This window comes from Caballeronia temeraria, assembly GCF_001544795.2.
In the GTDB taxonomy this organism is placed as follows: domain Bacteria; phylum Pseudomonadota; class Gammaproteobacteria; order Burkholderiales; family Burkholderiaceae; genus Caballeronia; species Caballeronia temeraria.
In genome coordinates, this window is record NZ_FCOI02000018.1 from 1 (window position 1) to 57,475 (window position 57,475).

Here is a 57,475-nt window from a genome sequence, read left to right on the forward strand (position 1 = left end):
TCTCCGTCAAGCTGAACGCGCCCATCATGCGTCGAAATATTCAGCACTGAGATACGGTCGTGCCGAGTCGCATACCGTTGAAGCGTTTTAACGCGGGTACGCTCGCCGAGTCGACCGCACGTGCGCGACGCTCGCGCGATCCCGGCGAAGAGCGGCGACCGCCTGAGCGAATGATCTCAGGCGGCGTTTCATTGGCGCATGTGAGACATGTCGCGTTGCGCTCGCCGTATAGTGTCCCTGGCTTCAACCTGGTTCGTGCTGCGGGCATTCCGTTTGGAACCAATAATCGACCAGGCGTTGTGCGGCCTGGAGGTCGTCCGGGTAGTATGGGTCGTCATACCATGGCGACGGGTCGTAGCCCGCTTTTCTCAGCGCAGCGAGTTCGCTTTGGTGTTGCGCCATCGTCGGAGAAGCGTTACTCCTGAGCGCGGCCAGGTCGCGGCACTCAGTCGGACTGAGGTGCGGCCCCGCATACGGCACATACGGGCCGCTGCCAATAACGCATCCGGCAAGCGCAAACGCGATCACCGGTAGCGTCGACCGGACTCTCAGCAAGGCAATCATGACGCGTCCTGCCTACTTGTCTCTACTTCCAAGTTCGCTATGTTTGTGCGAGTGTGTTGCGCCGTGGACCAGTTCATAGTGGGCTCCTTTGCCGCTACGGGTGGGCGGAAAGTGCTCGCCTTCAACGCGTGTGACTTCAAAGCCTGTTCCGCCGTCACTCTCCGTCACCACCTTATAAATGCCGGAGGTCTGGACCTTCTCGCCAGGTTTGTGCTGCTCTGCCATGATCGTCTCCCTGTTGATGTATCAGTCGGGCCTCAGCAATGCGCGTTCCGTGCGATGAAGGCGGTCAGGGAGCCTTCTTCTGAAGATTCCGGAATTCGTTGAAGTGGCGGATCGCTTTGGTTGCCTCGCCCAACTCCTCGTGGATTCGCGCCGCGTTGAAATGAGCGTCTGCGAAGTCTGGCGCGAGCTCGATGCAGCTTCGGTATGAGTGAAGCGCATCTCTCAGACGGCCCGAATCCTCCAGCGCGACGCCGATATTAAAGTGCAGTATGGGATCGCCAGGCTGGTACCGCAGCGCGCTTTGATAGACTGCTATCGCTTCGGCGAACCGTTCTGACTCGACGAGAATGCATCCGAGATTCAAGGATGCGTTGGTGTAATCAGGGGCGCGCTCAAGCGCCTCGCGGTACACCGCCTCGGCCGCGTCGACGTCACCTTCCTCGAGTGCTTGAGCGCGACGAAAAAGGATGATGGCGGCCTCGCGGGCGTCAATCGCCCGTTGAGCTGCCGGAAAAGGAGCGACCTCACCGCACGCCGGCCGTGGCTCGAAATCCAGCAGTAGCTGTCCGGTTTCTGCATCCCACTGACGGCTGATTTCGTCTCGCACGGCAACGCGATTCCCAACCGCTGCGATTCGCACGCTTGTAAGCGATCCCTCGCGCGTCCAGCTCTTTCTCAGATGGTCGAGGGCGCGAACGATCTTCATCGGCGAAACGCCCGCGACGCGCAACGCATGTGCGGCCCTAAGCATCACGATGTCCTGGAAGGTGAAGCGGAACTCGCGCCGACCTCCGGTTGCGGGCGACACGAAGCCGGCCGCAATCAGTCGCTCAACGACGCTGCGTGAAACGCCGAGCATGCGTTGCACGTCGCGCAAGCTGTATCCGTCGTCTCGCATATCACCGCTTCGTACCCGTCTTACGCGCTGGGGCGGGCTGTTCGTCAGTCATCGCGCGGCGCACTGAGCGACGCTTGGGCACGGGCGCCTCCTCAGTTGGTGCTTCCTGTGCTGGTGCTTCGTCGGCCGAAGCTTGGGCCCGTATCCCTCCACGGGAAGTCCTGTGCGCTGTAGGTCGAGCTGCCGGCGGCTCTGCAAGAGGCTTCTTCTTCAGACTGGCGCGCAACGCCTCGACAAGATCGATGACCTGTGCGCCGGGCTGCGCAATCGTCGGCGCCGCGGTGATCTTGTTGCCTGCGATCTTCTTATCAATTTCCGCGAGAATGCGTTCCTTCTCCTCATCCTTGTACGCCGCCGCGTCATAGCCATCGACGCGGTACTGCTCGATAAGCTGCTCCGCAAGCTGCAGTTCCGCTGGCTGGACCTCCGGATGCTCAATGCCGATGTCCGCCTGAGAGCGGACTTCGTCCGCATAGAGCAATGTTTGCAGGATGATGCCGTCGCTGCCGGCGCGTACTTGCACCATCTTCTGCGAACCCTTCCACACCCACTTCGCAAGCGCACAGGTTCCGCTATCCTTCATCGCCTGATACAGAAGTTGGTACGGCTTGCCGCCACGTTTGTCGGGTGCGAGAAAGTAGGACTTATCGAGATAAATCGGATCGATGGCTTCACCAGGCATGAACGACACGATGTCGATCGTGTGGCTTGCGGTGACTTCCAGGGCCTCGAGCTCCGATTTTTCGAAAATGACATACTGGTCTTTCTCGAACTCGTAGCCTTTGACCATATCAGCGCGCTCAACAACCTTGCCGTCGTGCGGGCAGACGTACTGTTGTCTGAGTCGAGTGCCGCACTCTTTGTGCATGAGGTTGAAGCCGACGCCCGACTTACTCTCCGTGGCGGAGTAGACCTTGACCGGCACCGAGACGAGACCAAAGCTTAAAGTCATTGAAGCGATCGAACGAGCAGCCATCGTTCCCCTCCTTGGGTAGCGGTCCCGTAGCCGCCACGTAGCAATACGTAGCGGCCCCGTTGCTGGCCAGGCACTTCAGGTTATCTTGGCGACGTGGGCCTCGTCCATTCGTCGATGCCGGCTTAGCCCGGCGGCCACCCGCCATTCTTCGAGCACGCGCTCGAGCAGATCGTAGGTGACCGGCTTGCGCAGATATCCGTCAAACGACGGAAACTCATTGTCGCCCAAATCCGACCTACCCGTCATTGCTACCATGTAAGCCGTCTGCGACGCCCCGTTCAATCGGAGCCTGTTGCAGATATGGCGACCGTCGCCATCGGGCAGTTCGACGTCCGCGAGGATCACATCGAACAGTTGGCGGCTAGCCAGTGCGCGCGCGGTTTCACAGTCGTGTGCGATAGATGGCTCGTGACCCATCTGTTCGATGAGCGCGGTCAGACCCGCCGCAAAGTCGTGGTCGTCGTCCAAAACGAGGATTTGCATGGTGTTCCCCAGCGGCGCTGCGGTTTTTGACCGCGTGCGCACGGCTGATGCATAGACGATGCAAACTCTTGACGCAGCCGATCAGCCGCGGCGTTACTGCCTTCAACAGATTTCCGGGCGGCGCGTGTAGATGCCAAACTTCCAACGACAGGCAAAAAGGGCGTGGCTGTGATCGAAGGCTTCAGGAGAGGCGCGGCGCGGTCAATGGAGGCGAAGCGGGCGGGCTTTCCGAACTCTTTAGCACCCGTCGACATAGGACATGGCGATTCTCTTGGCGGCCAAACACGCGGCTCGGCTTCTGAGGTAGCAGGCGCTAGGGGAGACGCTCGGTCGCCGAAGACAAAGATTGTCCAGTCGACCAGAAATCCGCCCAGGGGTCGCGCGACTGGAAACTCAGATATTCACGTGCCGTGTGGACATTCCACTGAGCGCCGCTCTTGAGATCGCTAAGCTGTTCCCACGCCACCGGCATTGAAACGCCCATTCCGGGTCGCGCACGCGCTGAAAAAGCCGCCGCGGTCGTCTGCCCCTTCCCATTGCGCAGGTAGTCGACGTAGACCTTGCCGAGGCGATTCGCGGGCCCGGATATCGCAGAGAAGCGCTCAGGAATCGTCTTCGCCAGATGTCGGACGAAGGCCTGCGAGAAGGACTTGACCGTCACGTAATTCAACTCTGGAATGAGCGGCACCACCACATGCAGCCCCTTGCCGCCGCTTGTTTTGAGCCATGACTTCAGATCGAGCTCGGACAGCAGCGTGCGAACGAGGAGAGCGCCCTCCTGAACGTGATTCCATTTCACGCCTTCGCCCGGATCGAGGTCGAACACCACCCGATCGGGTTTGTCGATCTGAGGGACGACCGAATTCCACGTATGAAATTCGATCGTGTTCATTTGTGCAGCAGAAAGCAAGGCGTCTGCGGTATCCACCGTCAGCAACGGCGGATGGTTCGGCCAGAGTTCGCGGTTGTGCGCAGTCAGGCCCGGCATCGCCGTTCGCTCGGCATGCTTCTGAAAAAATAGATTGCCCGCCACGCCATCGGGCGCGCGAACCAGGGCCACGGGCCGGTCCTTCAAGTGCGGCAACATCCAGTCGGCCACGCTCGCGTAGTAGTGAACCAGATCAGCCTTCGTAATCGCCGCCGTCGCATCAATGATTCTTTCCGGGTGAGTGATCTTGAGCTGCGGCGGCGGCTCTGGCAACTGTGTCTTTCCTCCTTCGCGGACGACGCTGCGTGCGGGCTTATCGAGGCGCAAACCTTTGAACGACGACTGCCGAATCACGCCTTCGCCGGTCCATTCGGCGAACTCGACTTCCGCGACCGTGGTGGGTTTGAGCCACCGTTCGCTGCCGGCCGCGCGTCTGGACCACCGCCGTGCCTTGGTGACCTGCACATCGAAAGGCGCCGCGTCGACCTCCAGTGGGATGAGCCGATTCCAAAGTTCCCGAGCAGTCTTTGCGTCCCAGCCGGTGCCGACGCTTCCCGCGTCATGAAGCGTATTGCCCACGTAGTAGCCAAGCAGCAGACTGCCGACCTCACCGGATTTGCCGCCGCGCCCGGTCATACCGCAGATGACCAGTTCTTGCCTGAGGCGGGACTTCGCCTTCAACCACGATTCCGTGCGTCCCGACTCGTATGGCGCATCTCGCCGCTTCAGTACCAGACCTTCCAGTCCGAGCCCCGCAGCGGCTTCGAACACCTGGGCGGGCGGCGCGTCAAAATCCTGACTGAACAGAAGCTGCTCGCCTGCCTCTGCAAGAACGCTCGCCAGTTGAGCTCGCCGCGCCCACAACGGTACCTTCCTGAGATCCTTTCCATCCAGGAACATCAGGTCGAAGAGGAAGAAAACGATGTCCTTGTTGTCCCGTCCGTCGATCGCGTTCTGAAGCGCCGAGAAACTCGGAATGCCGTCTTGGAGCACCACAATCTCGCCGTCGAGCCATGCGCTCAGAACCGGAAGTTTCTTTATCGCGACGGCGAGCGCCGGAAACTTCGAGGTCCAGTCGTGTCCGTTTCGCGTGAAGAGCTTGACTCGCCCTTCGTCGATGCGCGCAAGCAGCCGGTAACCATCTAGCTTTGTCTCGGTAATCCAGTCGCCGGTGCGAGGAAGCGAACTCGCCAGTGTCGCCAGCTGTGGCTCGAGTTTCTTTGGAAGCGGTGCTGGCACCGCGGCGGAAAAGTCGATCATGTCGATCGTGTCGATCGCCGACGCTTCGGCGCGAGCACGTCGCGCCGCTTTCGGCTCGCGTTCTTCAATCGGCCCCAAAGGATGCGCAACGACGCTGTCGGGAAGCGCCTTGATGACGTCGTATTCTTCGAGCGAGCGGGCCCACTCGTCTCGCTTCTTGAACAGCATCCACTGGTCTTGCTTGTCGTCCGGTTTGGAGATGCGCACCAGTTCCCATAAACCGGCAAGCTTCTGACCGTGCAAGCGAAAGATCAACTTCCCGGTCTCCATGCCTTTGACTGCGTCGCCGGCCGGCTCCCACGTACCGTGGTCCCACACGATCACCGTGCCTGCGCCGTACTGCTTAGGCGGGATGGTGCCTTCGAAGGACGCATAGAAAATAGGATGGTCTTCGACATGCACCGCCATCTGCTTTTTGCTGGGGTCGTAGCAGGGACCTTTGGGCACAGCCCACGAGAGCAAGACGCCGTTGAGTTCAAGGCGGAAATCGTAGTGCAGACGGCTCGCCCAGTGTTTCTGCACAACAAAGCCCGACTGGCGTGCGCTGTCGGACGTCTCGGCGGTAGACGCAGACGGCTCGGGCGTGATGCTAAAGTCCCGCTTCTTCCGGTAACGGGCGAGGGGCGGCGCGGTGGTGTCGCGAGGCGAGGCCATGCTGTGATAGTCGGTAAGGGCGGCGGCGCCCGATGATCATCGTCCACGACCAATGATCGTCGTCCACGACCGATGATCATCGCCCACAAAAATATGCGCGCACAGCACGGTTGGGCAACCGGAGCGCACGCGGTGCCCAGCGAATGCCATGTACTGTTCCGCGACTTCGCGACATTTAGGACGGTTTCTTGCCAGCATCCTCGTTCGTCGTGCCGTCCTCGTCGGTCTCGATGCGCGTTGTGCCGCCGGTCGCGGGCGGATCGCTTGCAGGGAATGTATCCTCCACCGACTGATCGACCTGGTCCTCCGACTTCTCGCTGGTGGGGTTCTGCTCTTTGGGCGCGGTAGCCATGGTGTGCTCCAAGGGGGGTGTCAGTCGCAGCGAGCACGAACCATTCCATTAGAAATTGCAGCACAGTGTTTCGCGAAGGCAACGACGCGTTGAGCACCGCGAGGCAAGCTGCTATGTTTGCAGCACTTTAACTTCTTCGAGAGACAGCTTCGATGGATACCCCGCTATCTGCAGACGAAATTCGTGTCCGCGCGTATCTGCTGTGGGAGGCGGAAGGCTGCCAGGGCGGACGTGACGAGCATTACTGGCTTGAAGCAATTGCCCAACTCGGACGTGAACGGGTCGAGGGGCCGGACGGTACCGGCGTCGACTCGGTCGCTGTTTCCGATGCTCCCCAACTTAAAGCGGGCAAAAAAGTAGGGACGAAGAAGGTCGGCCAAGAGGCGCCTGCCAGGGTGGGAAAAAAGAGTGACTCAGCGACGAACGGCAGACAGCAGACCGCGAAAACTCCCAAGGCGGCCGCGGAGGGTCAGAAGAAGGCCGACACGAAGTCTGAGGCCAAGTCCGAGTCGAACGCCGACGTGAAAGTGAAAGCGCAGGCCAAGGCGAAGGCGGGGGCGAAATCGACGACGCAGCAGAAGGCGGACGCGACTGCAGCCGCGCCGAAACCGCCGAAGCGGTCGAAGCGAATCAAAGCAGACGCCGGGCAGGAGCAGGCAAGCTAAGCAAAAATAGCTCAGCAAGAACAGATCAGCAAGAACAGCTCAGCAAGAACAGCGGCGGCGAGGGTTGAATCGGCGCACTGAGACTCGGCCCTGGCCGCGTGGACTTCAGCAGAAGTTGCGACTCACGGTCGTGAGGCCGCCGAGCAGATGGGACATGTCAACGAGGCGCTGGGCGACGAGGTGCCGGACCTCGCCTTCACACTGCCAGGTGCCATACACGGCGAGGAGTGCTGCGCCTAGGGCCTCTTTTCGCTGCTTCTCAAGTAGCGATGGCCAGACGATCACGTTGACGTTGCCCGTTTCGTCTTCCAGGGTCACAAACATCACGCCCTTGGCGGTGCCCGGCCGCTGCCTGACGGTGACGAGCCCGCAGCCCCGCGCCAGTCGTCCGTTGCGGTACGTGCGCAACGTCGCGGCGGGCATGAGCCGGTTTTCGAGCAGGATAGGCCGCAGAAGCGAAAGCGGATGCCGGCCCAAGGTGAGCCCCGATGCGTTGTAATCGCTGACGATGTCCTCGGCCTCGGACGGCGCGCCCAACGCTGGCGTTTCATCATCGATGCGGCTGTCGGCCAGGATGTCCCGGTCGGGGACGGCCGCGACCGATTGCCAAAGCGCTTCGCGGCGATTGCCGGCAAGCGAGCGCAGAGCGTTCGCCGCTGCGAGCACCTGGAGGTCCCGCCGATCGAGTTGAGCGCGGCCCGCCAGGTCACTCACGCTGGAGAACGGCTTCACGGCGCGCGCGTTCTCGATGCGTTCCGCTGCGCCGTCCCGCATGCCTTTGAGTAACGACAAGCCGAGACGCACGACGGGCTTTGCACGATCGATGCGACGCTCGAGCACTGAGTCCCAGCCGCTGACGGTGACGTCGATCGGCATCACCTCGACTCCGTGGCGCTTCGCGTCCTGCACGAGTTGTGACGGCGAATAAAAGCCCATCGGCTGCGAATTGAGCATCGCCGCAAGGAAAGCTGCCGGTTCGTGGCATTTGAGCCAGCTGCTTGCATAGACGAGAAGCGCGAAGCTCGCCGCGTGACTTTCCGGAAAGCCGTACTCGCCGAAGCCCTTGATCTGCTCGAAAATGGCCTCCGCAAATGCCTTCTCATAGCCGCGCTCCTGCATGCCATTGACGATGCGGTCGTAGTACTGCTGTAGTCCGCCTTTGCGTTTCCAGGCAGCCATCGCACGACGCAGTTGATCCGCCTCGCCCGGTGTAAAGCCCGCAGCCAGGATCGCGACCTGCATCACCTGCTCCTGGAAAATCGGCACGCCAAGCGTGCGGCCCAGTGCGATTTCCAGTGCTGGGCTGGGATAAGTCACCGGCTCGATCTTCTGACGCCGTCGAAGATACGGATGAACGGCACCGCCTTGAATCGGCCCGGGACGCACGATCGCAACTTCAATCACAAGATCGTAGAAAGTGCGTGGTTGCATGCGCGGCAACATGCTCATCTGCGCGCGTGATTCAATCTGAAACACGCCGACCGTATCCGCCTGGGAAATCATCTCGTACGTCTCGGGATCTTCCGACGGGATGTCCTGCATCTCGAAACGTTCGCCGCGCTGCTCGGAGACGATGTCGAGCGTGCGGCGGATCGCCGACAACATTCCAAGCGCAAGCACGTCGATTTTCAGCAGTCCCAGTGCCTCGAGATCGTCTTTGTCCCACTGGATCGCACTGCGATCCGCCATCGCGGCATTCTCGACGGGTACGAGTCGTGTGAGCTTGCCGCGGCTGATGACGAAGCCCCCGGAATGCTGTGACAGGTGCCGCGGAAAATTTAGGATCTCGGCGGCGAGTTTCGCCCACATCGCAATGAGCGGGTTGGTCGGGTCGAGCCCCGACTCCTCGAAGCGGCGCAACAGATCCTGCGAATGATCGAACCATTGGTGGCTTTTGGCGACCTTGTCGACGATCTGAGGATCGATGCCGAGCGCCTTGCCGGTTTCACGCAGCGCGCCGCGCGGTCGATAGGTCGAGACCGCGGCGGCAATCGCGGCCCGATCTCGGCCATACTTCCGATAGATGTACTGGATCACCTCTTCGCGCCGCTGGTGCTCGAAGTCAACATCGATATCGGGCGGCTCGCCCCGTTCCTTGGAGATGAAGCGCTCGAACAGCATGTTGCCGCGCGAAGGATCGACTTCGGTGACGCCTAGGCAATAACAGACGGCACTGTTCGCTGCAGATCCGCGCCCCTGACACAGGATGTGCTGGCTTCGCGCGAAGCGCACGATGTCGTAGACCGTTAGGAAGTATGCCTCGTACCGCATCTCGCGAATCAGTTGCAGTTCGTGTTCGATCTGTTGCTGAACCTGAAGTGCGATGCCGGCGGGAAAGCGCTTATGCGCGCCGATATACGTCTCCTGCCGCAGATACCCCTCGTGCGTGAAGCCGTCCGGCACGAGCTCGTCGGGATACTCGTAGCGCAGTTCGTCCAGAGAGAACGTGCAACGCTCGAGGATGTCGAGGGTCTTTGCGAGCGCATGCGCGGGATAGAGATTGGCGAGCCGTAGCCGCGAACGAAGGTGTTGCTCTGCATTAGGTGCGAGATCGTAGCCGCACTCGGCCACGGGCTTGCCGATGCGGATCGCCGTCATCGTGTCCTGCAGCGGCTTGCGCGAGCGCACATGCATCACGACGTTGCCGAGGGCAACGACCGGGACGCGGTGCCACTCGGCAATGTATTCGACGCTGCCACGATGAATGTCATCCATCGCGCGTTGATGCAGGATCAGGCCCACCCACGCGCGAGCGGGAAACGTCTCGTTGAGCCATTCAACTTGTGCGGACAGCGCGTCTTCCTTCGCGGGAAAATCCGGCACGAGGATCGCCAGGCAATCAGGCATGCCTCGCAGATGCGCGTACTCTTTCTCGGGTTTCGACAGGTCGTGCGGCGTAAGCAAGTACGAGCCTTTCGCTGCTCTCATGCGCCCGAGTGTGATCAGCTCGGACAAGTTGCCGTAGCCGTTGCGGTTCTGTGCGAGCAGGATCAGGCCGAACGCCGGGCTCTTGTCCGCGTGAACCAGCCGAAAGTAGGAGCCGATGATCAGCGGCAGCTTTTCTTCCTTGGCCTGGACGTGCGCACGCACCACCCCTGCAAGCGAGCACTCATCGGTGATCGCCAGACCCGAGTAGCCGAGTTGCGAGGCGCGCAGCACGAGCTCTTCGCCGTGCGATGCGCCATGCAGAAACGAAAAGTTGGTGAACGCGAACAGCTCCGCGTAGTCGGGAAGGGCCGACGAGAAGAGATCCACGGCGACACCGATTATCCGAACAGCCCATGAAGGAACCAGCGGACTTCTTCGGTCTTCACGCTGGGGCGCTCACGGTAGATCCAATAGCAGCTTTTATCGGTGGCTTCCGCTACGTAGTAGTCGCGCGTCACCAATTCGCCGTCGTGCCAGCCCGCCTCAATGCGTTCGCCCGTCGAGACGAGCTTGAGCGGCGAACCATAGAACGGTCGGTGATTCTTGATCATCAGCCGCACGGGCGTGTCGAGCAACCAGGTCGGGCGCGGAAGTTCGGCAGGAGGAGGGCACGCCTTGGTCGTGGCTTGCACCGGCACCCATTGATTCGCGTGTTCGGGCCGATGGTCCGACGTCGGCGCGGGTCGCAACACGTTCTCGGCGCCAAGTCGCGCGACCAGCAGTTCGAGCAGGCGATTGTGATCCTGCGCGGAACCGCCCGGATCGGGGAAAAGCGAATCGCTGGGCGGCTCGGCCGGCTGCACCTTCGATGCCGTCAGGCGCACTGCGATGACGGCCGCCTCGAGCTCGATACGCCCGAGCCGTTCCTTGAGTAGTCGCACGAGGTGCTCTTCGTGCCATGTCGGCTCGGCCAATGCGATATCGATCACTGTCGGTTCGATCGCCTGGCGGCCGCGCTCGTGTTCCAGCGTGATGGTCGCCTGCGTCAGCGCAAGCTGCTGCGCGCTCAGCCAGCCGCACAGTTGCACGATCAGGCGTCGAGCGGAAAACAGAACCGCTTCTGCGTGTTCGACGCGGTCGGGCAGCTCGGTGCGCGCGCTGAAAGACGGCGGCAGCTCAAGCCACTCGTAAAGTTCGGGCGACAGGCCGTAGGCGCGGTCGAGAGAATCCAGTAAGTCCACACCGCACCTTTTCTTGAGACCTGCACGCGGCAGGCGACGAATATCGTTGAGCACTCGGCAACCAAGGCCGTTAAACCACTCGGCGAACGACCGAACCTCGGGGACCACCATGAAGGGCAGCTCCCCGAGATACCGTTCGAGCGAACGCATCTTGAGCACGCGCCGGCGACCGCGTTTGGCGAGGAGCCACGCGCCTTGACCCGTCGGCGCGACACTCATGCGGGCGGTGACGCCGATCGCATTGACCGCTTTCCGGATCTGTCGGCACACGTGCGTGATGCCCCCGAAAAGCCGGAGACTCGCCGTCACGTCCACGACGATGGTTTCTTCCTCACGCACGGCGACCTGAGGCGAGAAGCGCAGCAGCGCGAAAGCGACTTCGCGTTGCACGTCGAGTTCGCGTACGGGGCTGCGGTCGTACATCAGCGCGTCGGCTGACAGTGTCGTCACCCCACCGCGCTTCATCCCCACCAACACCCCTGCGTCTCTTGCTGCCTGGTCGAGCACTATGACCTTGTCACGCTCGAGCACCACACATCCGTGTTCAGTCGGAGAGGAGAACCTCGGACGGAACACCTCCAGCGAAAGCCGGGGCAGGAAGATGGCGACGAACACGGCCATGAGGACTGAGCAGAATCGGAGACGGTTGAAGGTGGATGGACAGTGGATCGGTTCGGGTGGGACCTCGTCGCTTGATGACATCGACGACGATGCCGCTGCCGGCGGGCCGCACACCCAACCGTAAGGTTGCGGGTGATGAATCCTGGGCAGCGGCGAGCGGTCGGATCAGAATCAGCAAGGTTTCGGTCGCCTGTGCCGCCAGATGCAATCGCCGTAACGCCTCAGATCGAATGTGCTGTTGCCAGAAGAGCAACGCGCCGCAACTTCGGGCGTTGAGCACGCGCTCGGCGCACCAGAGCGCGTCGGCTGTCTTCGGCGCGCGCAGCATCATCAGCTTGTCCAGCGGCACACCTAGGTACGAAAAAGCCAGGCTGTTCGGCACGTGCGGCGCCTGCAACAGCGCGATCGGCCGCTTGCTGACGGCGATGAGCGCGGGCTTGAGCAGCCGAATTTCACCGATGCCCGGCTGCTGGACCAGCAACTCCACCAGCGCCGCGATGGGCCAGCCACCGCCGGGCAGTTCGGCCGACAAGGCCGCGTAGCCGGTGTCGATGGTCTTGCCGTACGCACGCGCAAGCTGCGACCCGAGCCACAAGGCCGGGTGCAGCGAAGCGATATCCTGAGGCAGAGCGGCCATAGTGAAAGGGGCTGGTTAGAACACTGTATAAATGTACAGTGGTATCTTAGCTCAAAAATTGAAGCAGTGATTTGCACCTTTTTAACTGGCGACAGAAAAAACTGACCAATATGCTTGACCGGGACGTCCGATGCCCGAGTTCGCTGAGTTCGTCGCCAAGCTGCGCGAGGCGCTCGGCGAAGCAACGCAATCGATGTGGCGGTCGTCCGCGGAAGGCGGCCGAGCCGACATTCTTCGCGCAGGAAGACGGCGCACGATCGGGGTGGAGTCGATGACGGCGTTAGTCGCTGGCGGATCGAAGGCAGCGCGTGCGACCGCGCATTACTGCGCTGGGTGCGACGGTTCGTGCTCGGGGACGACTGCGCTGCAACGAGCGCCGGCGCTCAGCCGTTGAAAGTCCGGAGCGCGTCCGCACCTGCACGTAGCAGGCGGTGAGTTGGCGGTCAAGTGGCTAGTATGTGAGGAACCTGGAACGAGACGAACATGCCTGATATTGACGAACTGAAAGGCGCGCGAGCGGATCTGCTCTGCTTTCTGGTAGCGACCGTTGCAGCTTCGTATGCGCTAACCCAAGAATGGCGCGTGGACCATGTGGTCGAGAGCGGCCGCATCTGGCTCAAGCGCAATCTTGTCACCGTGCAATGGCTCGAACGCATCCGCATCGGCCAACTGGCCCTCAAAATCGCTCGGCGTGACCTGAAAGGAGCGGGTATCACGGTGCGCCAGTCGGACGTGCAGGCACTTTTCACCGGCGACATGGGGCTGAACCATGCGAGCACCGTGGTCCAAAAGATGATGAGGCTGTGCCGCGACGCTACGGGCACGGCAACTTAAACCGATCGAAATATAAGAGGGGACGGCAGTGTGCTACTCGGCGCAGATCCAGGCTGATTATCGGCGATACGTGAAGATGTTCGGCGCACAGATGGACATTCGCGAGTTCGCGCGCCTGTTCTGGGAGCGCGCCGAAGGCAGCAAGGCGAAGATCCCGAAGGCGATGGAAGACGCCTTCCGTGAACATCGGACCGATGACGAGCGCCAGATCAAGACCTTCATTGACCGGTACAGCGCTGAACAGGCGACCAGGGTCGAGCAAGAGCTTTTCAAGCAGCGCACGCGACTGGCCGATGCCGAGCGTACGCTGCAGACGAAGACGACGAAAGCGGCGACCGAAAGCAAGCGCATTGCGACGGACAAGGTCGATGCAGCACTACGGCGCTTAGCCGACTTCGGTCGAACGGAACAAGAGCCACGGGACTCACGCATCTTTCCCGGCTACTACGCCCCCGTGCTGGTGGTCGAGGACGGGCAGTATGTCGTCAAGCCGATGCGCTACCAGTGTCGCATCGCGGGGAAGCCTGCAAATTACGATGTCAAGTACCCCGGAACATATAACGCGCGACGGGATAGTCTGGAGAAGTTCTGGAAATCGTGCTTTGGCTACACGCATGGCCTATTGTTGGTTGACGTCTTCTATGAGAACGTTGCGAGGGCCAAGTGCGAGAACACACTGTTCGAAACGCATGAGGGATCGCAGGCGCCGGGCGAGAACGTCGTCCTGGAGTTTCGCCCCAATAACGGTCAGCTGCTGATGGTGGCGTGTCTTTGGTCGAAGTGGACAGCTCCGAATCAGCCCGATCTCCTATCGTTTGCCGCCATCACCGATGATCCACCGCCCGAAGTCGTCGCAGCCGGTCACGATCGTTGCATCGTGCCGATTAAGCCCGAAAACGTCGAGGCATGGTTGAATCCCAATCCGTCGAATCTCGATGCGCTGTACGGAATCTTGGATGATCGCGACCGCCCGTATTACGAACACCGACTTGCCGCGTGAAACTGACAGTTCAATTCTATGGTTTACGAAGGGGAGCCTTTAGCGTCACCGGAGCAGACGAGGCCCAAACCTGCCCATGGTCGCTCGAAAGCGAGAACGGTCGAATCATCGAAAATTTGCGACAAAAAGTGCGCTTTAGAATGACGGCGTTCCCATTTTGATCGTTTCAGTCCCGCCGCCTTACATAATCAATGCTTCGCAACTTCGAAAGGTGGGAGCGGTAGGGTTTGCCCATCGACGAAAGCAAACGCGCAGCGAATGGCGAATCGGTACGCACCGTCTTTGCTCGCGAACACGCCAAGATCGCCCAGGGAGGTCGCTTCACCGTCCTCTTCGAGAATCGATGCGCGGGCAACGAACGCGCGGCCGACGCGTGCGACGGATGGTTTAATTGCCGCACCGTGGTGATAGAAAATCATCTTTCATGTCCCCTTTTATGCCGTGCGAATGAAGCCAGAATAGCGCGAAAAAATTAACTGCATGTGAAGACGTCTCTCTCGAATGGGCACTTAATTGCATTTGCCAACCACGGCACGGTTCTGGCAGGCGCCCTCGGTCGCAAATTCATCATATCGGGCAGTCGGACATTCCCCGATATTAGAAAAACCAGCGGAATTTTCTATACTTGCTGCTTCAAAGCTCTGAGGACACGCTATGTGGCAGGCACAATGGCAGCAGGCGTCGGCTCTTCTGACGCAGGTTGACTGGCCCAACTGGCTCGCGATCGCTGGCACATCGAGTGCCATTAGCGCGATCGTCGTGCTCGCGATGCAAGGATTGAAGGAGCGCATCACTGCTCGACGCGAACGATGCGACGCAGCTCTGGAAGTTGCTATATCGCTCGAAGGGTATGCACGCGTGTGCAGGGCCATGATGCATCGTGCGCAGTGGGCCCGGGACGAAGCGACCCGCTCCGGAAATCGCGAAGCTGCGCAAAGTGCAATGCTGCCGGCGTTTGTTTACCCCGAAAAGATCCAGTGGCGGCGACTCAGTCACCGCGTCGTGTCCGATTTGCGCGACTTTCCCGCCAGGATTCACGCTGGCCGGGAAGACTTGAACTCGTTCTCGGAGTTTCGCGATCCTGCCGTATTTTGCGATGAGGTAAGTTTCGAGAGTGCGAAAGCGGCAAGGGATGCGCTGGCGCTGGCTCGCGAAACGAGAAAGAAGCACAGGTGTGTGCCGTGGCGGCCGGGGGCGAAGGATGCCGATCTGAGCCGCGAGTTATTGACGTTGATCGCTCGTGCCGAAGAAAAACGCGTAGAGAGCGTCAAGCAGCGCACCAGCGTGGCAGTCCCCGCTGAAGCGTCGGCCACGTTGCTTGGATCGGAGCCAGGCAATCCTCGCATCGCTTAGTAGGCAGGGCTGTCATCGACAGAGATTCCGCCGTCATGCCTGTTTCCAAAAAGAGGAAGTCGCCCAAGAAGCCGGGGCCTTTGCAGTCAAAGAAGTTTCTCCTTCCGATGCCTCGGGAGGATGCGGACGCCTTGTGTCTCCAGTCACGCCTTGCGCTCGAAGCCGTACGCGGGCAACGCGCTGCTCGACAAGAAGCGATCGTTCTCGCCCAGACTGTCCTGCTCACGAGTTTCTTGACCGAATCTGGGCACGGGCTGCTCGACTTGCCTTTCGTGCGTCAGGTGGAAGAGGCGGTGCTTGCGATTCTTGATGTTGCAAAGATAAGCGGCGAGTGGAACTTCAGCGAGTCGCTCGTGGAGTCGCTCACTACGGTTGTCAACGAGCATGATCGACAGTTGCGAGAAGTGCGCTTCGGCCATATCGTGGCGGCGACCGAGCGACTCGACCGGATGGTGGCGTCGGTACGCTTGCAGGGTTAGGTTCGGCAGCGTTCGCGCCGTTACTTTTCGGACGGCAGCGGGAAGCGGCAGCCGTGCTCGTCAATACCTACAGGTTCATCGAAAGGGTGGTCGTCGCCTTCCTCATCCTCGCCGGTCAATGGGCGCGGCCAAGGCCACGCCTCCAGCGCCCATGGGGGAATCTCATGCACGATTTTGAACCCGTGTTCAGCGGGCGACGCCCAAATGTCGTCGAAGGTTTCGTCGAGAATCTGCTTGAGATAGACGCAGTCGTCGACGCTCATATGACTTCGGCGTCTGCGATACCGGTCTTGTCCCGCAATCACGTGCTTTGACGCCAGGTCAAGCACGAGCCGGTGGGTGAGATAGGGCTCGCAGGCCCAGACCGATTCCCAGTCTCCTACTGCATATGGCCCGCTCATTGATCGGAGTCCGAGACCTGATCGTCTTACGATTGCGCCAGCAACCGCTGCTCTGCTTGCTCGAGGAGCTGGCGCGCATACTCGGAGACGTACGCGCTGTCGCTGTGATCTGTCTTCCCGAAAACGCTCACCAAAATCCGGCGTGCTTCGGCCGCGAATGCCGCGCGCTCTTGCTCGGAGTTGAAGAAGACGTCGGTCACGATGCGCTCGGCGAAGTCATTGATCGTGCCGATGCGTTGTCCTCCGCGGAGGATCTTGGCCGTCGCATTGACGCCGCGGCGGGTTTCGGTGAATTCGATGCTAAGTGGGTCGATGGTGTAAGTCATGGTCGCCTGAAAGAGATGGTCGTAACACCCGCGCCGTTTGGACGGCTTATCTCATAGCCTATTCATGGGATGGCAAAGTCAAGCGCGCTCGGAGCATCGCCGGCGGTCCGTCTCACCTTCGACACGAACGACGGCGCATCCATGAATTTGGCGACGCAGACGCGATCTGTCTCAGTTCTCAATACGATGGCGTGCAATGACAAAACAAACAGGGGAAATCATGTATCGGACCGAGTCGTTGGAAAGAGCGTTGTGCGGAAATGGCACGCCAGCTGCCGCGCTTTGAGCCCGTCGGCGTGGACGAGAGGCGTGCGCTTTGGGTCAAATACCGCGGGAATCAGGACGTTCAGCGGCTGTTATTGGAACTGGCGCAAGTGCGTCGAGCCATCGAGGAGATCGAAGCGTACTTCTCCGCGGTCCAGAAGGTGTGGGCTGAAGAGAACCTGGGTCAGCTTGTCGCGATGGAGAAAATACGCCTGTTACTCGTCGAGCACGGTTTGAGGCAGAGCGCGCTCGCTGGGTCGAAGGTTGCACCCCGCCGCGACGAACCGGACGAGCCTGAACCTGCGCTGCTCGACTAGATCGCCGTGTCTTGAGCGCGTCTATGCGCTCGAGGACGTGGCTTTCAATGTCGAAGCACCGTTCAGATGGACCGCCCTTGTTACGCTCGATTCGGGAAGCAGCTTCCGGCTTCGCGATCATCCTTTGATTGAAAGGGAGAATTCCAGCGTTTGACGCAGGCGCGTCACCGTGCGGTGGCTTGACAGTCCAAGCAGGTTGCTGACTTGTTCGTTGGTCTTCCCAGCCGCAATATGCCGTCGACCATAGGTGTTTCGGAGAAGCCGAGGACTTTCGTCCGCCGCGGACAACCCCGCTCGTTGCAGGGCGGCGCGAACGCACTTGAGCAGTGTATCCGGCTTCATGGGCTTGCCGCCGCTGGTCGCCACGAAAAGCCAATCGGTCGGACAAGTCAACTCGACCCGGACGTCGTGATAAGCACGCAGGACATCGAGCGCAAAGCCGTCGAGGGGAACGCGTCGTGCAAGACGTGGCCCGTGCTTTTCTACCATGACGCTGGGACGATTTCCATCTAGGTCAAGATCTTGCACTCGAAGCAGGCTCAATTCGGCAGCGGTAATGCCGCTGCCGAGAAAGAGGGCGACGATGGCGGTGTTCCGCAATTCCTTCACGGATTCGCAACTTGCTGAGACGCATACGGCCTGTAGGCGCTTGTCATCCTGTTCTGACAAATAGACCGGCGTCGGCTCGTCCTCCGGCCAGTGTTCACGAGCGAGCATCTCTGCAGCGGGATTTTCCGTACGCAGACTAATCGCCACGAGGTGTCGGGAAAACCGATCGACGAGTTTGAGATAGCGAAGCCGCGTCGTGGTCCCTGGCTGACAGTCGCGCTCCAGTTCGTCGAAAAAGTCTTGTATTTGGTCGGAGCCAAAGCTGACCACGCTATGGCGACGCGCTGACAAATAGTCATTGAATCGCGAAAACATGGAGCAGTGCTGGACGATCGATTGATCCGCAAATGCGCGACGATCGGCGCCAGTCGCTTCCGCGCGCTGCCACTGAGAATAGGCTGCCTCAGGATCAGAAAGCCACAAATCGGTCTGCATAAAAATCGATATACTGAATTGCGCTGTCCTCCAATCTAACGCGAAGCTCTCGCTTCGCCAACACCCGCTATTAAGAAAAGAGCCTTCGAGAGCGGTCTTCCAGACGCCGTTTAGAAACAATCTGTAAACGTTTCTTGTCTTTTCTTGTCTATGCGTACGTCAAGTCGCATAGTTCTTTCGACGCATGTTCCAACCGCGCTAGCTTGTTCGATTGCATCCGTGGCATAGTGCGGACACTTTTCAAACGAGGACGACCACATGGCCACTTTGGAAGCAATTTAGGCTCGCATCAAAAAACTCGAAGCACAGGCGCACGCGATAAAGCTCAAAGAAACCGGCGGCGTGATCAAGCAGATTCGTGGCTTGATGGCTCAGTATGAAATTACGATTGAAGATATCGCCGCGTCCACTGATAAGGCTTCAACTATGACCCAAGTTCAAACCTCCCAAAGATCGGCTGCAGCCAAGTATGCCGACCCGAAGACGGGTGCCACTTGGAGCGGTCGAGGCAGGGCGCCGGCATGGATCGCCAACGCACGTAATCGCGATGCATTCCTCGTAGCGAATGGCGGTGAGTCCGCTACTCGCGCGCCGCTGCCGGCGGTGCGCAAGAAGGCGACGCGCAAGGGTCCTCAACCCGCGCTCTACAGTGATTCAGTTTCTGGGCTTACCTGGAGCGGTTTCGGACGCGCACCAGGCTGGATCGTGAAAGCCAAGGATCGCAGCGCGTATCTGATCGAAGGCAGCGGCGCTGGAGCCAAGGACGGAGGAGCGAATACGGCTGCCAAGAAAGGTGCAGCTGCGAAGAAGTCGGGAAGTGATGTGGCCCCTCCGGCGAAGGGGGCGAAGCCGGCTGCTAAAACGGCCGGCGCGAAGAAGCCCACGTCGGCGAAGAAGTCAACCGCAGCCAAGAAGTCTACGGTCGCGAAAAAGTCGACTTCGACGAAGAAAGTCACGACAGCAAAAAAGGGCGTGGCAGCGAAGAAGGCCGCCACAAAGAAACCTGGTCGTTCGACGGGTGCGCGTCCTGCGCGGAAATCTCGCGTGGAATCACAAAGCGTGACGCCTGCTGCGGAGGCGTCAGCCCAGGACACTGCCATCGAAGCGACAAGTTCCGATAGCGAATAACTGGACCGAGGTGCCGAGTTGCAATCGCGCGGCAACCGAGCGCCGAGTATGACAGGCTATGCAAGGCCCGAAGAACTGCTAGTGACACCATGGTCGTGTCATGGAGTCCGGACGGAGATAAGACAGGGCGACGACACGCCAGGCGACGGAAATGGACTACGACCGCCGTCGTTCATGCGTTGCTTTTCTCGCCCTCCAATCAGGTAACGGGTGGCGAACGCAGAAGCTCCGTCATCGGCCTTAGCAGACCTATGACGAGCCTTCCCTCTACGGCAGCAATACGACCGGTTGCGGCGTTTGGACGTTTGTGAAGTTAGGCGCCCAGCGGCCGCTTTCTGCAACGGCCAGTCAGCACTTTCTTGCAGGTTCCCCTTAGATTGGGAAGGCAGCCGGCAGTCAAAATCGACGGCCAGTGGATCGTGTTGTACCGGAGCGACGCCTGGTTAGCGTTAGCGTCGATCCTGGGAGGTGGTAGTGCCTCCCGAAGCTTTCCGCGAATGCCCGCCTAGCCGTTTGGTGAGGCAGTTGTTATCTGCGACGTTCAATATCAATAGCAAGGGAGACTGTCGCCAGCGACTCTCCCGACACGCCTCTGCGGGAGTCGTGAACAGGCATAACTTATTTGGTCCTCAGCGGGAAGACTCCGTTCAGTCGTCAGCGCGAAAATCTTCGATAGCTAGATTCTGGCGAAGGACCGATGTACAGCGAGCGCCTCGGGGCTCGGAGAGGCGCATCCGCGTCCAGTGTGAATGCTACGACCTCTCAGGTCCGCATACTCTGTTCCATTCAGCTGCGTCGAAACAAGTATCGTAAGCGTTACGTGGTCGACAGCGAGAAGACCCAGGTCAAATAACGTATGCAAATCGGCGCGTAACAAGAGGCCATTTGCAACATGGTTGGTTCCCGGCCCCTGATACGGAACGATGTGAGCGGCCTCAAGCGCTTCTGGAACAGTACATCCGCTCATCGCGCAGCATCCGTATGTTCGAAGAAGCCGACGACGGAATTCCGCCTGACCGCGACGTATTGCGATCTCGCGCGCTACGCGCTCACGCTCGTCTTCGACAATTGCCGGGTCAAAAGCTACTGGCGGCGCAACGTTAACGTCATCTGCGGGGACTTTTTCGTCTAACTCCGCCTCCGCAACAAGATCTAGCATCGATCGTCCCGCGACTGTCCACGCACCCCAAACACCATTATTTTGGTGACATTGCGGCTTGTAGTGGCTTAGATAATCGAGAAATCGCCCAGGCTTCATCGCTACGACTTGCTCGCCGTGCTGATTGGAGCCAATTGCAATCCCGCGTTCCGCAGCCTCGTTCAGCAACGCTTGCCGGAACTGCTGGCTATCTGACGCTCGAGGGGTCGGGACGCCTGCATTCAACTTGCGTTGAATTTTGCCGTTAACTCGGCTTGCGACGCTGTAAGGATTGAAGGCGACGATCAATGGTTCTGGGGCAAAGTCATCGCACCAGCCCAGCACGACCGTCTCAGGATTAGCAGAAGCATCAATGAACTGACTCGTACTTGCCTGAATACGGCGCTCGTCCGCAGGCCGGACCGTACCGGTGGCGCGGCCGTTATCCGAAACCTGCCAGCCGTAGAGCCGGAGCGCCTGAGGACTTCCGCCGGCGTTGACGACCGCGAGGCATCCCTGCGGGGCACGCGGATCGGCCATGCTTATCTCAACTCCGGCCGCCTGCAATGCGGCGACGATTTCAGACCTTGCAGACATGCTTGATGCTCCAAAACGGCGAAGTTCAGCATTCTAAGCTGTAGAATCCGCTGGAGAATAGCGCCGCATACTGGAAGCTGAACAAGAGGTTCTTCATGAGTGACCCGGTAATAACAATCCGTGAGATCGCAAGCGAACTGAAGCTTGCCGAAAAAACGGTCTACGCCATGGCAAGTGACGGCGACCTACCGGCGTTCAAGATCCGGGGGCAGTGGCGGGTGCGACGAAGTGACTTTGAGGCTTGGCTCTCACGGAAGGCCGGCTTGACACCGCCACTGTTTGCTGCTGTTGAATCGCCTATCTTGGGATCGGTCCCGCCGGAGGACCTTTTAGTCCTTCCGACGGTAGAAGAGCCGGCTCACGATAGCGACCTGGGGCGGGCTGTGGAGGACTTAACGGAGCGCGTGCCTCAGGAGGAACTGCACCGTCGCCTGGTCCGTGCTCTTGGGTCGTCGAATGTGAGATCCCACTCGCCTTGGGACGCAAAGCCCTTCGAAATGGATCTCGCGCCTCCGTTGCCCCAGAGAGTTCGCGTATATATGTACAACGCTACCCGTCCGCCAGGTGGTCGCCCGCTCGGTGAACACAAAGTGCAGTTGATCGTCCCTGGCCAGCGCCGCGGCCATCGCGGATCATTTGACAACGGGGATGGACGCATTGCTTTGCTGATCGGCTACGCAGCGGAAGAGGATGTCTATGTCCTGTGGGACGCGGGGTTATACGCCGACTTTGCTTGGTCAAGAAATGTCCAGGTGAAAACGGAGACCATCATTCAAGCGTCGGCAGGTAAGTTGGCGACACAGGAGCGCCAGCTCCGACCGCTAAGTGGGCGTCCTACTATCGAAATAGTACTAGCTGTCAAGCCGCGCAGTCTCGGGATGGCAATGGTCCGTCGGATGGAGCTCACACGCGAACGTCTGCTGCGGGAGTAGTAGAACGTGACCACATTTGCAGATCTCCAGCTAAAACAGGCATACCACAAACCTGAGGATGACATCGCCCGCGCGTTCTATCTGCCCTGCATGGCGGCTGCGATAACCTACGACCGTGCGGTCGGTTACTTCAGCAGCGCAATTTATGCACTGGCATGGCCCAGCTTGCGTGCGTTCGTTGACAGCGGTGGCAAGATCAGATTGATTTGCTCGCCCGTTCTTACTAGTGACGACGTTAGCGCCATGGCTGAGGGTTATGCTGCGCGCGATGACGAAGCTCAAGGTCGCCTTCTCAGGGAAGAATTCAACCGACTCTTAGCGACGCCCGGCACCGTGAAGCCTGCCAAAGTCCTGGCGTCACTCGTTGCGCTCAATGTCGTTGATATTTGTGTCGCGTGGGTGGGTGACATCGCAGGAGGTAAGCCTAGGCGCCTTTTCCACGATAAGCTAGGTATATTCGAAGACACCTCTGGCAATGCTGTTGCATTCAAAGGGTCAATGAACGAGACCTGGCCCGGTCTCGCTCTGGATGGCAATTTAGAATCCGTCGACGTTTTCCTGAGTTGGGCCGGCGAACGTGAACAGGCTCGGGTAGCTGACGAACAGTCCTACTTCGTCAGGCTTTGGAAGAATCAATTTCCGGGCGTCACAACTGTACCTCTGCCGGCGGTCGCACGCGATGCACTGGTAGCGGCATCGGATCCTGAGCACTGGCGCGAGCTTGTTGACGAGATATGCGTGGAGATCCGGGCTGCCGCAGGTTGGTCACCTGAGGCAAAGCCCAATGGACGTGTGCCTCGCCCTCATCAGATTGCAGCACTTGATGCATGGAAGTCGCGTGGTCGTCGAGGTATATTCGAACACGCCACCGGATCAGGGAAAACGTTCACCGCCCTCTGCGCAATCAAAGACTCGTTCTCGAAAGGCGAAGTTGTCGTAGTACTCGTTCCGAGTGACCTTTTGCTTCGCCAATGGGCTACAGAACTTCGTGCAACATTCGGCTCACTTGGTCTTCGGCTTTTGGTTTGCGGAGGCGGACACTCAGACTGGAAGAAGGACGGGCGACTCAGATCGTGGACACGGTCCGGTTCCGGAGCCCCGCGGCTCGTACTCGCGACCATCCAAACTGCATCCTCGCCCGACTTCGTCCAGGCATGCCGTGGCGGATCCCATCTCTTCGTGGTCGCCGACGAAGTACACAGGCTCGGTGCCCCAGAAGCACGCATGTTTCTTGAGGTGGACACCGGTGCTCGTCTCGGACTGAGTGCGACCCCGATCCGATCAGGCGATCCAATCGGAACGGCTGCGATATTCGACTACTTCGAAGGTGTAGTACCGCCGCCATTCACCCTCACCGACGCCATCAAAGCGGGAACACTGACCCCCTACTCGTACAACATCCAACGTGTTCGACTGGAAGCAGACGAGCAGCAAGATTGGAATGGACTTACCAACGAGATTCGAAAAATCGTAGCTCGGTCGATGAGCATGAAGGGCGCGGATGCCGACGTGGAGTCACGCCTGAAGATGCTACTTATTCGCCGAGCACGAATTATTAAGAGCGCGAAACAGAAACCGCCTGCGGCTGTCTCAATAGTTAAATCGGCCTACAAACGGGGGCAGCACTGGATTGTGTACTGTGATGATCAAGTTCAACTTGCCGCCGTTCGCGACGCACTTCGATCTGCCGGCTGTACCGACATTTTTGAGTATCACAGCGCCATGACCGGCGATCCTCGTCGAACGCTTGATTTATTCGAGGCACAAGGCGGGATTGTTGTCTCAATCCGTTGCCTAGATGAAGGTGTTGACATTCCTGCGGTGTCGCACGCACTAATACTAGCTTCATCCAAGAATCCGAGAGAGTTCATCCAACGACGCGGACGCGTGCTAAGAAAATCGTCGATGAAGTCAGTTTCCCACGTCTACGATGTGCTGGTTACTCCACTCTTCGATCCTGATGTACCTCCGGCGCTTGCGATTTTGGAGGGTGAACTTGCTCGCGCCATCGAATTCGGCACTCACGCTATAAACCCAGGATGCATTACAGATCTTCATCGCTTGGCAATCGACCACGGCATTGATTGGACAAAAATCATCGATGTAGGCACTGAGGACGATGATGATAACAAGGAGTTCCATGACTAGTTTTTCACACGCTGGCGATGACCAATTCCAATCGCTGCTCGACACAGTAGAGCGCCTAAGGCGCGACAAGTTTCCGACGCTCGACGCTAAAGTCGTTCGAGAGATCCTGCGCTTGCACGCGGACGGCGGCGCTGGAGATAGTGAGCTCACGCGCGGCGTCGAACAGGCAGTGGAGCGCTGTCTCGAAACGGGAGTTTGATCATGCTGCATCTTACGGCTCTGCACATCGAGAACTTTGGCCCCTTCAAGGGCCATCAAACTGTCAACCTCGCATCCAAGGAAGGCGTGACCGTCGTTTACGGGGAGAATATGCGTGGAAAAACCTCCCTGCTGAATGCTATTCGATTCGCATTCTTCGGAAAGGTAATCGGGCGCGGCACAAAGGCGCTTCCCCTTCACAAAGTCGGGAATTGGGAGCAAGCTGCGCTTGGAAGGTTCGGATTTCAGGTACAGCTTGATTTTGAAGATGATCAGCAAGTCTATAAGTTGACACGTTCCTGTCGGCCTAGAAGCGGGACGACTTTGCCAAGCGAAGATGAAGACTATGTGGTTGACTACTATCTGGAGAAGAACGGCAGCGTTCTCGGCCCTCACCAAGCCGAAGCGGAGTTGAAACGTATTCTCCCCGAGCAGATATCCCGCTTCTTCCTCTTTGATGGCGAACTTCTACAAGAGTACGAAGATCTTCTAAGCAGCGAAACCGATATGGGACGCCGTATCAGCGAGGCCATTGAGCGGATTCTCGGGGTTCCAGTTCTGACGTCCGCTCGTGCTTCGTTGATCCGCCTCAAGGAGAAATCTGAGCATCGGGAAGCCACTGCGGCTCAGGGGGACCAGAAGACTCGAGAGTTCGGAAACCAGCTCGCAGATTTGCACGCTCAGCGAGACGTATTGAACGATGATCTTCAACGCCTTGAGCATGACTTGGAAGATGCCAGATCGCTAAAAGCCTCGCTCGAAGAGGCGATGAAGAAGAAAGAGAGATTGGCCGCATTGCTCGACAAACGCGACACCCTCGACCGTTTAATGAAGGAGATCGCAATTCGTCGAGCGGCGAAGGAGACGGAGCTCCAGCAGGCAATGTCCGGAGCATGGTGTTCACTGCTGGCCGAGCCGATTCAAGGCGCCAAGAAGTCGCTCCGTGAATTGGAAGCAGCGCGTCAAACCGAGTTGCTACGCGCGGACGTGCTTGCCAGCTTGCACGCTAACGCAGGCTCGGAGTGTCCTGCTTGCCTGCAGCAGGTGTCGCCGGAAGCCCGGAAACGTATCGAATCGAGCATCCATGCAACGAATGCTGACGAGCGGCAGGAAAAAGAGCGAGAACTGCAGTCGATACGGCGAAAGCTAGCTGCTTTGGAGCAATATTCCGGAGCTTCGCGGACTGATATTCTCAAGTTCCATTGGGATGCTGTTGAAGAAGCAGCGGTTGACTATGCCTCCAAGAAGGGCGAGCGGGACGAGATTGCGAAGCAACTTGAAAGCGTCGATGAGGAATCACTCCGAAAAACCAAGACGGACTTCGAGAACACCATTCGTCACATCGACGTCCTTGAGAAAGGGGTTACTCGAACGCGAGACTTGCTAGATCAAAACAAGTCTGATGCTGAAAACATTCAAAAAAGGCTTGATAAGTTGAGCGGCGGAAACCTTGCAGGCGAACGGCGGCGCAGGGAGCTTTACTCTGATCTGCACCGGCTTTTCGACGATGCCGTCGGCGCATACCGGGAGCAGTTGCGGCAGCGGGTTGAAGCCGATGCCACCCGTCACTTCAAGGCTCTAACGACAGAGCCCGAATATGCGGGATTACGCATCAACGACAGCTATGGTTTGACGATCGTTCACCAAGATGGCTCCGACATTCCGGTTCGTTCTGCTGGTGCGGAACATGTTGTCGCGTTGTGTTTAATGGGTTCACTTCAGAACAATGCTCCGTTACGAGGTCCGATTATCATCGACTCACCGTTCGGGCGTTTAGATCGTGGACATACAAGAAATATCGTGCGTGCGCTTCCGACCATGGCGAAACAGGTGGTTCTTCTTGTCTACGAAGACGAGCTTCCCCCTGACCTAGCGAGAGATGAACTCAAGAGCAAGCTTCGGGGCGAATGGAGACTCGAACGAATATCGGCTAGACACACTGAGTTGGCCCCTAGAAAGGATTGAAGATAATGTCCGTTGACAAGAAAACGATCGGGATCAGTAAGACCAACGCAGCCGCGCTGAATGCGCTAGTCGCTGCGGGACGATTTGGCTCCGAACTAGATGCAGCAAAGTTTGCAATGGCATATGCAATAAAGCTGGGCCTGCCAGCTGGTGTCTCAGACGGAGCAGACACCAAGTGGAACGTCGGCAGCGTGGATTCAGATGGTTCACTTCGCTCTTTATTGGAAGCGTTTTTCCCGGCCAGCTTGGAGCCATATCGGTTGGCCGAGTACTTGATGAATGAGGGGATTAGACGCCTCAGCGACACACTCGGCGACGGTGACGACCTCTACGATACGATCTTCAACCAGGCGTAACCAGTTCTTTCGCGGCAATGATACGGAAGGCGCTACTATCACATCAGCGCCTTCCGAAGATGTCTCAACTATTCAGCGCATCTCGAGTTTTCGGCGATCCAGAGGTTGATCGTGGCATGTGCTTTTTTACATCATCGAAAGATACAACGTCGAGCCCGAGGCCGTGTCTTGCGAGGCGCTGAATCACCTCTGAGTGAACTCGCTGCACCGTCCGCAACTTGGGCGACAATGCATGGAAAGCTTCAAGAACGAGCTGTTCCACGTTGGCATCCTCCTTAGATCGCTGGTTCCTCATTGCGCCAGTGATTCTCTTTCGCATCGACATGATAACGTCGAAGTGGGCAACATCCTCCTTCTCAGAGCGTCCCTTGTAGCCCTTGTGGCTCTGCTGCTTTCGATCCAACGCGCCGGCGTCTTCAATCTGAAATCCCGCAGCTTCAGCGGCCGACTGAATTGCTCTCCAGACAGCGGGGTCGGTGCTATGGAAGACAAGTGTCGCCCAGGCGCCTGGCTTCAGTACACGGAATATCTCGCGCATTGATTGCGTCATCAGCGACTCATAGTCGCCAACTGTCTTTCCACCTTTGGATTGATCGCGAGATCGGTTAACGACAGCCTCTTCTTGTTGGCGGGTTAAGCCACCAAGCCATGACTCCCAGATGAGATTGCAGTCTGCATAAAACAGATTCGAACCGAAAGGCGGATCTGTAAATACGTAATCCACGCTGTCGTTCGGAATGTCTGAAAGCTTGGTGGCCGATCCCAGCCGAATCGCAGGCAAAAGTTCACTTGGCGTTCCCAAGCTCTCGTAATAAGAGCGAAGCTGCCGGATCTTGTTTCGCATTATCGAAAGAACGTTTGCTTCCGACGATAGCTGAGGAATATACAGCGTGCCGGTGAGCGGTCGCTGTCCTCCTCGGGCATTGAACCGACGCATTCGCGTTCCATGCCATGCCGTGTTAGTAAATGCGAACAACAGGGCGGACCGAACCCGTTCATCGCTTACCTGTTGAATTCGATTCCAGAGTGACGATAACGCGCGAAGATTGCGAGGCATGTAGAAGTCTGCGACACGCTTGACGCCTTGCAGGTGGAGTGCCGAACGAATATACATTTCCCGCGTCGGATCAACCTCGACACTCGGATACCAAGAGGTAGGTGCATGCTTCGCCTGCTGCTCAATGATTGAAACATCTTCAGGTGTGGGCGCACGTTCGACTCGTTGGCCATTAGCCCGCTGATAGTTCAAAAGGACAGGCCTGTTTCCCGCGTACTTCAACGCTTGTTTTGCAGTACCCTCGCCACAACGGGGGCAAGTGAGTGTCGACGGCATTCGACCGGTCTGGCGATCAATCGACTCCCAGATCGAGAACTGCTCTTGGCAGTGCGGGCAAATCGCATCGCGACTCCAAAGCGTGTATTGAATGTATCCACGACCGCCTCCATCCGTACAGGCATAGATTTCTCGAAACTCAGCGTCAAGATCAGCCGCGATCTTATCAAATGCATCTTGCAGTGCCCTGGGGTCGCAAGGGCGAGTGTGGTTGTACGCTAAATGTGCCGCCGCTACCGATAAGTCGTTCAATACAGCGCGCCGTCCTGAGAGTTGCGCGGCGACACCGGTCATACCAGTTCCACAGAATGGGTCCAGCACAACGTCGCCAGGGCGAGTGAAGTGCTTGATGAACGGAATGATGGCCTCGGGTGGCACCTTTGTGTGATAGCTATGAGCGTTATACAGCGCCGTGTTGCGTTGCCCAGAGACAACGTTTGGCGGATCACCGCTTGCGTCTGGGGCGGGCCGCTCGAGATCAACTAGTTTGGCTAAGTATGAGTGACCAGCCAAGTGTCGTTCGACCGCACACCCGAACGGTGAATCGATTACGTCAAAGTTTCGAGAAATGACCTTATTCGCTATTACGGCGCGAGAAGGCTGCCGCCACATAGACCCGCTCGCGTCGAACAGCCGAGCGCAAAGTTCCTTCACCGATTGAAGAGATAGACCATTTAGAGAGTTGCCATCTTTAAGTGAAGAACGGACGAGGAAAGAGAATGCTTGGTCCGTCGTGAACGACTCTTTCTGCGCGTGCGAAAATTCCACTAACGCGGAAACGATCATCTGGTCCGAGTTCAAGTTGCGAACCACCTTCCTTGTTATAGCTGGCCGGCGCCGTAGCTCGATAAGGGCGTCCAACGACGCGACGTTTTCCTTTGCTTGACGTCCCTTCACACCCTTGATGGACGGGTGAATTTTGTCTAATCCAATAGCATGTCGGACTTCGAGGCCTGCATCGCTAAGCGCGTCCTGAATCGCACACCATACTTCATCGCTGGAATTATTAAACTGCAGCGTTGCGTACGCGCTGGGCTTAAGAATTCTTGCGACTTCTTGGAAGGCGGTCGTCATAAGGCGCTGATAGTCTGAGATGGTCTTCCCGCCTTCGCTCGTTGAACGATGCTTATTTACTACTATTTCCTCACGCTCATCGGTCAATGTGCCAAGCCAAGCATCCCAAAGGAGGCTGCTATCTGCATAGAAAATATTTGATCCAAACGGAGGATCCATGAAGACATAGTCAATGGAACTGTCCGGCAGATGACACAGTTCGGTCGCTGATGATCGAACGACTTCGGCCCGTCCCGTGGGGGTGCCTAGGTGTTTGAAATACCTTGCGACATCACGAACCTTACGCTCGAATAGGCTGCCTACGTTCCACTCATAGCGTAGGGAGGAGATGTAAAGCGTGCCCGTCATGACATTTGTTGGACGCTTTACGTTCCATTGGTACCTTTTAGACGCCCGGTTGACCATGCCGGTAAACGCGAAGAGGAGAGCCGAACGAAGTCGGTCATCCTTTTCCTCCTGGATGGTGTGACGTATCGCGCCAAGTGCGTGCAGATTGCGCTTGGTGTAAAAGTCAGCAACGGAAGTGACGCCCTGCGCGGCGTGACCAGCACGCCACATCTCACGATCAGCCGTGAACGGTATCTGCGGGATCCAGTAGAGGACTTCGCCCGCGCTAGCTCGCTCGATTAGTTCGAGTTCAGCGCTCGTTGGCGGATGAGCTCCCCTTGACGTCGGTCCCTTTGCATTGGTTTCCACGGGACGCTCACCAATCCAGCGGAGCTCTCGTTTCTGACTTGACCTACGACATGCTGGACAGGTAACGGCATCCAAAACTGCGCCAGACTCCGAGTCTCGAGCTCCCTCCCAGTACGTGATTGCGCCACCACAGTGACGACATTCGAATATGTCACTCCAAACGGTGTACTCGACGCGAGTACGAGCGTCGGTGGTGCCCGTCTCGTAAAGCCAACTCAAAGTAGGACGTACGCGATCAATGACTCGTGCCGCAGCCTTTAGAAAGGCTTCGGGATCGCATGGCGTCACGTAATTCTGTGCGATATGTACTGCTGCAGGCGACAAGTCACTGAGAACTGCGTTTCGCCCGGCAAGAATCGACGCTACACCAGTCATTCCGCTTCCGCAGAACGGATCGGCCACTACATGTCCTTCCTTGGTATGGTGCCGGATCAGCTTGTCAATCGCCTCTGGCGGTACTTTCGTGTGGTAGCTATGGGCCCGATATGCTTGAGAATTCTTGCCAGCTCGAACGTGTTCGAGGTATGGACCAATAGCAGCAGGCGGAGCGTCACCCGCCTGCATCTGGATGCTCTTCTTGAAGGCTTCCGAAAGGTGTCGTGGGAAGGTTACTTTCGCTCCTGAATCCTCGCGTCGGATCACGGAAACGATCGCGTCCGCCTTCCCCGGAACAGCGTTCGCAACGTCTGGTGGCAAGCGTCCGGCAGTAACACGAAGGAGGTCGGCAGGAACTTCGAGGACGACTGACAAGGAATCAAATTGCTCGTCCGTTGGTTGCCTCTGTCCACTCTCGAGCATGCTGAGATGCGACTTGGCGATGCCGATTGTTTCAGCAAGGGACGTCAGGGAAAGCCCTTTCTCCTGGCGGCGCTCACGCAGAAGGCGTCCGCAAGCGTTACTCGACGACACAAACGCCGTCGAATCGTTGTCTGCGGGATGATTTTCAAAAATCGATAGCTGGCTAGGCCGGGACTTTGGCATATTCTTATGTGTTCACGGACTGTGTGAACACGCATTTTACTTGAGCCACCCGAACTTGGGGGAGACTTCAGGCCAGGTCGGTGCACGTTCGCCTGTCTGACAACCGAACCGGACTCCAGTGGCGGCGCTCCCCCCAGCGTGACTTGCCCAGCGAGTGGTGTGCCGTGCATCACGGCGAACGGGCCCAAAATCCGTCTGGGAGGGAAGCACTGCCCGAACTGGCCGGCGAGCTCGCGAAAAGTTACGGACGAATCTAAGTTAACGGCGACGCCATCCTGCATTGGCAACTATTTAGCTTGCAACTGAAAGGCCGCGGCGGTCGGCAATTGGCTGCGGACGCAATGCCGATAGGTCTCTGCGATGCGCTGATCCGGATTTGCCGCTCGTCAGCGACGACGCAGCACGCCGCTGTCGATGTTTCCGCCGTCGTTATGACCAGCTGTATCCGCGCTGCTGTTTCCGATGGAAGTTTTGAAACTGTTCGCCCGGGTTACCTCAAATGGCGGTATGGCAGCGCCACAGACCGCTCAATCACCAATCCACGCGGTGCGGTTCAAGCGGATGGCGCGGCATGGTCAATGCCCGCCTCAAAACAGATGCTGGCGGCTCGGCCTTTGCGGACGTTCAGGCGTCGCAGTTCGTGCGGCAGCTTCACCGAACAAAGCGAATACTTGCAGACCTTGATTCAGTTTGGCGGGACCTACTTTTTTAGTCTCGTGCGAATGCCGTTGTTGCGCCCCTTGTGGACCCGTCATAGAACTCGCCGCTGGTCGCTGCCCGACTGACCGTCGGGAATGACCGCTGCCAGAGGCGGATCGGTCAGATGGGTCGGCGCGACGCCGAGCCATCGATGTCTGCGGTGGCCGAAGCGCGCAGATTGGAGATACGGCGGGACTCGGCCGATTTCAAAGGTTCGCTTGCGGTCCTTGACAATCGTCTACTATGCTGCGATGGCGGTGTCAGTGTGCCAAAAATGTGATTGGCAGTTAGCTTTGGTGTTGCCCGTAGCGGTCCTACTGAGTTCAACGGTGATTAGTTTATCCGTAGGGAAGGCGGGGCTAAGCTCCAATGCGAGGTAGTCAAAGAGTGGCTTTTCGTGAACCGCAATAATCACCTTGCGTTTGTGAACCTTAGAAAGCGTCCGAAGCAAAGCGGCGAATTGTGCGATATGGACCTCGTCCATGCTTTGAACCGGATCGTCAATTACGAGCCACGGCAAGGTCGGGGCCACCGATAGATGTAGCGCTAGAAACAATGTCAGCGCAGCCGTATTCAAGTTGCCTGAACTGAGCATCGCGCGCGGATTACCGCCTTTTTCGCCGGAACGATGGTGGGTTTCCAGAATGGCCTCCACCGGGCCGTTGCTGTTTTGGGGAAGCGCGAAGGCGGGAACGAAGGGTTCTTCCGGGGCCAGCCGAACAAAGAGGTCACGCCACATGGCATTTAGCTCATCGTTGAACACACGACGAACTATATCTGTCCTCGCATCGCGCGCCCGCTTCGCAAGTTCGCGCGCATCAGCGATGATTAAATCAGCGGCATCCTTGCGTCCTGACAGTTTTGCAATGCGCTCCGTGATTTCCTCAACCGACTTTTCGATTGATGTTCGGCGCGTTTTTAAGGTTGCCAGCTCTTTCACGTCGGCAGTCGCTTCACGACGAGCGGATTGTCTCCGGGCCAACGCTCGTTCTTGAACGTTGCTAAAGGATTCGAGGCGATCAAGGGCCGCGTCAAGTGCTTCACCAGAGCCCAGTGGCTCAACCGGAAGACCGTGAGCAAACGATGTCACGGTCTCTCGAATATTCGTAATGCGTTGGTCGGCAGCATGCAACTCAGTGAGATTTCGCGATGCAGTGGCTGCTGCGGTCATGAGGCGCTGCCCCTCTGCCGCTGCATTTTCCAGTCCCGCCAGCGTCTGATTCAACTCTTTGAGACGAGTTTCGCGAGCCTTTAGCGCATTTCGTGCGTCTGGTTGCAATTTGCGACTGACGATTACGCCACGTTCGCGTTCGGCTACGGCCTGGCGGCCGGCGACGGTCGCGCGCTCTTGCGACAGGGCTTGCAGTCGTACAGCGCCTTCGTTGAGAGCAGTGATTTGCGCCGACACGTGTACACGCAACGGAGCTTCCGAAACTTCGCGAAAGTCCCTGCCGCACACCGGGCAATCGTCAGTATGGATGTGGGGAAGAACATCGCTTAACGCCTTGGCGAGTTGGCCGGCTCCGGCAATCTGAGCAAGTACCTGCTTTTCAAGCTCCGCCGCTTGTTTCTTTGCCCCTTCGATGTCACGATCGATCGACTCCAGCCGTTTGTCGTCGTCGACCGCGCGCGAAAGAAGCGTTGAACAGCGGTTAAGTTCTGCGGCTACACGCTGCATTGCTGCCGTGACATTGTCTTGAGGACCCGCGGAAGCCGATGGTGACATATCCGGAAAAAGCGACATCGTATCGGCTAGCGTATACTCGATAACCTTTCCGGTGCTTGTGCGCCATACAGCAAGTGCGGATGCTGCTGCTGCATTTTGCTGTTCGGCAGCTGTGCGCGGTTGAACGGAAGCAACGGATTGAGTCGATCGCCATTGTTGACGTACGACTACGATCTCGCGACGTAGACCGGCGAAGCGCTGAAGTTGAGATTCTTCTGGTGAGCCTGCAAGATGTGTCAGTAACGCGGGCAGATCGTCCGTGAGGGCAGGCTCAAGATCAAGCGCTTTCAGTCGCTCCGCAACACGCTTGGCGACATCGGCTTCCATACCAACTATCTCCGTGATTTCCTTCTGGTGTCGGTCTACTTCCTTCTGTAATGCAGGAATGTTTTCCCGCGTTTCCCAATACAGTGGAACCGTGGAGCGAAAGCGGCGTACATCGCCCGCGTCGTAAAGCCCGTCAATCAACGCGTCAAGGTGATCGAGGCCCAGCAGATCCTTCACAAACTTCGTTAGCGGTGAATCGCTTTTTCGCGTGTCTTTATCCTCATAAAGCTCCAGCAAGCGACTTAATGTGGCCTGTGCGAGAAAGCATCGTTCGCTATAAAACCGAGCGGCGATCGGCGAAAGAAGCGCGTCTCCGGAAACTTCGTGCTTTGCAACGTCAATCTGCGTGCGAAGGCGGCCCTCTCGAATTTGTGTTCCTTCGAGAACGATTCGCCCGTTCGAGGCGAATTTGTGGACGAGGTGGCTTATGTAGTCACGATCGGCACGGGCAAGTGACGGCACATGACCTGTTAAACCGAGCTCAATCGCGGAAAGCAGGCTGGTTTTGCCCGAACCGTTCTGGCCGTGGATTAGAACTACCGGCGCATCCAATGGAATGGTGACTGATCCCCGGATGCTTCGAAAGTCAGTGACAGTAATGGTGCTAAGCTGGGTCATCGCTGCCTTCATCGTTCGCTAACGTATTGTTGAGAATCGCGTGTAGCTGCGATTGGACGGTATCCGGGCCGGCGGCGGCCGTCTTCACCAGTTCGCTGATCGACGGAGCTAGCCCGTCCAAGTGGTTAGTGATTTCGTTCAACGGATTCGCGAGATCCTGATTTGGCTCGGGAACGTTCAATGGAAGTAACACGGCTAACCAGTTCCGCAAGGTGGGCTCACAATCACCGTCGGGCAGCGTCCCTACAGTCAACACTCGACAAACCCTTGCGAACGCATCGAAAGTTTCACTATCAGGCCTAACGCCAGCAAGAACGGTGGTAACCGGCCTGCGTGACTTCATGACGTCAAGCATTCGGCCAACACCTTCAACGTTGTGCAAGATATGCTGGCTCGATTCCGATCCGGTATCAGCGATGAGAACGAGGTCAGGGGACGGTATTGCACCAACAAAGGCCGCGGGAATATCAAACGACAGACCACCGATTGTTAAGGGACTTGGCAGTCGCTTGTAACCCGCAGTTTCCAGTAACTGACAGATGCGTGCTACGGAAGAGGAAATCGTCATATTGCGAGCTCGCGACGAAAGTTCTGCAATAACTCCTCCGAGCCGGTTCCTCTGCTGAGGAGGTCGCTAACGCTGACCTCCCGCTTGGCAAGCCTGCCAGTCCGGCTCGGAGGGCGTCGAGGAGAGCGCGCCAGGCTGGGTGCAATTTCCGCACTATGAACGACGGCAACGTTGTCGCCATCCACGAGATGACCATTGTGCCGTAGGCGCAGTGCAGCGTGGCTGTTTGTAACGAGAACAAGCTTCGTCAAAGTTCCTGCAGAGTTGATCTTGGCCATCCCCGATGTTGGGTCGGCGGGATCGGCATCACTTAACGTCCAAAGTCCATCTCGCATACCGATGCCAAGAAGGCCGGTAACCACTGCGGCTTCAGGTAGCCCAGACGACAGAAGCACCGGGTCCGCGGCGATTCGATGGAGCGGCGATGAAGTGACTGGATTGTAGCGCCAAGGCCCTTCCGCTTCCCGTCCGTCTCTGAAGAGGCGGGTGATCCGGCTTAACCTCATCATCAATCCCCGTAAGAATATGAGGCGGTCGCCGTCTGCCTGCGACGCGACCGTGTTTCGGATGGCTATGACGCCAGCCTGCAATTCTTTCCGATCGGCCGGAGCGAGCGCTCCCGTCGCCAGTTCGACGAGTGCACGTACTTTTGAGCACAGAATGTGAAGTGTCAGCGCAACGAGAAGCGGCTTTGCATATGCCCTGATGAGCGACGTGTTCAGTATTTGCTGTCGCGTCGCTGGCGTATATGCTGTGGGGTAAACGTTCTGAAGCATGCCCAACTGATCAGCACCAAGCCGGTCTTCCGAAAACACGAAACCTGGCGGATCGTTGGGCCACGGCCACTCCATGGTCGCCGCGGCCTTTGCAAACAGCGCCTGAATATTTGCATCTTGAGCAGACAAGCCCATCATCAGCGTGGGTTTGCGGACAATGATGTCAGCAAGTTTGTTAACGATCGCAGCGTTTTCAAGTTTGGCTGCCCATCCGTTAATTTGGGATTGCCGTGCGATCAGAAATGGTCGGTAACCCGCTTCGTCTTCGGTCGCCTTAATTGCGCATCCGTGAAACTTGTATAAAGCTGCGCGCTGCTGAGCCTCTCGAAGATTCTCCGGACGCACGCATACGACAATTGAAGGATGGCCCGCAGTGAGTTCGGTCGCCGCGCGTTCAATCAGGCCATCCCAGTTTGCGGTGGCGATTTCTGACACGACGCCTTCCTGCATCAACAATGCGATGCACAGATGCTCGACATCAGGTTCGAGCCGGGGGTCTGCAAAGGTTTCTGCGACGCTAACGGCTTCCCAGAGTAGGTAATCGGCTGCCTCGCCCTCAACATTCACATCGAGCAAACGCGCGTAATTGTTGATGAGGCGGCTAGTAATAGCCTCAGCGTCCTGCCATCCAGCAAACGGATGGTCAAAGTCGACTCGTGCCCATTCATCGGCGGAGAGGGTCGCGCACGCAAGCGCATCATTCAGTGCGGTCTTGAAGCGGCACGCGGCGGCTGCATGATCAATTTTCGCTCGCAGGAACTCAAGCACTTTGGGCACAACCGCGCGAAGCCCGGGCACCCGCCCTAAGGAAATTCCGGAGCCGAGCCAGAATACATATCGATCTTCGGCCACGCCAGACGCGAGTGCCTTAAACGGGCCATCAAGCATGTCCAGCGTCTGCTGGATCGTTATGTCGGCAGCGTGTGGAGCGTGAGGCATTAAACCTTCTCTCGGTCGTTGGAGTGCTGACAATAGTGACCTCCTTCGCCGCAGCAGAGAGGTCATTGCTGGAACATCAGCCTGAAAGTTTTTTGTCCAGTAGTATCGCGGCAGTATTCTAGATGGAGTCGGTGAAGTCCGGCAATCCGCTTTTTTATAACGGGAGAGCGGCGGGGGGCAATGCGCAACGCGTCCGGGAGGACGACAACGATCAGGGACGATTCGGGAATGGAGCGTCGCGGAGGTTGCAAAAGTTCACGTCGATGACGATCCGACCAACGGGATGTAACGATGGCTCCGACCGCGTACTGCAAAATGCAATGGGAACGCGATCTCATTTCGGGCTGACACCTGAGTGCCCTTATCTCCATCCATGGAGCTGTCGGACATTGCCTCGATTAAAGGCAAATCCCAACCAGCGGATGGAGGTGCTCAGGTTGCGTTGAATGGCCGCCTCGCCGATCGCGGACCGTCTATTTCGCCCGGCAGGAATCATTCAGTGACAGGGAGGCGAACGACTCGCTGGCTCCGGTCTGTGAATGGCTGCTGACTTACCTGAAGCTGGCATGTCGCCGCCTATCGGCGAGCGTCCGCAAAGGCCGAAATCCGGCTCGCGATACGCCAGCATCTTCGGGGCGGGTACGCAGTGTGGTTGGCTTCGCCGTGGAATTTCCTCAACGTGAGGACACGTGCGCAGCGGCGCGGTCACGAGGCTTCTTCTGCCTGCCAGTTTGCACCGCTTGGGTCAGCAATGCCGATATTGAAGCGGTCAAGGAACGCAGGAAGATCTGGATGATCGATGAGTGGAACGGAAGTGCCTCGTTGAACCAGACTTGCGCGATCGCCGAAGAGGGCGACCGATACCGAATTTGCGAAACGTGACTGAAAATAGATGCCGTCCACCATTGCGTCATTGTCGTGGAGGGCAGCACTCCATCTATTCGGGGCAAAATAGTCGGGCGTCGAGAGAACCTGTGTGTCGAATCCGAACTGCCAAAGAGGTTGGGTCAGATCTGCGAGACGCAGGGTGCGTGCGATCTCCATTTCCAGTACAGCGACGCAGCGATCCGTGATGGCTTTCTCATCAATGACGTGCGGCATTCCGGCATCAACATCGCGGAAACGCCCACGCATCAACGTTTCGGCCATGCAGGCTTCGAAGGAAGACGCGGCATATAGAACGCCGTATTCGTCGCTCGGTGCATCGAACCGAAAGACCGTGGAGGAAGTCGAGCGACGGTTGTAATAGACCGGCTCACGATGTCGCCAGTGGATTCGCAACAGTGTCGTCACCGAGAGGTCGATCTCTCGGACAGGGATCCGGGCAGTACGAAAGCCGGGAGGGGGCAGGGGACATGGATCAGGTAATTCTTCGCGAAGCTCGTCGATCACGACGCCCCCTGTTCACCGCCAACTTCCTGGAGCGCCAGATCCACAACGCGAGCCAGAGATGCATTCGAATTGAGTATGACGTCCGCCGGCGAGCGCCCATCCAACTCCTCCCGCTTTGAGCGCATAAACGAATGGATAGACCATGAGTTCACTCTCGCAGTCACAAACGGCTCGAGCACTGCCCTCAGTCGTGAGCCTTCAGCGTCGAACTGCCATTTGGGATAACGAAAACCGCGCTCCTTACCTGCCGGCAGCAGCGCGTACAACGCTCCCTTTTGACGGTCTTCGTTGATCGCGCGTTCGTTGCGCCCCGCGTAGTCGCGCGCGTCCAGAAGCGTCAGATTGTCGGGATTTCGATACTCTTCAAGGGCGACCCGACGGCCGCGAACTCGGGCCGCCGCAAGTGGATTCACAGTTCCCGTCGAAAACAACTGAGTCGCATAATGGGGATCGTTCCCGACGCCGCCATTAACGACTTTGTCGAACGCGTCCGTGAGGTAATCGATCACCTCGGGCCGCCCATCAGCGCCGAGTGCTCGGGCCGTGATCGCCGCCAATTCTCGGGTCGAAATCCCGCTCGTGGCTCTCATATTCCCTCCTCAGTCATGAAATACATGACGTTCATGACCTAGTATGCGCGCTTTGTTAGGCTGACGCAATGTGCGGCCGCAGTGCAGAGTTCCTGCTGCGACGAAGGACAACAGACTGCGGCGACGCAAGTGTTCTCCGATCTATCTAGCCCGCGAGCCTGCGACACTGCAGGCGATCCGTGTCGGCAAGCAGAGGGTCTCGACCGCAGCTTGATTCGAGAGGTCAGAGAAGTTCGTCCCTACCACGTGGTAGCGCGAACGATCCAAATAAGTAAATAGTTTCCGGAAAGTTGATAGATTCATATATGTAAAGTTGCCAACCAACCTATTGGAAGAAGATAGCAGAAACGTCTCTTCCGACTAGGGAATTAGTATCATTTGGCCTATAATGAAGAATCAAATGAACCAGATGATCCTCGATCAGTCGCTGACCTATCCCAGAGGTGTCCCATGCTGCTGGTGTCGCCCGAACAGATTGCCGCGGTGATGGCGCTCACGCGCATCCCGCACTCGGTGGCGGAGCTCGACGTGCAAGTGCGCGAAGGCTTGCCCAAGTCGGCCTTGAAGGAAGGCGTCGAGCACGCGACGCGCAGCGCCGAAGAGCGCCGCGCGCTGCTCGCGCGCATCGTGCCGGAAGCGACCTTCAAGCGACGCCGCGACAGGCTGAGTCCGGACGAGTCGGAAAAGACCGAGCGGCTCGCGCGCATCGTGGCGACCGCGCGCTACGTATGGGACGACGAGACCGATGCGCGGGAATTCTTGAACACTGCGCATCCGTTGCTCGAAGGACGTACGCCGGTCGACGTCGCCTTGACCGAACTCGGTGCGCGACGGGTCGAAGAACTGCTGTGGAAATTGTTCTACGGGCTGCCCGCATGACGCTCTATATAGAGGGCACCGCGGATTACATGGAAGCAAGGATTGGCACTCGAGTTGAGGTGCGTGCCTGATGCGCATTTTCCGGATTGCCGACTGCCGCCATCCTGTCTGGAGCGGGACGGGCGCGATGCTGGTCGGTGGCCGCTTCAACAGTCCCGGGCGTCCCGTCATCTACGGCGCGCTCAATTTCGCGGGGGCGATGCTCGAGGTGCTGGTGCACGCGCGGATCGGCAAGGTGCCCAAGCACCACGTGTGGGTCGAGGTCGATGTGCCCGATGACGTGTCTATCGAGCGCGTGGAGATTGATGATCTGCCGCCCGGGTGGGACGCGCCCGATGCGCAGGTCGCGCGCCGCTGGGGCGACCAATGGTTCGACGAGGCAAGGTCGGCCATTCTCGTGGTGCCATCGGTGGTGGCCCGGGCGGAATGCAATGCCGTGGTCAATCCAGCGCATCCGGATGCCGGACGGCTGGTGGTCTCTGCGCCGCAGCCGGTGGTGTGGGATCAGAGGCTGTTCGTGACTGCGCCGGCCGCATCGCCCGAATAGGCTCACCGTCGGTCCTTGCAATGACTCGCCTTGTTCGGACACGTTTGGAAGCCACTCGCTTCCCTTTGACTTAAACGAGAGCCCATCGCGATGGCCAATCAACCGCAACAGCTGACCCTGCCGCTGCCGCGGATCTACACCCGCACGGATTTCACCGCGCTGCGCGCCTTCGTGCAGCGGCTTGCCGGCGGCGACCATCGCGCGGCTCTATTACGATCCGGAGCGCTCGCCGCACGCGGCCAGTGCCGAGGCGATGGAGCGGTTTTTGGGCACCATGCGCGATGACCTGGTTCATCTCGCGCTCCTGCATGGCTCGTCGGTCCTAGCCGATCATCTACGAGCGTCGATCAAACAGCACGGCAGCGCGAAGCTCACGGCGATGACCTTGCGCATGGTCGAGCAGGCGTCGACGCTGGCGGCAGCCGTCCCGCACCTGACGCATCCGGTGCATCTGTGGTTCCGGCCGTTGATCGCGCAGCGCCTGAACGGGGAGGGGATCGGCACGCTCGGCGCGCTAGTTGACTACTGCAATGCGCGCGGCGGTAGCTGGTGGCGGTCGGTGCCGCGCATCGGCGCCTTGCGCGCGAGAACCCTTGTCGCGTGGCTGCGGCGGCATGAAACAACGCTCGGCGTGAAGGTCGCCGCGGACGTCGATACGATGTCGTTGGTGCCGGCGGATTCGAGCAGACCCAAAAGCGGCGATGCCGTCGTAATGATCGGCGGCCATCCCGGGGAACCGCAGCTGGCGCCCTTCGAATATCTTGCCGTGCCCGCGGAGTTGTCAGGCGGGGATGGGATACACCGCGGTCCAAATCGGGCGAGCAGTTTTGCGTTCATCCGCGCCGACCATGACCTGGCGGCCGTGCACGCGTACTTGCATCGCTACCGCGATCGCCCGACGACCTTGCGAGCTTACACGCGTGAGGTCGAGCGACTGATTCTCTGGAGCGTCGTGGTTCGGCAAAAAGCGCTGTCGTCGCTCACGGTCGAGGACTGCGAGGCCTACAAAGACTTCTTGAAGGCGCCGTTGCCGTCTTTCATGGGCCCCAAGCGACCTCGCACCAGCGGCCGCTGGCGCCCGTTCACGCAAGAGGGCTTGTCGGGCGACAGTCAGGCGTGCGCGGTGCGCGTGCTGCGAGCTGCCTTTGCGTGGCTGGTCGAGGTTCGCTATCTGGCCGGGAACCCGTGGAGTGCGGTGCGTGAACCGGCGACCGTGACGCGGGAAATGTCGGTGCAAGTGCACCGAGCGCTGCCGGCCAAACTATGGGCTCAGGTGCGCAAGGCGCTCGATGCGGTTTGCGAAGCTTTCGGTGGGACAGGCCCGCAAGACGATGACGAGCTCCGGCAGTGGCGCGCCGCGCGCGCGGCGGTTCTTCTGATGGGCGATTCCGGGTTGCGGCGTGCGGAAGTTGCGCTCGCGCGTCGGGAAGACCTGCGGATCGCTGAGGTGCCCGAGGAGGGGCGAGCGTCACGCAGCCCTTCGTCGGGTTCGCCACCGGAAGCACCGCCGCCGATAACCACGCAAACGCCGTCGCGAACGATGCCGCGATCGACACCAATGAGTTCGATCGACCCCGGCCGCGGACACCCGGCGGTGTGGACACTGACCATCATTGGGAAGCGTCGCAAGCAGCGCACGGTGCCGGTCAGCGGGGCGACGATCGGCGCCCTGCGGGCACACTGGGACGACCGGGGGCGTGACTTCGACGCCCCGCGCGCTCACGGATCGCTGATCGCGCCGCAGTGGATTCCGGGTACGCGCGCCGCGCTTGATCGGCACGACGTAAACGCGGAAGAAGTGCCGTACACCGTCGACGCCTTAGGACGGCTCGTGCGCACGGCGGTGCAACGCTTGAGCGCGCAGACCGCTGCGCTGGCCGACTTCAGCGCGGACGACCTGGTGCAACTGGCGAACACGTCGGCGCATGCTTTTCGGCATACATTTGGGACACGGGCCGTTGCACGCGAGATGCCGACCGATGTCGTCCAGGCGATCCTCGGACACGCGTCGTTGCAGACCACGTCGATTTATGTACGGGCAGAGCGGCGACGGATGCTCGAGGCGGCCGCGCGATACTACGCCGATGACGAAACGTGATCGAGCTCAAAGCGACGCAGATGAGCCGTTCGGACTCTTTCTCGGCGTTCGTTAACGCTAACGATAAAAAGGAGCGAACGTGCCTGCCACTATCACCGATGTACTTTCCACGCGTAATGGCGAAATGGAGTTTCATTTCACAGTCAGCGATGGACAACATCGAGATGCATTGATCGCCACCTTGACAATGAGCGAAGCTGTTGCCATTGCGAATGGCAAGGATAGCGGCGACGTGTCATTGATGTGCCGCGTCATCGTCAAGACGATTGAACATCAGTCGCTGGTTGGGCAAACTTTCGGCGATGCGGACTAGTTCCCGGTTTCGGGAGGGACTTGGCTCGGCAAGATTCGAGCGCGCTGATGAGTGAAGGCCGAGCCTTGCCAGACAAGGCCTGTATTTTGCGAATAAACCGCGTCGCTGTTTCCAGCTCAGGGGACAGACGTTACCGGGCGTCAAAGTTACCTGCGCGGTTCAGCAAACTCAACGGAGGCGAATCATGAATGACACTCGACGCCGGCTTGGCGAATGGCTACCGAAGGACGAGGATGATATCGCGCGATTCCGGGAAGAATTCGCGCGTTACGCTCACGAGCGCAGTCGCCAAGCGCAGAGAACCGGCGTGGTTGAAGATCTCGCCGCTTTCATTTACCAGGATCCGATCGTCCGAATGGATCTCGCTCGTGCGATTGCGCAAGCACGAGATGCCGGCTTCAGACTTGGCTATGCGAACATTGAGGAATTGCTTGTCCTGCTCGATGCAATGCTGACCTATGCCCCGCCATTCAGCGAGTCGAGCTTGATTCATTGCCCTGTCAACGCATTACTTGACTGGCCTATGGTGATGCCCTCCGGCTACGCACTTTTTCGCGATCCTGCCTTCAACGCACATCTCAAACAGCTTCTGACTGTTTGGTCTGGTTTTTTGAGTGGGCCGCACTCGCGCACGCATTTGAACACCGCAGCACCCGAGGGCTGGTTCAGTCGGGAAGCGGATCAGAAGATCGGCTTATCGCAGTTTCTGTGCGACCCGAACAAACCTTACTGGGGCTTCGCCTCTTGGAACCATTTTTTCACGCGCGAATTCAAGCCTGATGCCCGGCCCGTTGCGCAGCCGGATAACGAGAAGGTGATCGTGAGCGCGTGTGAAGCCACACCGTACTACATCCAAAACGACGTTAGCCTGCAGGACTCGTTTTGGATCAAGTCACAGCCCTACTCGTTACTTGAGATGTTCACGGCGAAGGAGTCCGATCTCGCGCGCCGATTTGTTGGCGGGACGGTGTATCAAGCATTTCTGAGTGCGTTTTTCTACCATCGCTGGCACGCGCCAGTGAACGGGACCGTGACGAAGGCGTATCTGGTTGACGGCACCTATTATTCCGACGCCGATGCAGAAGGGGAAGATCCCAGTAGCCTGAACGACTCGCAAGGCTACATTACCGCCGTCGCGGCACGTGCCATTATCGTCATCGAATGCGACGACTCCGACATCGGTGAGGTAGCATGCATTTTCGTTGGAATGGCAGAAGTCTCGTCATGCGTGATCGAAGCATTGCCTGGGCAGCGTGTGCGCAAGGGCGACGAACTTGGCTACTTCCAGTACGGCGGTTCCACGCACTGCTTAATTTTCAAGCCTGGCGCTATTATCAAGTTTGTGCCGCAGCCGCCCTTCGACGACAAGGCGGCACCTATGAAGGTCAATTCGCACCTGTGTACGGCGCGGTGATGAATTAGATCGCTGGTTTTCGATGTGGCGTTCCTCGGAAAGGATCACGCGATACAACTCCTTCGTGAGACCCTGAAGGAAGAGAAGGCAACAGACTAAAAGTTGACGTTGTTAGCTGGACAAGAAGTGTCCGAAGAGCAAGCCGGGAGGAAGGTAAGTAGCTAGCCGAAGCGCGCGCCGCGATCCTCCGTGGGACGCGGCGCGGTCTGATCTTCTGGGGAATCGCCAGAACTACGCCGCCGCAATGGTCGGTTGGTAGTCCACCATCTTCACGCAATGTGCGACCGATCCGTCAACTTGGATGAACGCAGCGTGAACATGACGAGAGCTTCGATGGCATTCGTCGCTGGTGAAACGGAGCGACGACGTATGTTTCAGTTAATACTGTCGCCGCCTCGATACTGTCTTGGGTAAGAACGCCGTGGCGTCGAATTTGCCGTAGCCCACACGTAGACCGCATTGAAAATGTCACCGTCGCGTCAATGAAAGCGACAACTGCAACGCGTGCGGACCGCCGGCGGCCACAGAGCCGTACGGAGGCAGGCTTTGTACCGTGCGAAATAATGTCGTCACCGGGCGGCGTCTTGTAAGCGCAGCTCCCTCAGGCGGGATCCGCGAAGCCGGGTACGGACGTGCCGACGCGTGGGCGAGCTTTCTCGGGGCAGGGCCTCCCTTGTGCCTGAGCGGACCGGCGCGGGCAGCAATCCGTCGAGCGGATAAGTACTGATCGTTTTAGCGGTGTTGGCGAGGTAGGATGTGCTCGTTCCAAGTTACGTGAAAGGCGCGAGTCAATGGCGCGAGGCGTGTGCAACTATCCGGACCATGAAGTCGCGCAGATTACGTCGCGGCTGGAAGACGCCATCGCGCTCCGTCGCCGCGCTTCGCGCTCATCAATTGGCGCGCTTATGGACGGCAGGCCGCCTCTGCAGGCCGGTCCGAATAGCGTGGAGCTCGCGTTGCTCGCCGCACTTGCCCAAACTTATGGACCGACAATCTTCCGCGATGAAACGTTCGGACCGGTCCTCGACTACATCGCAGAACGCGGGGCCGTGGGTCTGGTGCAACGCGTCCTGTGGGAAGAACGGCCGGCAGACGTGGTTGCTACGCGCCTGCACAACGCCCGCGTTGCGTTCGAGATTCTTTGCGGCACTTGGCCGGAAATTTTCCTGGCCCAGGCGATCGCCGAGCTGAAACGGCTCGGTGTCTGCGCACCGCGCTCGGACGTCCCGCCCTTTGATGCTTGAAAACTCTATGATCGCGCTAACACACTTTGCTAATAAGCAGACTACTTTGCTGGGTTCACAAGTCCGAGGGCACGTGCGAGGTCATTGACGTCGACCGGGAGGTTCGCCGATCCGAAGCAGATTCGGGTTGCACCTGCGAAAACGCCCGAATGATCACCGTGCCGAAGCGACCCCGCCGACGCTTCGATTGCGTGAGCCTCCGGTATCGATTTGCGTCCCTCCTTCATCCCGCCGTTACCGCACTCGCACGCTATGCCAGACTTCATTAAGACCGTCTCCTGAGCGATCTCCGGGCTTTTTGTCCATCAGGCCGCGATACAGGGGCTTGCCCTGGAAAGCCCACTGGTGCTCACCATTGGGAGCAGGTAGCAACGTCAGCGCGCCGGATGGCTTATCGCCCGGCGCTGCGAGCGCGGGCGGAAAGTTTCTCGCGCAGTCGCCTTCGCACGATTTCGCATCCGGCATCCCCTTTCCCCCAAATATGTACAAGGTCATGCCTTGGTCGTCGACCAACATACCGTCTCTTTCGTGTGGCGCTGCTGCCAGGGCCGGTGTAGCGGCGAGAACTCCAGCGAGGAGTGCGAGGAATGTGAGCGTTTTCATGGTTCAACCTCCTGATCTGACGACCTGACACAAGGCAGCAACGCCCGGTCTATCGTCTCCGAAAAGACCATCACAACGGCGCCATGACGCGTAGCACGGGACGCCCGTCAACGTTCTTCAGCGGGAAATACGCATGGTGGGTGGCGGGATCGATGGCAACGACATGCGCGTTTGGTCCGAGCGGGCCTTCGCCGATTTTGGCGACCGTAGAGCCTTGCACACTGAAGACAGAGACAATGCCCGCTTCCCCAGTCACATAGAGTCTGCCTTGTGCAGCATCAAACGCCAGGACGTCTGGGTCTTTGCCGATGTCGAACGACTTCACAACGCGGCGAGTTCCCAAATCGAACACAAGCAGCTTGTCGTTGCCCTGACAGGCGACAAAGGCCAGCTGATCTTGCGAATCGATCAACAGTCCATGGTTCTGCTCGGCTCCCTGAAGCGCATGGCGGGCCACGATCCTGTCGACCGCCGGGTCGATTTCGACGAGTTCGCTGCGCGATTGGACGTTGACGAAGATATGATGCGATCGCGCATCGTATTGTGTATTGCCAACGTCTCCACCGAGCGCAATGGTCGCGACGCGTTGATTGCTTTGAACATCGACGACTGTCTCAGTACGACCGGTCTCGTCCGATGCGTAGAGCTTGTGCACCTCGGGTGCGTAAGCCATGCCGTCCGGGTAGTGGCCCCCGGGCATGCGCGCGACTATTTTGAGCGTCGTTTCATCGATGGCGACGATTTCGTCCGTTCCAGTCGCCGACGCATAAACACGCGACATTTCGGGAATCGCGAGCACGCCATGAACCGATGAAACCCCAGGAATTCGTGCGACGACTCGGGCAGCGTTCACATCAACGACAATCACCTCCCCGTCGCCGAGGTGAGCGATGAACAGCAGATGGCGGTCAGGATCGTAGCTTTCGTAGTCCAGGCGACTCGCACGGCCCGGCAATGGGATATCGGCAATATGCGTCAGTGGCAGGCGGTAGATCTCCTGGTCCGCGGCAGCAGCGTGCTGGACCACCTCGCGCAGACCCACACCAACCGCGGGCAAAACGAGAAGGACAAGGAGCGCCAGGACCGGCCGGCGATAGCGCCAGCGTTGCAACGCTTTCATATGAAACCTCCCACTGCATGTCGCCACCGCTGAGCGTTTGCGTGTCGGTGGCGTGGCCTGCACATCGCTGCAGCGCTGCAGCGCTATCGGGCGCTTGCGCTCTGCGCATCCAGGGCCGCCTTGACACCCTTCGCCAGATCGACGGCCTTGCCTTTACCCCAGTAATGCAGGAACAGGATGCGGGGTGTTTCGCCCGTCATATGCTGATGGATTGCGACGATATTGATTCCCGACGCGCGCATGCTCTTGAGCACGGTCTGAAGTTCCCCTTCGCGCATCGCGAAATCGCCGTCAACGACAGCTTCATCATCGTTACCAGCGAAGGCCGCCCACGTGTTGACGCCCATTTCGTTGCCGACCGTAACGCCGTGCATGCTGGTCGTTTTTCCGACGACCACCTTGAACATACCGTCCTTCGTCTGGCCTTTCGTGCCGAACACTGCTTCGAGCGGCGCGGCACTGATGCTGTTGGGGCTAGCGATCGGTCCGGGCGAGGCACTTTCAGGGTCGGCGTGCGCCGAGCGGACCTGTGCGATCCGGTCGTAGACCTTTTTAACGCCCTCGGCGAGCGTGGTTGCATCATCGTGGCCGCCGATATGCATGAAGTACACCTTGGGCTGGTCGAAAAAGAAGTGGTTGTGAAGTGCGGTCACTTCCAGGCCGGCATCCAGTGCGGCACTCATCGCCGGATTGACCTCGTCTTCGAACAGCACGGTGTCGCCCATCATCATGCTCTTACCGTGCCGGTCCGACATAAATGCGGCCCAGGAGGTAAGGCCCATGAACGGTGGCATGGTCCAGCCGTCGACCTGGATTTTCACGTCATTGCGCGGCTTTGAAACCTTGAAGACGCCCTCCTTATCGGAATAGGTGCCTTTCAAGCCGGTGATCTGCTCAATGCGAGCCGTGTCTACCTCCGCCTGGGGTTGCGCTTGAGCCTGACCTGCGGCCGCACACATACCGATCGCGATGACCAATGCCTGCGAGAGGCGCCTTAACGATGACATTTGAAATTCCTCCTTCGACATGCTTGCGCAGCGGTCCACTGACTCGTTAGCTCTGGGAGCTGCGGAGGTTTGGGCATCGTTGCCCCGTGCGTTGATGAGATCCATTTCGCTCACGAATTCCATAAAGGCTTAGCCATCCGGTTTAACGTGATGGAAAAGGTAAAGCAGCGAAAGATCGTAGGCGATCTTCAATGCGCCACAGGCGACAAGCGGGGCACCGAGCCACCCGAGCCCCAGAAGTGCCCCTGAGAGTGTGGGCGCCAGCGCCGATGCCAGGCTTCGCGGGAGCGCGGTAAAGCTCGCTGCAGCGGGGCGCTCGGCTGGTGTGACAACCGACATGACGTACGCGCTGCGCGTGGGCACATCCATTTGCGACAGCGCGCTGCGTATGAGAAGCAGCGTCAGGGTCAGCGTGAGCGACGCAGAGAATGCTGCGACGATGAGGCAGACGCTCGAGGGGATATGCGTGAACACCATGGTGTTGAGCAGGCCGATGCGGCGTGACAAGGGGGCTGCAGCAAGTTGTGAACCCGCGCTAAGGAGCCCGGCCCAAAAAAAGAACTGGCCGGCGGCGCCCAGCGACAGCCCGAATCGCTGGATCAACCACAAGGTCATCAGCGAATTGACGAGAAGTCCGCCGGCAAGGGCGTCAACGCTGAACAGCAGCGCAAGGCGCGTGACAATGCCTCGCGATGGTCCGAGCGGCATGCGCGGCGTGTCAATGCTGAATTGTCGAACCGGCAGGCGTCGGTAGAGCATCCAGATAACCGCTCCCGACACCGCGTAGACGACGAACATAATGCGCATCGCCATCAGAGGTAAGACAACCGAGCGGGCAGCGACCCACTCCGGTACCCCAGCCGCAAGGGTGCCGAGCGCGGCCGATAGCGCGCCAACAAGGCTATAGCGCGCAAAGAGCGCGGTTCGTGCGTCACCGGTTGCGAACTCGGCCAGTCTCGCGTGTTCGAGCGGAAGAAACAGGCTCACATCGCCCGAACTCGGATTCAGCGTGCCGACGAACGCCACGACGAGCAATGGCCATAGCGACGATAAGCCGGCAAATGCAACACCGGTGGCCATCATCAGCACTGCCGCGAAGGGCAACAGGACGCGCGACGCAAACCGATTCCCGAGGACGCCCACCAGGATCGTCGCGAAGGCCGAACCGAACAATGTCGTCGTGCTGATCAGGCCGACAGCGAGTTGCCCGAAGCCGAGCGCCAGCAGATAGCCGGGCAGCAGCACCGCGATGAAGCCATCACATAGGCCACGCAGCCCCCGGGCAACCAGAAGAGTGGGGACGCCACCCTGGACGCCTTCGGGCAGGAGCCACGCCGTCACGCGCGACCCGCCCGGCCTGTGCGTCATGCATCTAGGGATGTGCATCATCCTTGCACCATGCATAGAGCGCGTCATAGAGAAGCATGCCGTAACGCAGTTGTTCGTGATCGTCGGCAAACGTGCGCGATAACCCGATGGAGATCGCGTACAGACCTGCGGCTTCCGGCACGAGGTCGAGGCGCCCGGTATCGGCGCCGCGAACGATACGCGCAAGCTTGTGCAACGCGGGATCGGAGAGTTGAAACTTGTCGAGAAAGGCGTCGAAGCTGCAAAGCTCGCCGTGGTGACCCAGTTCGACGTCGGGCACGTCATAGGGCACGGCGTCCATCATGGCCGCGGTGCGCGGGACGTCGTCTCGCAGAACGTACAGGAACTCCGCTTCGGGATCGATGAAACGTTGAACGAGCCAAGGGCAGGCGATACGGTCGACTTTCGGGCGTTCGCGAGTGACCCATTTCATAACCCACTCCTTGTTCGATGATTGAAGCCCGGTGGTCAAGCTCATTCTTCCCTTCAGCTCGCCGTGGAATCGATGACCGGCCCTCCCACCAACTGCGCTGCCCTGGCTGCCGTCTCGTAAGGCGCATCCGCGGGCGTCAAATGGCATGCGACCGAATGAGCGGGTACACAACAAGACCAATAAGCGCAGCGGCGACGACAATGACGGGCTCCTGCAGCTTCTTGAAACGCCACAGCAAGAGCGCAGTCGCGAGTGCGAGGAGCACGGTTGGCCAGTCGACGATCGAGCGGCGTGCTATCACAATTACGGAACCCGTAATGGCGCCCACCGCAGTGGCTGTGATGCCGTCGACAAAGGCCTTAACGGCGAGCAGCTTGCCGTATTTTTTGAAGTACGGTGCCGGCAACACGGTGAAGAGATAGCAAGGCAAGAAAGTGCCGAGCGCGGCCACACACGCGCCCGCCAAGCCCGCGACCAGGTAACCGATAAAGCCAACGGTAATAACCACGGGGCCTGGCGTGATCATCGCGACGGCCACGGCATCGACAAACTGCTTGTCGTTGAGCCAATGGTGCTCGGTGACCACACCGCCGTAAAGGAACGGCACGATTGCGAGTCCCGAGCCGAATACAAAGGCACCGGCCTTCGCAAAGAACAGCCCGATTTGGCCGAGCAGAGGCCAATCGAGACCACTAAGTACGCCGCTCGCGACCGGAAGTTGCGCAGCAGCGGCAGCGCTTAGTCCGCCCTTGCTGAACCATTTCGGCGGGGCAACCACGAACCAGTTGACGAGGCCGCCAGCAATGAAGAGCCACGCGATCTCGGATTCAGTCACGACCGTGACGGTCGCCAGCGTCAAGTAAATCACCCATAAGAGCTTGTCCTTGCCGATCGTCTTCTTCGTGAGCTTGTACGCGCTCATTGCGATGATGCCGACGACCGCGGCACCGACACCATAGAAGGCGGCCTGCATCCACGAAAGCCCGCCGAAATGGGCATAGGCCCACCCGAGACCGACCACCATCAAGAATGAGGGCAGAACGAACGCGATACCGGCGAGCGTGGCGCCCATGATGTGATAGTGCACGTAGCCCATATAGATGCCGAGCTGAGCCGCCATCGGTCCCGGCATCATTTGCGCGAGCGCCAGCCCCTCGCGGTAGTCCGACTCGCTCACCCACCCGCGCTGTTCGACGAGATCGCGGTGCATATAGCCGACGAGTGCCACCGGCCCGCCAAACCCTAAGGCGCCAAGACGCAGCATATAGAGAACCATCTGGGCGAGCGTGTAGCGCGGTGATGCGTCGGTCGGGGTGCTCATGCGCGGCCTCCGGCGTCCCGGCTTTTCACAGCCGAAGCAAAATGTGTGTAGAGCGCATCCAGTACGCGTCCCATTTCATCGAGCAGCTGATTGTCGTCGGTCGCGCGCTCCCTGGCTCCCGCCATCACGGCTTCAAAGCCGGCAGCTTCCGGAACGGCAGCGCCGCCCACGTCGAGGACATGGACCATCTCGCCGAGCCGAAGCAGCGCCGGATCCTTGTCGAGACCGAAACTCGCAGCCAAAACCTCGAACGTCACGAGTTCGCCAACATGGGTGAAGGCGGCACCGTCGAAATCAAAACCGAGCGCGTGTTTGGGGCAGGCGCTCGGCGAAGCTATCCAGACGAAATCCGCGTCGCGATCGATGAACCGGCGGATCAGCCAGGCACTTGCCACGCGATCGACCCACATGCGCTGCCGCGTGGCCCACGTGCGACCCTGATAGTCGTCGACTGAGAGGCTTCGGATTGGACGATCGGCGAAATGGGGCTCACCCGGTGAAAGCACCGTGTCAACGAGTCCGATGAAATCCTGCCACGCCGCTTCGGCGCGGGTTGTGGCGTCACCCGGGAAGTAGTCGATCGCGACGATGGTCTCGTAGTCTTTGCGCAAACGACGAAGCAGCTTGGTCAGCTCAGCCGCTGACTGGCCCGAAATCGTCTTGCGCGCACCCTTCAGCACGCCCGTAAACTCGACATAGTCTTCACTGCGGTCGAAAAGCGCACGAAATTCCACCTCCTGCTCGGCGTCAAGGCTCGGTGCGCGCAGCACGTGCGCGGTGCCACCGCTATCGGCGATTGCACCCGCAAGCTCGCGCAGCATCAGTTCGCGCTCTTCGGTCTGCGGCAGCAGGTAGATCCCATCGCGCAGGACGGCGCACCCCTTCGCCTTCAATGCACGCCAGAATCGCATGCGAGCGGTCGCGTTCTCGGTGGGCAGCGTCAGGACCAATAGGGACCAGGTAGTGAGTAAGTTCATGTAGCGTAAACTACACCACGGTAAATCTCGCTACAAGTGATTTCTCCGGCGTTTGCCGGCGCCTGCCGGGCGCCACGCTTTCGCCAAATGGCACGCAAGTCGCCGAATGGTTCGATCAACATGGATTGGCGCGTCCGGCGGGTCAGGAGCGTCGCAACGCCAACGTGGTAAATGTAATTGCCGACTGCCCAGAGCGATGCGGCTCTGTCCTGTTGGAGCCCGTCAAAACCGCACTTCCGAATCGATCATCCGGTCGCTTTAGTTATTTTCACGATCTAAACACTGATGTAATCCCTCCGTCGCCGACCTCAGAGCGAAAAGCAAGGTTCCTGAAGTCAGTGACGAGGCGCACAAAGTCGGTAAGGCACCGTAACACTCGATACGGATATCTAAACTCGTGCCTGGATCGGATAGCCGTGCTACGCGGCATGGCTTGCGCGCGCCCGAAGTACCAGTGTCCGTTTCGCTAGAACGTAGATTCAATGGGACGACATGCAACGACATTACGCACGACAAGAAATGACGGGTAGGAAATATCGGCGTGCTTACGAAGCAGCCCGATCGGCGCATCGCCAATGCCACCAAATCCGTCGATGGAGATCTGCGCGAGCCGGGCGGCTTTGGCCATGGCAGGCCTAACAGCCATCTGCCCGCAACGTCGGCTCGATATTACGCCACGCACACACGGTTGCGTCCGTCTCTCTTAAGCGCGATACAGCGCCAGATCCGCTGCCTCAAGCAACTGCTTGGGGCCACCCTCGCCGACGGTCGCATCCGACGCTCCGCCAACGCTGATCGTCACGCGCCCGGTCGTCGTTCCCGCGTGCGGCACGTTGAGCGCCTGCACCGCAATGCGAATTTTCTCGCCGAGCATACGTAGCGCGTGCATCGACGTCGCCGGCGAAACCACGGCGAACTCCTCGCCGCCAAAGCGCGCCGCGAGATCGGTGCTTTGCATGAGACTCGATTCGATCGTACGCGCGACAAGCTTCAGCACGTCGTCGCCAGCGACGTGGCCGTAAGTGTCGTTGTACGACTTGAAGTTGTCGACATCGATCATCAGCATGCCTACGGCCGTATGCTCCTGCGCCGAACGGTCCCATTCGGCGTTCAAATAATCGTCGAACCGGCGCCGATTTGATGGGCCGGTGAGCCCGTCCGAGTGCGTCAGCCGCTGCAATTCCAGATTGATTTCGAGCAACTGCTGCTGTGACTGACGCAGCGCGCGATACGCCTCATCGCGCTGCATTAGATTCTGATAGTAGCGCGAGTGATAGCGCACGCGCGCGGCAAGCTCGACCGTATCCGGCAGCTTCACAACGTAATCGTTCGGGCCGGCCGCAAAGGCCGCACTTTTGATTTGCGGCTCTTCCTTCGTCGAGAGTACGATGATTGGTGTGTCCCGTGTCGCCGGATGCTGGCAATACTGGTGCAGGGAGCGTAAGGCCATCGACGCCAGGCATCACGAGGTCCTGCAGGATCACCGTCGGCCGTGTTTCCTGCGCGGTGCGCAGTGCGTCCTCCGGATCAGCGTAGTAGTGCAGATCGACATTGGACGCTTGCGCAAGCGCGCGGCGCAGGGCTTCCGCGATGATCGCCTGGTCCTCGACCAGCAGTACCGTCACGGGTAACTCGGCGGAGGCCGGCGCATTCGGCATGGCCGCGAGCAGGTCGGACAGAGCCGGTTCACCCGTCAGGGGGCGCGCACACGCGTGCGTGTTATTCGCTGTTGGTTCAACTGCGACTCGTTTCGCGCGCGCCGCAAGCGATCCCCGGGGAGGAAGTCTGTCGCCCGTCGCGCGGCTCAGATCCAGGTATCTTTAATCCAGACGACTACCCACTGACGCGCCCACTTCCATCGCAGTCTTGCGATTCGAGTATTTACTCGTCTCACCGAACCATTAAATCTCCTCGTGGATCTGGCTCGCCTGAGCCGCATCGGTAAATTTTTGTTCGCGTAGTGGCCCCCGGAAGCCGAGCGGCGTCACATGAATGCGGAATCGCTCATAGTCAAAGTGGAAAATCGCGTCTCCGGTGCGCCAAGCTCGGTCGGAAAATCGGCAGCGTTGGGGTGCACTGCCGGGATCGGGGCCGTGACTTCGACGCTTCGCGAGCACGAGGGCCGTTTGATCGGGCCGCAGTGGATCGCAGGCACGCGCGCCGCGCTCGCACGGCACGACGTCACCGCGCGCGCAACGCCCTATACCGTCGATGCTTTGGGCTGGCTAGTGCGCATGGCCGTGCAGCGCTTGAGCTCGTAGAGCGTTGAGCGCGCGAATGGGCACCGGGTCGGATCATCCTTCGCCGGTCAACCCTTGAATGATGGGGGCGACATGCTCGATGAGATCGAGCAGCGGACGTATCGACGTGCCTTTCCGGCAAAAGGCATCAATCTGCGCCTGCTTGCCACGTTCCATCACGTCTGCCTCCGCAAGAGAGGTATAGGCGATGATCGGCGTGCTTCCGAATCGGCCTGAGCCGCGCATCGCCGCAGGCACCGCGTAACCATCACATTCAGGCATCTCGATATCGAGGACTACGACGTGAGGCGTTGAAGCCGCCGGCGTCTCGAAGGCGGCCTGTCCTCCGTCCACAACGGTCGTGCGGTAACCCTCGATCACAAGAACCGTGGACAACGCCTGCGCCCCGGCGATATCGTCGTCCACGATGAACACAACGACCGGTGGCGAAACGCGGTCAAATAGACGATCGGTCCACAATCCGGGCATCTAGAACATGACGGTCGTTAGAAGTGTCATGTTTCGTATGCAGCAACGGTTATGCCCCCACTTTTGTCGTTCGTTCGTACGGGTTTCGCATACGCCTTGGGCAACCATGTGCCGCGTGTCGCGCATTCCGTTATGCCCGACGGCGCCGAGGCCAGCGTGGGCGACCTCTGTGAGGCACAACGGATGCTCTTCCAAAGCTGTCAGACACAACAAGGAGACAGCCATGAACCGCATCCCAACCCTGCTTAGCGTTTTCCTGGTCGCTATGAGTGCAAGCGCGACCGCGCAAAATAGCCAAACTCCTTCGTCGCCAGCGACTCAGCAGGGCGCCCCCGCGACGGGACACGCAGCCAAGGAGACCCCTCCGGGGTCAAGCAGCGCAGGCAGCCCCACGCTGATGCAGGAACGCGAGAAAGGGATGTCGCCGGATGCGGCATCGGGGACAGGCGCGAGCGGAAAGACCGGCAAGATGAAACAGTAGCCGTCCTCCGGCAATGAAGGAGCAGCGGCGCCTGGCAATTTCAATGCCGGACAAGCCGCCGTCGTTGGGCACTCGGCAGCGTCCCAAAAAGGTAATCGTCACCGACGTCCCGGGGCGCCGCCGTGCTCGCGATCGGAACCGGTGGCGCGGCGACGCCCGGTAAATTTTCGAAATGAGAGCCACCATCCTTGCCCACGAATTGTTCGACGGACTCCAGCACGCCCGCAACCTAACCGATCAGTGGGCGAGCAGCAAGCGCGTGTGCCAAGTTGCACCTGCTTGTCAGTGCGCAGGCGAGCGGCCGCGGCATACCGACACCCGATCGCGACGCGGAAATGCGGCGGTTTGAAGCCGCCCGCGCGAGTAAAGATAGAGCGTCCGGTAGGAGGAGCCTCGGGAAGGCGAAGCGCGCTAACCATGCGCAAACTGCTCGAAGCCATGCATCAGCACGGCTCGAAGCAGCACTTACACCGGTGCCGATTGCCGGGTTATGTTGGGCGGCAACGGACCGCGTGTCGGTCACTCGCGACCCGTGACCTGCGCAGACGCTGCCGTACGGTCGCTAGCATTGCTTTGTAGCTTCGGATCGGCGTCTTGCGCTTCGATCCCAAGGCGTTCCGCGGCCAGGGCCCAAAATTCGTCCGATCGGCCTTCCGGGCTGCCAGCTTCTTCCCAGAGGCGGTATGCCAATGCACGTACTTGCTCCTCTGTAACAGGTGCATCCATCTCGTTCTCCTGTTGATCGGTTGAAAACGCGATACACACGCGTGTCCTGAGAATACGCGCAAAGTGGGGTGTGCGCGGTCTCCTGACAAAAATGCTCGTGCCGCGCGAAGAACGTGCGGGGAAGCGTGACCAAGCCGCCCATGCCCCGCTCGATGCACCCGCGGCACAGCCATTTCTCGGACAACGACGCATCCCTCGTAACGTCCCTTGCTGTACCTCGGGGCCCATTGTTCTTCGGTCCGTCCCGGACCGCATCGGCCAGCACGATCAGAGCGTGCTGAGACTCGTAGCGTTTAACCGCGGAGACGAAGCGTTGCGCGGCTCCCGGTCGCCGCGTGTAAAACCTGACCGCTAACCGCGTGCGCGCGTCCGCCGCAGGACGCCGCTCGCCCCAGCAAGGAGTCGTTGATATGTTCGCTCATAATAAACGCCTGCAATACACGGTGCGCGTCGCCGCACCGAATCCTGGACTTGCCAACCTGTTGCTGGAACAGTTTGGCGGTCCACAGGGTGAGCTCGCCGCTGCATGCCGCTACTTTACTCAGGCAGTCGCTGAGGATGATGCCGGCCGCAAGGATCTGCTGTTCGATATTGCCACCGAAGAATTGAGCCATCTCGAAGTCATCGGCTCGATCGTTGCCATGCTCAACAAGGGTGCGAAGGGCCAGCTTGCCGAAGCGGTGCAATCAGAAGCCGAACTGTACCGGTCGCTCACCGGCAATGGCAACGACTCACACACTACGGCGATCCTGTATGGTGGTGGTCCTGCTTTAACCAATTCGGCGGGCGTGCCCTGGACCGCGGCTTACATCGATACGATCGGCGAACCGACGGCGGACCTGCGCTCAAACATTGCCGCCGAAGCACGCGCCAAGATCGTCTACGAGCGTCTTATGAATGTCACCGACGATCCCGGCATCAAAGACGCACTGGGCTTTTTGATGACGCGCGAAATCGCCCATCAAAAGTCCTTCGAGAAAGCCTTGCACTCGATTCAACCGAATTTTCCGCAGGGCAAGCTGCCGGGCAATCCGCAGTTCACCAGCGTCTATTTCAACATGTCGAAGGAAGACGACCTGCGCGGCCCGTGGAACGAGGGCGGTGACTGGGAATTCGTCGCTGACCCGCAACCGGCCGTCGATGGCGGTGACGGCACCGCAACCGTGGGCGTGTCGAAGCAGGATGTTGAGGTGTTACAGGCAATGGCTGCGCGTACCGCGTCGGATCCCACGGCCGATCCCACGACCGGAGCGGACCTCGGCGCCGGTCAGGCTGGTCAATGAATCCAGGCGCGAATCGTTTGAAAATTGGAAAGCAATCATTCATCGACGCGTCCATCTGAACGAACGCGTCCTGCAGCACCTACCCGGAGAATTATTCATGGCCGCCAAAACCCTAAATGACTTATTCGCGCATGCGCTGTCGGACGTCTACAGCGCCGAAAAGCAACTGACCAAGGCACTTCCGAAACTTTCGCGAGCCGCAACAAACCCTGATCTGGCTGCCGCGTTCAAGTTCCATCTCGAAGAGACGCAGGGGCAGATCGAGCGAATCGACCAGGTGGTTGAGCGCACTGAGATTAAGCTCAAGCGCGTCAAGTGCGTCGCAATGGAGGGTCTCGTCGAGGAAGGGCAGGAACAGATC

The 57,475-nt window shown here is 59.0% G+C and carries 53 protein-coding genes and 1 pseudogene (1 of these 54 cut by a window edge); 22 read left to right on the top strand and 32 right to left on the bottom strand.

The annotated features are described in order from the left end of the window. Positions 1-243: 243 nt before the first annotated feature. From AWB76_RS23630 to AWB76_RS41680, 7 genes are all read right to left on the bottom strand, one after another. Positions 244-564: a DUF4148 domain-containing protein gene (locus AWB76_RS23630; protein WP_061162573.1), complete on the bottom strand. Its 321-nt coding sequence runs from the start codon at positions 562-564 to the stop codon at positions 244-246. Between the two features lie 12 nt (positions 565-576). Continuing rightward, positions 577-789: a hypothetical protein gene (locus AWB76_RS39330; RefSeq protein WP_074171398.1), complete on the bottom strand. Its 213-nt coding sequence runs from the start codon at positions 787-789 to the stop codon at positions 577-579. 64 nt (positions 790-853) lie between these two features. Further along, positions 854-1,666, bottom strand: a complete 813-nt coding sequence (locus tag AWB76_RS23635) for a tetratricopeptide repeat protein (RefSeq protein WP_279616447.1) — start codon at positions 1,664-1,666, stop codon at positions 854-856. A gap of 22 nt (positions 1,667-1,688) precedes the next feature. Beyond that, positions 1,689-2,663 carry a non-homologous end joining protein Ku gene (gene ku / locus AWB76_RS23640; RefSeq protein ID WP_061162575.1) on the bottom strand — a complete coding sequence of 325 codons (975 nt, stop codon included), beginning with the start codon at positions 2,661-2,663 and terminating at the stop codon, positions 1,689-1,691. Positions 2,664-2,738: 75 nt separating this feature from the next. Further along, the gene (locus AWB76_RS23645; RefSeq protein WP_157696185.1) at positions 2,739-3,146 is read right to left on the bottom strand and encodes a response regulator; all 408 of its coding nucleotides are present in this window, start codon (positions 3,144-3,146) and stop codon (positions 2,739-2,741) included. A gap of 313 nt (positions 3,147-3,459) precedes the next feature. Further along, complete coding sequence (gene ligD, locus AWB76_RS23650; RefSeq protein WP_061162577.1) at positions 3,460-5,988, bottom strand: DNA ligase D; 2,529 nt, start codon at positions 5,986-5,988, stop codon at positions 3,460-3,462. Positions 5,989-6,163: 175 nt separating this feature from the next. After that, positions 6,164-6,340 (bottom strand): hypothetical protein, encoded by a 177-nt coding sequence (locus AWB76_RS41680; RefSeq protein ID WP_167357780.1) that lies wholly within the window; start codon positions 6,338-6,340, stop codon positions 6,164-6,166. A gap of 152 nt (positions 6,341-6,492) precedes the next feature. Between AWB76_RS41680 and AWB76_RS23660 the strand changes: the two genes are divergently transcribed. Continuing rightward, entirely contained in the window at positions 6,493-7,005 is a 513-nt protein-coding gene (locus AWB76_RS23660; RefSeq protein WP_061162579.1) for a DUF2934 domain-containing protein, read from the top strand. A 105-nt stretch (positions 7,006-7,110) separates the two neighbouring features. On the opposite strand, the gene AWB76_RS23665 is transcribed toward AWB76_RS23660, so the two are convergent. From AWB76_RS23665 to imuA, 3 genes are read right to left on the bottom strand one after another with little or no spacing between them, the layout of a single operon-like run. After that, entirely contained in the window at positions 7,111-10,260 is a 3,150-nt protein-coding gene (locus AWB76_RS23665; RefSeq protein ID WP_061162580.1) for an error-prone DNA polymerase, read from the bottom strand. Positions 10,261-10,271: 11 nt separating this feature from the next. Then, positions 10,272-11,735 (bottom strand): Y-family DNA polymerase, encoded by a 1,464-nt coding sequence (locus tag AWB76_RS23670; RefSeq protein ID WP_074171399.1) that lies wholly within the window; start codon positions 11,733-11,735, stop codon positions 10,272-10,274. Next, positions 11,659-12,372, bottom strand: a complete 714-nt coding sequence (gene imuA / locus AWB76_RS23675) for a translesion DNA synthesis-associated protein ImuA (protein WP_061162581.1) — start codon at positions 12,370-12,372, stop codon at positions 11,659-11,661. Before imuA ends, AWB76_RS23670 begins: the two co-directional genes overlap by 77 nt. A gap of 483 nt (positions 12,373-12,855) precedes the next feature. Here imuA and AWB76_RS23685 point away from each other — a divergent pair, with 483 nt between their 5' ends. Together AWB76_RS23685 and AWB76_RS23690 are read left to right on the top strand one after the other, a co-directional pair. Next, complete coding sequence (locus AWB76_RS23685) at positions 12,856-13,206, top strand: hypothetical protein (RefSeq protein ID WP_061162583.1); 351 nt, start codon at positions 12,856-12,858, stop codon at positions 13,204-13,206. A 28-nt stretch (positions 13,207-13,234) separates the two neighbouring features. Further along, positions 13,235-14,206 carry an SOS response-associated peptidase family protein gene (locus tag AWB76_RS23690; protein WP_061162584.1) on the top strand — a complete coding sequence of 324 codons (972 nt, stop codon included), beginning with the start codon at positions 13,235-13,237 and terminating at the stop codon, positions 14,204-14,206. Positions 14,207-14,394: 188 nt separating this feature from the next. On the opposite strand, the gene AWB76_RS23695 is transcribed toward AWB76_RS23690, so the two are convergent. Continuing rightward, the gene (locus AWB76_RS23695; RefSeq protein WP_061162585.1) at positions 14,395-14,625 is read right to left on the bottom strand and encodes a hypothetical protein; all 231 of its coding nucleotides are present in this window, start codon (positions 14,623-14,625) and stop codon (positions 14,395-14,397) included. Positions 14,626-14,860: 235 nt separating this feature from the next. On the opposite strand from AWB76_RS23695, the gene AWB76_RS23700 reads away from it, so the two are divergent. Both AWB76_RS23700 and AWB76_RS23705 read left to right on the top strand, forming a co-directional pair. Further along, entirely contained in the window at positions 14,861-15,559 is a 699-nt protein-coding gene (locus tag AWB76_RS23700; protein WP_061162586.1) for a hypothetical protein, read from the top strand. A gap of 35 nt (positions 15,560-15,594) precedes the next feature. Further along, a complete protein-coding gene (locus tag AWB76_RS23705) occupies positions 15,595-16,038 on the top strand; it encodes a hypothetical protein (RefSeq protein WP_061162587.1) in 444 nt (147 codons plus the stop codon). A gap of 20 nt (positions 16,039-16,058) precedes the next feature. Here AWB76_RS23705 and AWB76_RS42260 read toward each other — a convergent pair whose 3' ends face one another. Continuing rightward, a complete protein-coding gene (locus AWB76_RS42260; protein WP_244173433.1) occupies positions 16,059-16,301 on the bottom strand; it encodes a hypothetical protein in 243 nt (80 codons plus the stop codon). 164 nt (positions 16,302-16,465) lie between these two features. Continuing rightward, complete coding sequence (locus AWB76_RS23715; protein WP_061162589.1) at positions 16,466-16,765, bottom strand: hypothetical protein; 300 nt, start codon at positions 16,763-16,765, stop codon at positions 16,466-16,468. A 260-nt stretch (positions 16,766-17,025) separates the two neighbouring features. On the opposite strand from AWB76_RS23715, the gene AWB76_RS23720 reads away from it, so the two are divergent. Next, positions 17,026-17,346, top strand: coding sequence for a hypothetical protein (locus AWB76_RS23720; protein ID WP_061162590.1), 321 nt, complete (start codon positions 17,026-17,028; stop codon positions 17,344-17,346). Positions 17,347-17,463: 117 nt separating this feature from the next. On the opposite strand, the gene AWB76_RS23725 is transcribed toward AWB76_RS23720, so the two are convergent. After that, a complete protein-coding gene (locus AWB76_RS23725) occupies positions 17,464-18,390 on the bottom strand; it encodes a tyrosine-type recombinase/integrase (protein WP_061162591.1) in 927 nt (308 codons plus the stop codon). A gap of 342 nt (positions 18,391-18,732) precedes the next feature. On the opposite strand from AWB76_RS23725, the gene AWB76_RS39335 reads away from it, so the two are divergent. Continuing rightward, entirely contained in the window at positions 18,733-19,518 is a 786-nt protein-coding gene (locus AWB76_RS39335; protein WP_074171400.1) for an H-NS family nucleoid-associated regulatory protein, read from the top strand. Positions 19,519-20,194: 676 nt separating this feature from the next. On the opposite strand, the gene AWB76_RS42265 is transcribed toward AWB76_RS39335, so the two are convergent. Then, complete coding sequence (locus AWB76_RS42265; RefSeq protein ID WP_074171401.1) at positions 20,195-21,253, bottom strand: HNH endonuclease; 1,059 nt, start codon at positions 21,251-21,253, stop codon at positions 20,195-20,197. 95 nt (positions 21,254-21,348) lie between these two features. Here AWB76_RS42265 and AWB76_RS23740 point away from each other — a divergent pair, with 95 nt between their 5' ends. The 5 genes from AWB76_RS23740 to AWB76_RS23760 are packed head-to-tail and all read left to right on the top strand — an operon-like array spanning position 21,349 to position 26,852. Next, a complete protein-coding gene (locus tag AWB76_RS23740) occupies positions 21,349-22,185 on the top strand; it encodes a helix-turn-helix domain-containing protein (protein WP_063936384.1) in 837 nt (278 codons plus the stop codon). A 6-nt stretch (positions 22,186-22,191) separates the two neighbouring features. Beyond that, positions 22,192-24,333 (top strand): DEAD/DEAH box helicase family protein, encoded by a 2,142-nt coding sequence (locus AWB76_RS23745; RefSeq protein WP_063936385.1) that lies wholly within the window; start codon positions 22,192-22,194, stop codon positions 24,331-24,333. Beyond that, positions 24,326-24,532: a hypothetical protein gene (locus AWB76_RS23750; RefSeq protein ID WP_157696186.1), complete on the top strand. Its 207-nt coding sequence runs from the start codon at positions 24,326-24,328 to the stop codon at positions 24,530-24,532. Before AWB76_RS23745 ends, AWB76_RS23750 begins: the two co-directional genes overlap by 8 nt. Positions 24,533-24,534: 2 nt before the next feature. Beyond that, entirely contained in the window at positions 24,535-26,496 is a 1,962-nt protein-coding gene (locus tag AWB76_RS23755; RefSeq protein ID WP_061162596.1) for an AAA family ATPase, read from the top strand. 5 nt (positions 26,497-26,501) lie between these two features. Next, positions 26,502-26,852 carry a hypothetical protein gene (locus AWB76_RS23760; RefSeq protein WP_157696187.1) on the top strand — a complete coding sequence of 117 codons (351 nt, stop codon included), beginning with the start codon at positions 26,502-26,504 and terminating at the stop codon, positions 26,850-26,852. A 64-nt stretch (positions 26,853-26,916) separates the two neighbouring features. Here the strand turns inward: AWB76_RS23760 and AWB76_RS23765 are convergent, their stop codons facing one another. Next, positions 26,917-30,936, bottom strand: a complete 4,020-nt coding sequence (locus AWB76_RS23765) for a DNA methyltransferase (RefSeq protein ID WP_082864511.1) — start codon at positions 30,934-30,936, stop codon at positions 26,917-26,919. A 296-nt stretch (positions 30,937-31,232) separates the two neighbouring features. On the opposite strand from AWB76_RS23765, the gene AWB76_RS41085 reads away from it, so the two are divergent. Further along, a complete protein-coding gene (locus AWB76_RS41085; protein WP_157696188.1) occupies positions 31,233-31,721 on the top strand; it encodes a hypothetical protein in 489 nt (162 codons plus the stop codon). Between the two features lie 155 nt (positions 31,722-31,876). Here AWB76_RS41085 and AWB76_RS23770 read toward each other — a convergent pair whose 3' ends face one another. The 5 genes from AWB76_RS23770 to AWB76_RS23790 form a co-directional block, all read right to left on the bottom strand. Beyond that, positions 31,877-34,306, bottom strand: a complete 2,430-nt coding sequence (locus AWB76_RS23770) for an AAA family ATPase (RefSeq protein ID WP_063936393.1) — start codon at positions 34,304-34,306, stop codon at positions 31,877-31,879. Continuing rightward, positions 34,293-34,874 carry a hypothetical protein gene (locus tag AWB76_RS23775; protein WP_061162600.1) on the bottom strand — a complete coding sequence of 194 codons (582 nt, stop codon included), beginning with the start codon at positions 34,872-34,874 and terminating at the stop codon, positions 34,293-34,295. Before AWB76_RS23775 ends, AWB76_RS23770 begins: the two co-directional genes overlap by 14 nt. Continuing rightward, positions 34,871-36,589: an SIR2 family protein gene (locus AWB76_RS23780; RefSeq protein WP_061162601.1), complete on the bottom strand. Its 1,719-nt coding sequence runs from the start codon at positions 36,587-36,589 to the stop codon at positions 34,871-34,873. Before AWB76_RS23780 ends, AWB76_RS23775 begins: the two co-directional genes overlap by 4 nt. A 705-nt stretch (positions 36,590-37,294) precedes the next feature. Further along, positions 37,295-37,981: an RES family NAD+ phosphorylase gene (locus AWB76_RS23785; protein ID WP_096031347.1), complete on the bottom strand. Its 687-nt coding sequence runs from the start codon at positions 37,979-37,981 to the stop codon at positions 37,295-37,297. Further along, on the bottom strand, positions 37,978-38,571 hold the full coding sequence (locus AWB76_RS23790) for a hypothetical protein (protein ID WP_061162602.1): 594 nt from the start codon (positions 38,569-38,571) through the stop codon (positions 37,978-37,980). The genes AWB76_RS23785 and AWB76_RS23790 overlap by 4 nt, the downstream gene beginning before the upstream one ends. Positions 38,572-39,021: 450 nt before the next feature. Here AWB76_RS23790 and AWB76_RS23795 point away from each other — a divergent pair, with 450 nt between their 5' ends. From AWB76_RS23795 to AWB76_RS23815, 6 genes are all read left to right on the top strand, one after another. After that, on the top strand, positions 39,022-39,450 hold the full coding sequence (locus AWB76_RS23795) for an Xre family toxin-antitoxin system antitoxin (protein ID WP_061162603.1): 429 nt from the start codon (positions 39,022-39,024) through the stop codon (positions 39,448-39,450). Positions 39,451-39,520: 70 nt separating this feature from the next. After that, a complete protein-coding gene (locus AWB76_RS23800; protein WP_061162604.1) occupies positions 39,521-39,997 on the top strand; it encodes an RES family NAD+ phosphorylase in 477 nt (158 codons plus the stop codon). Positions 39,998-40,178: 181 nt separating this feature from the next. Then, complete coding sequence (locus AWB76_RS23805) at positions 40,179-42,095, top strand: site-specific integrase (protein ID WP_063936386.1); 1,917 nt, start codon at positions 40,179-40,181, stop codon at positions 42,093-42,095. A gap of 79 nt (positions 42,096-42,174) precedes the next feature. Then, on the top strand, positions 42,175-42,408 hold the full coding sequence (locus AWB76_RS41090; RefSeq protein ID WP_157696189.1) for a hypothetical protein: 234 nt from the start codon (positions 42,175-42,177) through the stop codon (positions 42,406-42,408). A gap of 184 nt (positions 42,409-42,592) precedes the next feature. After that, entirely contained in the window at positions 42,593-43,822 is a 1,230-nt protein-coding gene (locus AWB76_RS23810) for a phosphatidylserine decarboxylase family protein (protein WP_061162605.1), read from the top strand. 803 nt (positions 43,823-44,625) lie between these two features. Further along, positions 44,626-45,066, top strand: a complete 441-nt coding sequence (locus AWB76_RS23815) for a hypothetical protein (RefSeq protein WP_157696190.1) — start codon at positions 44,626-44,628, stop codon at positions 45,064-45,066. A gap of 234 nt (positions 45,067-45,300) precedes the next feature. Here AWB76_RS23815 and AWB76_RS23820 read toward each other — a convergent pair whose 3' ends face one another. The 9 genes and pseudogenes from AWB76_RS23820 to AWB76_RS23860 all read right to left on the bottom strand — a co-directional run bounded on the left by AWB76_RS23820 (position 45,301) and on the right by AWB76_RS23860 (position 53,553). Beyond that, positions 45,301-45,669, bottom strand: coding sequence for a COG4315 family predicted lipoprotein (locus AWB76_RS23820; RefSeq protein WP_061162607.1), 369 nt, complete (start codon positions 45,667-45,669; stop codon positions 45,301-45,303). Positions 45,670-45,739: 70 nt separating this feature from the next. Beyond that, positions 45,740-46,789, bottom strand: a complete 1,050-nt coding sequence (locus tag AWB76_RS23825; protein WP_061162608.1) for a YncE family protein — start codon at positions 46,787-46,789, stop codon at positions 45,740-45,742. Positions 46,790-46,872: 83 nt separating this feature from the next. Next, on the bottom strand, positions 46,873-47,796 hold the full coding sequence (locus AWB76_RS23830; RefSeq protein WP_082864519.1) for a DUF1259 domain-containing protein: 924 nt from the start codon (positions 47,794-47,796) through the stop codon (positions 46,873-46,875). 129 nt (positions 47,797-47,925) lie between these two features. Beyond that, positions 47,926-49,182 (bottom strand): MFS transporter, encoded by a 1,257-nt coding sequence (locus AWB76_RS23835; RefSeq protein WP_096031348.1) that lies wholly within the window; start codon positions 49,180-49,182, stop codon positions 47,926-47,928. Beyond that, entirely contained in the window at positions 49,169-49,597 is a 429-nt protein-coding gene (locus AWB76_RS23840; RefSeq protein WP_061162610.1) for a chromate resistance protein ChrB domain-containing protein, read from the bottom strand. Before AWB76_RS23840 ends, AWB76_RS23835 begins: the two co-directional genes overlap by 14 nt. A gap of 136 nt (positions 49,598-49,733) precedes the next feature. Beyond that, positions 49,734-50,918 (bottom strand): chromate transporter, encoded by a 1,185-nt coding sequence (locus AWB76_RS23845; RefSeq protein WP_061162611.1) that lies wholly within the window; start codon positions 50,916-50,918, stop codon positions 49,734-49,736. Continuing rightward, positions 50,915-51,895 carry a chromate resistance protein ChrB domain-containing protein gene (locus tag AWB76_RS23850; protein WP_061162612.1) on the bottom strand — a complete coding sequence of 327 codons (981 nt, stop codon included), beginning with the start codon at positions 51,893-51,895 and terminating at the stop codon, positions 50,915-50,917. Before AWB76_RS23850 ends, AWB76_RS23845 begins: the two co-directional genes overlap by 4 nt. A gap of 466 nt (positions 51,896-52,361) precedes the next feature. Next, positions 52,362-52,523 (bottom strand): hypothetical protein, encoded by a 162-nt coding sequence (locus AWB76_RS23855; protein ID WP_157696191.1) that lies wholly within the window; start codon positions 52,521-52,523, stop codon positions 52,362-52,364. Between the two features lie 41 nt (positions 52,524-52,564). Beyond that, a pseudogene (locus tag AWB76_RS23860) lies at positions 52,565-53,553 on the bottom strand (diguanylate cyclase). A gap of 435 nt (positions 53,554-53,988) precedes the next feature. Here AWB76_RS23860 and AWB76_RS41095 point away from each other — a divergent pair. Beyond that, complete coding sequence (locus tag AWB76_RS41095) at positions 53,989-54,156, top strand: hypothetical protein (RefSeq protein WP_157696192.1); 168 nt, start codon at positions 53,989-53,991, stop codon at positions 54,154-54,156. Positions 54,157-54,189: 33 nt separating this feature from the next. On the opposite strand, the gene AWB76_RS23870 is transcribed toward AWB76_RS41095, so the two are convergent. Together AWB76_RS23870 and AWB76_RS42915 are read right to left on the bottom strand one after the other, a co-directional pair. Next, positions 54,190-54,624 carry a response regulator gene (locus AWB76_RS23870; RefSeq protein WP_082864513.1) on the bottom strand — a complete coding sequence of 145 codons (435 nt, stop codon included), beginning with the start codon at positions 54,622-54,624 and terminating at the stop codon, positions 54,190-54,192. Positions 54,625-55,624: 1,000 nt separating this feature from the next. After that, a complete protein-coding gene (locus tag AWB76_RS42915) occupies positions 55,625-56,086 on the bottom strand; it encodes a DUF2934 domain-containing protein (protein ID WP_341845306.1) in 462 nt (153 codons plus the stop codon). A gap of 155 nt (positions 56,087-56,241) precedes the next feature. Between AWB76_RS42915 and AWB76_RS23885 the strand changes: the two genes are divergently transcribed. Further along, on the top strand, positions 56,242-57,114 hold the full coding sequence (locus AWB76_RS23885) for a manganese catalase family protein (protein ID WP_061162617.1): 873 nt from the start codon (positions 56,242-56,244) through the stop codon (positions 57,112-57,114). A 97-nt stretch (positions 57,115-57,211) separates the two neighbouring features. Further along, positions 57,212-57,475: the 5' portion of a YciE/YciF ferroxidase family protein gene (locus AWB76_RS23890; protein WP_061162618.1), read on the top strand. 243 nt of this gene lie beyond the right edge of the window; only the first 264 of its 507 coding nucleotides appear in the window; its start codon is at positions 57,212-57,214; the stop codon falls past the right edge of the window.

What these genes read in the sequence shown, in the direction of transcription:
- AWB76_RS23850 (WP_061162612.1), bottom strand. Translation starts at nt 51,895, where the DNA reads ATGAACTTACTCACTACCTGGTCCCTATTGGTCCTGACGCTGCCCACC.
- AWB76_RS42915 (WP_341845306.1), bottom strand. Translation starts at nt 56,086, where the DNA reads ATGCGGTCCGGGACGGACCGAAGAACAATGGGCCCCGAGGTACAGCAA.
- AWB76_RS23870 (WP_082864513.1), bottom strand. Translation starts at nt 54,624, where the DNA reads ATGCCCGGATTGTGGACCGATCGTCTATTTGACCGCGTTTCGCCACCG.
- AWB76_RS23700 (WP_061162586.1), top strand. Translation starts at nt 14,861, where the DNA reads ATGTGGCAGGCACAATGGCAGCAGGCGTCGGCTCTTCTGACGCAGGTT.
- AWB76_RS23780 (WP_061162601.1), bottom strand. Translation starts at nt 36,589, where the DNA reads ATGCCTCACGCTCCACACGCTGCCGACATAACGATCCAGCAGACGCTG.
- AWB76_RS23705 (WP_061162587.1), top strand. Translation starts at nt 15,595, where the DNA reads ATGCCTGTTTCCAAAAAGAGGAAGTCGCCCAAGAAGCCGGGGCCTTTG.
- AWB76_RS23760 (WP_157696187.1), top strand. Translation starts at nt 26,502, where the DNA reads ATGTCCGTTGACAAGAAAACGATCGGGATCAGTAAGACCAACGCAGCC.
- AWB76_RS23790 (WP_061162602.1), bottom strand. Translation starts at nt 38,571, where the DNA reads ATGAGAGCCACGAGCGGGATTTCGACCCGAGAATTGGCGGCGATCACG.
- AWB76_RS42265 (WP_074171401.1), bottom strand. Translation starts at nt 21,253, where the DNA reads ATGTCTGCAAGGTCTGAAATCGTCGCCGCATTGCAGGCGGCCGGAGTT.
- AWB76_RS41680 (WP_167357780.1), bottom strand. Translation starts at nt 6,340, where the DNA reads ATGGCTACCGCGCCCAAAGAGCAGAACCCCACCAGCGAGAAGTCGGAG.
- AWB76_RS23765 (WP_082864511.1), bottom strand. Translation starts at nt 30,936, where the DNA reads ATGCCAAAGTCCCGGCCTAGCCAGCTATCGATTTTTGAAAATCATCCC.
- AWB76_RS23820 (WP_061162607.1), bottom strand. Translation starts at nt 45,669, where the DNA reads ATGAAAACGCTCACATTCCTCGCACTCCTCGCTGGAGTTCTCGCCGCT.
- AWB76_RS23810 (WP_061162605.1), top strand. Translation starts at nt 42,593, where the DNA reads ATGAATGACACTCGACGCCGGCTTGGCGAATGGCTACCGAAGGACGAG.
- imuA (WP_061162581.1), bottom strand. Translation starts at nt 12,372, where the DNA reads ATGGCCGCTCTGCCTCAGGATATCGCTTCGCTGCACCCGGCCTTGTGG.
- AWB76_RS23775 (WP_061162600.1), bottom strand. Translation starts at nt 34,874, where the DNA reads ATGACGATTTCCTCTTCCGTAGCACGCATCTGTCAGTTACTGGAAACT.
- AWB76_RS23660 (WP_061162579.1), top strand. Translation starts at nt 6,493, where the DNA reads ATGGATACCCCGCTATCTGCAGACGAAATTCGTGTCCGCGCGTATCTG.
- AWB76_RS23800 (WP_061162604.1), top strand. Translation starts at nt 39,521, where the DNA reads ATGCGCATTTTCCGGATTGCCGACTGCCGCCATCCTGTCTGGAGCGGG.
- AWB76_RS23840 (WP_061162610.1), bottom strand. Translation starts at nt 49,597, where the DNA reads ATGAAATGGGTCACTCGCGAACGCCCGAAAGTCGACCGTATCGCCTGC.
- AWB76_RS23725 (WP_061162591.1), bottom strand. Translation starts at nt 18,390, where the DNA reads ATGCAGACCGATTTGTGGCTTTCTGATCCTGAGGCAGCCTATTCTCAG.
- AWB76_RS23740 (WP_063936384.1), top strand. Translation starts at nt 21,349, where the DNA reads ATGAGTGACCCGGTAATAACAATCCGTGAGATCGCAAGCGAACTGAAG.
- AWB76_RS23845 (WP_061162611.1), bottom strand. Translation starts at nt 50,918, where the DNA reads ATGAGCACCCCGACCGACGCATCACCGCGCTACACGCTCGCCCAGATG.
- AWB76_RS23645 (WP_157696185.1), bottom strand. Translation starts at nt 3,146, where the DNA reads ATGCAAATCCTCGTTTTGGACGACGACCACGACTTTGCGGCGGGTCTG.
- AWB76_RS23830 (WP_082864519.1), bottom strand. Translation starts at nt 47,796, where the DNA reads ATGTCATCGTTAAGGCGCCTCTCGCAGGCATTGGTCATCGCGATCGGT.
- AWB76_RS23795 (WP_061162603.1), top strand. Translation starts at nt 39,022, where the DNA reads ATGCTGCTGGTGTCGCCCGAACAGATTGCCGCGGTGATGGCGCTCACG.
- AWB76_RS23720 (WP_061162590.1), top strand. Translation starts at nt 17,026, where the DNA reads ATGGCACGCCAGCTGCCGCGCTTTGAGCCCGTCGGCGTGGACGAGAGG.
- AWB76_RS23630 (WP_061162573.1), bottom strand. Translation starts at nt 564, where the DNA reads ATGATTGCCTTGCTGAGAGTCCGGTCGACGCTACCGGTGATCGCGTTT.
- AWB76_RS23855 (WP_157696191.1), bottom strand. Translation starts at nt 52,523, where the DNA reads ATGGCCAAAGCCGCCCGGCTCGCGCAGATCTCCATCGACGGATTTGGT.
- AWB76_RS23715 (WP_061162589.1), bottom strand. Translation starts at nt 16,765, where the DNA reads ATGACTTACACCATCGACCCACTTAGCATCGAATTCACCGAAACCCGC.
- ku (WP_061162575.1), bottom strand. Translation starts at nt 2,663, where the DNA reads ATGGCTGCTCGTTCGATCGCTTCAATGACTTTAAGCTTTGGTCTCGTC.
- AWB76_RS23770 (WP_063936393.1), bottom strand. Translation starts at nt 34,306, where the DNA reads ATGACCCAGCTTAGCACCATTACTGTCACTGACTTTCGAAGCATCCGG.
- AWB76_RS23835 (WP_096031348.1), bottom strand. Translation starts at nt 49,182, where the DNA reads ATGCACATCCCTAGATGCATGACGCACAGGCCGGGCGGGTCGCGCGTG.
- AWB76_RS23695 (WP_061162585.1), bottom strand. Translation starts at nt 14,625, where the DNA reads ATGATTTTCTATCACCACGGTGCGGCAATTAAACCATCCGTCGCACGC.
- AWB76_RS23670 (WP_074171399.1), bottom strand. Translation starts at nt 11,735, where the DNA reads ATGGCCGTGTTCGTCGCCATCTTCCTGCCCCGGCTTTCGCTGGAGGTG.
- AWB76_RS39330 (WP_074171398.1), bottom strand. Translation starts at nt 789, where the DNA reads ATGGCAGAGCAGCACAAACCTGGCGAGAAGGTCCAGACCTCCGGCATT.
- AWB76_RS23755 (WP_061162596.1), top strand. Translation starts at nt 24,535, where the DNA reads ATGCTGCATCTTACGGCTCTGCACATCGAGAACTTTGGCCCCTTCAAG.
- AWB76_RS23750 (WP_157696186.1), top strand. Translation starts at nt 24,326, where the DNA reads ATGACTAGTTTTTCACACGCTGGCGATGACCAATTCCAATCGCTGCTC.
- ligD (WP_061162577.1), bottom strand. Translation starts at nt 5,988, where the DNA reads ATGGCCTCGCCTCGCGACACCACCGCGCCGCCCCTCGCCCGTTACCGG.
- AWB76_RS23885 (WP_061162617.1), top strand. Translation starts at nt 56,242, where the DNA reads ATGTTCGCTCATAATAAACGCCTGCAATACACGGTGCGCGTCGCCGCA.
- AWB76_RS42260 (WP_244173433.1), bottom strand. Translation starts at nt 16,301, where the DNA reads ATGAGCGTCGACGACTGCGTCTATCTCAAGCAGATTCTCGACGAAACC.
- AWB76_RS23825 (WP_061162608.1), bottom strand. Translation starts at nt 46,789, where the DNA reads ATGAAAGCGTTGCAACGCTGGCGCTATCGCCGGCCGGTCCTGGCGCTC.
- AWB76_RS23685 (WP_061162583.1), top strand. Translation starts at nt 12,856, where the DNA reads ATGCCTGATATTGACGAACTGAAAGGCGCGCGAGCGGATCTGCTCTGC.